General features: G+C 70.2%; 51 protein-coding genes (2 of these 51 cut by a window edge). 25 read left to right on the forward strand and 26 right to left on the reverse strand.

The window, feature by feature from the left end; genetic code table 11:
* The 3 genes from D9599_RS16295 to D9599_RS16305 all read left to right on the forward strand — a co-directional run.
* Positions 1–498: the 3' portion of an SDR family oxidoreductase gene (locus tag D9599_RS16295; protein ID WP_198382335.1), read on the forward strand. It extends 252 nt beyond the left edge of the window; the window shows 498 of its 750 coding nt (coding positions 253–750); its start codon lies beyond the left edge, outside the window; its stop codon occupies positions 496–498.
* 242 nt (positions 499–740) lie between these two features.
* Positions 741–1202 (forward strand): Rrf2 family transcriptional regulator, encoded by a 462-nt coding sequence (locus tag D9599_RS16300; protein ID WP_198382336.1) that lies wholly within the window; start codon positions 741–743, stop codon positions 1200–1202.
* A complete protein-coding gene (locus D9599_RS16305; protein ID WP_198382337.1) occupies positions 1192–2079 on the forward strand; it encodes an NAD(P)/FAD-dependent oxidoreductase in 888 nt (295 codons plus the stop codon). The genes D9599_RS16300 and D9599_RS16305 overlap by 11 nt, the downstream gene beginning before the upstream one ends.
* A 114-nt stretch (positions 2080–2193) precedes the next feature.
* Here the strand turns inward: D9599_RS16305 and D9599_RS16310 are convergent, their stop codons facing one another.
* The 3 genes from D9599_RS16310 to D9599_RS16320 are packed head-to-tail and all read right to left on the reverse strand — an operon-like array spanning position 2194 to position 4677.
* Complete coding sequence (locus tag D9599_RS16310; RefSeq protein ID WP_232480581.1) at positions 2194–2637, reverse strand: DUF6525 family protein; 444 nt, start codon at positions 2635–2637, stop codon at positions 2194–2196.
* The gene (locus D9599_RS16315) at positions 2619–3590 is read right to left on the reverse strand and encodes a GTP-binding protein (protein WP_198382338.1); all 972 of its coding nucleotides are present in this window, start codon (positions 3588–3590) and stop codon (positions 2619–2621) included. Before D9599_RS16315 ends, D9599_RS16310 begins: the two co-directional genes overlap by 19 nt.
* Before the next feature lie 19 nt (positions 3591–3609).
* Positions 3610–4677 carry a GTP-binding protein gene (locus D9599_RS16320; RefSeq protein WP_198382339.1) on the reverse strand — a complete coding sequence of 356 codons (1068 nt, stop codon included), beginning with the start codon at positions 4675–4677 and terminating at the stop codon, positions 3610–3612.
* Positions 4678–5396: 719 nt separating this feature from the next.
* Between D9599_RS16320 and D9599_RS16325 the strand changes: the two genes are divergently transcribed.
* The 6 genes from D9599_RS16325 (at position 5397) to D9599_RS16350 (ending at position 12310) form a co-directional block, all read left to right on the forward strand.
* Positions 5397–6053, forward strand: a complete 657-nt coding sequence (locus D9599_RS16325; RefSeq protein ID WP_198382340.1) for a hypothetical protein — start codon at positions 5397–5399, stop codon at positions 6051–6053.
* Positions 6053–8200: a TonB-dependent receptor gene (locus D9599_RS16330; protein ID WP_198382341.1), complete on the forward strand. Its 2148-nt coding sequence runs from the start codon at positions 6053–6055 to the stop codon at positions 8198–8200. Before D9599_RS16325 ends, D9599_RS16330 begins: the two co-directional genes overlap by 1 nt.
* Positions 8200–9096: an ABC transporter substrate-binding protein gene (locus D9599_RS16335; protein WP_198382342.1), complete on the forward strand. Its 897-nt coding sequence runs from the start codon at positions 8200–8202 to the stop codon at positions 9094–9096. Before D9599_RS16330 ends, D9599_RS16335 begins: the two co-directional genes overlap by 1 nt.
* Entirely contained in the window at positions 9096–10055 is a 960-nt protein-coding gene (locus D9599_RS16340) for an iron ABC transporter permease (RefSeq protein ID WP_198382343.1), read from the forward strand. Before D9599_RS16335 ends, D9599_RS16340 begins: the two co-directional genes overlap by 1 nt.
* The gene (locus D9599_RS16345; RefSeq protein ID WP_198382344.1) at positions 10052–10804 is read left to right on the forward strand and encodes an ABC transporter ATP-binding protein; all 753 of its coding nucleotides are present in this window, start codon (positions 10052–10054) and stop codon (positions 10802–10804) included. The genes D9599_RS16340 and D9599_RS16345 overlap by 4 nt, the downstream gene beginning before the upstream one ends.
* 249 nt (positions 10805–11053) lie before the next feature.
* A complete protein-coding gene (locus D9599_RS16350; protein ID WP_232480582.1) occupies positions 11054–12310 on the forward strand; it encodes a sodium:proton antiporter in 1257 nt (418 codons plus the stop codon).
* A 38-nt stretch (positions 12311–12348) separates the two neighbouring features.
* Here the strand turns inward: D9599_RS16350 and D9599_RS16355 are convergent, their stop codons facing one another.
* Positions 12349–13626, reverse strand: coding sequence for a DUF2254 domain-containing protein (locus D9599_RS16355; RefSeq protein ID WP_198382345.1), 1278 nt, complete (start codon positions 13624–13626; stop codon positions 12349–12351).
* A 64-nt stretch (positions 13627–13690) separates the two neighbouring features.
* Complete coding sequence (locus tag D9599_RS16360; RefSeq protein ID WP_198382346.1) at positions 13691–14134, reverse strand: hypothetical protein; 444 nt, start codon at positions 14132–14134, stop codon at positions 13691–13693.
* Between the two features lie 94 nt (positions 14135–14228).
* Between D9599_RS16360 and D9599_RS16365 the strand changes: the two genes are divergently transcribed.
* Complete coding sequence (locus D9599_RS16365) at positions 14229–14738, forward strand: DUF421 domain-containing protein (protein WP_198382347.1); 510 nt, start codon at positions 14229–14231, stop codon at positions 14736–14738.
* Positions 14739–15361: 623 nt separating this feature from the next.
* On the opposite strand, the gene D9599_RS16370 is transcribed toward D9599_RS16365, so the two are convergent.
* From D9599_RS16370 to recF, 3 genes are all read right to left on the reverse strand, one after another.
* Positions 15362–16975 (reverse strand): sensor histidine kinase, encoded by a 1614-nt coding sequence (locus D9599_RS16370; RefSeq protein WP_198382348.1) that lies wholly within the window; start codon positions 16973–16975, stop codon positions 15362–15364.
* Positions 16976–17768: 793 nt separating this feature from the next.
* A complete protein-coding gene (gene gyrB / locus D9599_RS16375) occupies positions 17769–20225 on the reverse strand; it encodes a DNA topoisomerase (ATP-hydrolyzing) subunit B (protein WP_198382349.1) in 2457 nt (818 codons plus the stop codon).
* Positions 20226–20376: 151 nt separating this feature from the next.
* On the reverse strand, positions 20377–21624 hold the full coding sequence (gene recF, locus D9599_RS16380; protein WP_232480583.1) for a DNA replication/repair protein RecF: 1248 nt from the start codon (positions 21622–21624) through the stop codon (positions 20377–20379).
* Between the two features lie 234 nt (positions 21625–21858).
* On the opposite strand from recF, the gene D9599_RS16385 reads away from it, so the two are divergent.
* Positions 21859–22653, forward strand: a complete 795-nt coding sequence (locus D9599_RS16385; RefSeq protein ID WP_198382350.1) for a hypothetical protein — start codon at positions 21859–21861, stop codon at positions 22651–22653.
* Positions 22654–22663: 10 nt separating this feature from the next.
* Here D9599_RS16385 and dnaN read toward each other — a convergent pair whose 3' ends face one another.
* The 8 genes from dnaN to D9599_RS16425 form a co-directional block, all read right to left on the reverse strand.
* The gene (gene dnaN, locus D9599_RS16390) at positions 22664–23791 is read right to left on the reverse strand and encodes a DNA polymerase III subunit beta (protein ID WP_198382351.1); all 1128 of its coding nucleotides are present in this window, start codon (positions 23789–23791) and stop codon (positions 22664–22666) included.
* A gap of 109 nt (positions 23792–23900) precedes the next feature.
* Positions 23901–25364, reverse strand: a complete 1464-nt coding sequence (dnaA, locus tag D9599_RS16395; RefSeq protein ID WP_198382352.1) for a chromosomal replication initiator protein DnaA — start codon at positions 25362–25364, stop codon at positions 23901–23903.
* 236 nt (positions 25365–25600) lie between these two features.
* Complete coding sequence (gene rpsT / locus D9599_RS16400) at positions 25601–25873, reverse strand: 30S ribosomal protein S20 (RefSeq protein WP_198382353.1); 273 nt, start codon at positions 25871–25873, stop codon at positions 25601–25603.
* A gap of 119 nt (positions 25874–25992) precedes the next feature.
* Complete coding sequence (locus tag D9599_RS16405; RefSeq protein ID WP_198382354.1) at positions 25993–26772, reverse strand: enoyl-CoA hydratase; 780 nt, start codon at positions 26770–26772, stop codon at positions 25993–25995.
* A gap of 156 nt (positions 26773–26928) precedes the next feature.
* On the reverse strand, positions 26929–27789 hold the full coding sequence (locus D9599_RS16410) for a DMT family transporter (protein ID WP_198382355.1): 861 nt from the start codon (positions 27787–27789) through the stop codon (positions 26929–26931).
* A gap of 76 nt (positions 27790–27865) precedes the next feature.
* Positions 27866–28822 (reverse strand): tripartite tricarboxylate transporter substrate binding protein, encoded by a 957-nt coding sequence (locus D9599_RS16415; RefSeq protein WP_198382356.1) that lies wholly within the window; start codon positions 28820–28822, stop codon positions 27866–27868.
* Between the two features lie 66 nt (positions 28823–28888).
* Complete coding sequence (locus tag D9599_RS16420; RefSeq protein ID WP_198382357.1) at positions 28889–29584, reverse strand: SIMPL domain-containing protein; 696 nt, start codon at positions 29582–29584, stop codon at positions 28889–28891.
* Between the two features lie 55 nt (positions 29585–29639).
* Complete coding sequence (locus tag D9599_RS16425) at positions 29640–31430, reverse strand: thiamine pyrophosphate-requiring protein (RefSeq protein ID WP_198382358.1); 1791 nt, start codon at positions 31428–31430, stop codon at positions 29640–29642.
* Positions 31431–31630: 200 nt separating this feature from the next.
* On the opposite strand from D9599_RS16425, the gene D9599_RS16430 reads away from it, so the two are divergent.
* The 3 genes from D9599_RS16430 to D9599_RS16440 all read left to right on the forward strand — a co-directional run bounded on the left by D9599_RS16430 (position 31631) and on the right by D9599_RS16440 (position 35056).
* Positions 31631–32533, forward strand: a complete 903-nt coding sequence (locus D9599_RS16430; protein WP_198382359.1) for a DMT family transporter — start codon at positions 31631–31633, stop codon at positions 32531–32533.
* A 70-nt stretch (positions 32534–32603) separates the two neighbouring features.
* Positions 32604–34331: a cation:proton antiporter gene (locus D9599_RS16435; RefSeq protein ID WP_198382360.1), complete on the forward strand. Its 1728-nt coding sequence runs from the start codon at positions 32604–32606 to the stop codon at positions 34329–34331.
* Positions 34328–35056, forward strand: a complete 729-nt coding sequence (locus tag D9599_RS16440; protein WP_198382361.1) for an alpha/beta fold hydrolase — start codon at positions 34328–34330, stop codon at positions 35054–35056. The genes D9599_RS16435 and D9599_RS16440 overlap by 4 nt, the downstream gene beginning before the upstream one ends.
* A 19-nt stretch (positions 35057–35075) precedes the next feature.
* Here D9599_RS16440 and D9599_RS16445 read toward each other — a convergent pair whose 3' ends face one another.
* Together D9599_RS16445 and D9599_RS16450 are read right to left on the reverse strand one after the other, a co-directional pair.
* Entirely contained in the window at positions 35076–36074 is a 999-nt protein-coding gene (locus D9599_RS16445; RefSeq protein ID WP_198382362.1) for a tripartite tricarboxylate transporter substrate binding protein, read from the reverse strand.
* Complete coding sequence (locus D9599_RS16450; protein ID WP_198382363.1) at positions 36074–37045, reverse strand: tripartite tricarboxylate transporter substrate binding protein; 972 nt, start codon at positions 37043–37045, stop codon at positions 36074–36076. The genes D9599_RS16445 and D9599_RS16450 overlap by 1 nt, the downstream gene beginning before the upstream one ends.
* A gap of 93 nt (positions 37046–37138) precedes the next feature.
* On the opposite strand from D9599_RS16450, the gene D9599_RS16455 reads away from it, so the two are divergent.
* Positions 37139–38698: a sulfatase-like hydrolase/transferase gene (locus tag D9599_RS16455; RefSeq protein ID WP_198382364.1), complete on the forward strand. Its 1560-nt coding sequence runs from the start codon at positions 37139–37141 to the stop codon at positions 38696–38698.
* Between the two features lie 14 nt (positions 38699–38712).
* On the opposite strand, the gene D9599_RS16460 is transcribed toward D9599_RS16455, so the two are convergent.
* A complete protein-coding gene (locus tag D9599_RS16460) occupies positions 38713–38973 on the reverse strand; it encodes a hypothetical protein (RefSeq protein WP_198382365.1) in 261 nt (86 codons plus the stop codon).
* 139 nt (positions 38974–39112) lie between these two features.
* On the opposite strand from D9599_RS16460, the gene moaB reads away from it, so the two are divergent.
* Positions 39113–39652: a molybdenum cofactor biosynthesis protein B gene (gene moaB, locus D9599_RS16465; RefSeq protein WP_198382366.1), complete on the forward strand. Its 540-nt coding sequence runs from the start codon at positions 39113–39115 to the stop codon at positions 39650–39652.
* A gap of 68 nt (positions 39653–39720) precedes the next feature.
* Positions 39721–40254: a cupin domain-containing protein gene (locus D9599_RS16470; RefSeq protein WP_198382367.1), complete on the forward strand. Its 534-nt coding sequence runs from the start codon at positions 39721–39723 to the stop codon at positions 40252–40254.
* A 33-nt stretch (positions 40255–40287) separates the two neighbouring features.
* Here D9599_RS16470 and D9599_RS16475 read toward each other — a convergent pair whose 3' ends face one another.
* Positions 40288–41262, reverse strand: coding sequence for a threonine/serine dehydratase (locus D9599_RS16475; protein ID WP_198382368.1), 975 nt, complete (start codon positions 41260–41262; stop codon positions 40288–40290).
* Positions 41259–42377, reverse strand: a complete 1119-nt coding sequence (locus tag D9599_RS16480) for an FAD-binding oxidoreductase (RefSeq protein WP_198382369.1) — start codon at positions 42375–42377, stop codon at positions 41259–41261. The genes D9599_RS16475 and D9599_RS16480 overlap by 4 nt, the downstream gene beginning before the upstream one ends.
* Before the next feature lie 207 nt (positions 42378–42584).
* Here D9599_RS16480 and D9599_RS16485 point away from each other — a divergent pair, with 207 nt between their 5' ends.
* Genes D9599_RS16485 through D9599_RS16500 form a run of 4 tightly spaced genes read left to right on the forward strand, consistent with a single transcriptional unit; the run spans position 42585 to position 45983 of the window.
* Positions 42585–43655: a methionine ABC transporter ATP-binding protein gene (locus D9599_RS16485; protein ID WP_198382370.1), complete on the forward strand. Its 1071-nt coding sequence runs from the start codon at positions 42585–42587 to the stop codon at positions 43653–43655.
* A complete protein-coding gene (locus tag D9599_RS16490; RefSeq protein WP_043833162.1) occupies positions 43652–44317 on the forward strand; it encodes a methionine ABC transporter permease in 666 nt (221 codons plus the stop codon). Before D9599_RS16485 ends, D9599_RS16490 begins: the two co-directional genes overlap by 4 nt.
* Positions 44318–44334: 17 nt before the next feature.
* The gene (locus D9599_RS16495) at positions 44335–45144 is read left to right on the forward strand and encodes a MetQ/NlpA family ABC transporter substrate-binding protein (protein ID WP_198382371.1); all 810 of its coding nucleotides are present in this window, start codon (positions 44335–44337) and stop codon (positions 45142–45144) included.
* A gap of 20 nt (positions 45145–45164) precedes the next feature.
* Positions 45165–45983 (forward strand): MetQ/NlpA family ABC transporter substrate-binding protein, encoded by an 819-nt coding sequence (locus tag D9599_RS16500; RefSeq protein WP_198382372.1) that lies wholly within the window; start codon positions 45165–45167, stop codon positions 45981–45983.
* A 60-nt stretch (positions 45984–46043) separates the two neighbouring features.
* On the opposite strand, the gene D9599_RS16505 is transcribed toward D9599_RS16500, so the two are convergent.
* Positions 46044–47498 (reverse strand): lytic transglycosylase domain-containing protein, encoded by a 1455-nt coding sequence (locus D9599_RS16505; protein WP_198382373.1) that lies wholly within the window; start codon positions 47496–47498, stop codon positions 46044–46046.
* A 309-nt stretch (positions 47499–47807) separates the two neighbouring features.
* On the opposite strand from D9599_RS16505, the gene D9599_RS16510 reads away from it, so the two are divergent.
* Genes D9599_RS16510 through D9599_RS16520 form a run of 3 tightly spaced genes read left to right on the forward strand, consistent with a single transcriptional unit; the run spans position 47808 to position 50060 of the window.
* The gene (locus D9599_RS16510) at positions 47808–48407 is read left to right on the forward strand and encodes a glycine zipper 2TM domain-containing protein (RefSeq protein WP_232480584.1); all 600 of its coding nucleotides are present in this window, start codon (positions 47808–47810) and stop codon (positions 48405–48407) included.
* Between the two features lie 58 nt (positions 48408–48465).
* Positions 48466–49311, forward strand: coding sequence for an ABC transporter permease (locus D9599_RS16515; RefSeq protein WP_198382374.1), 846 nt, complete (start codon positions 48466–48468; stop codon positions 49309–49311).
* Between the two features lie 5 nt (positions 49312–49316).
* On the forward strand, positions 49317–50060 hold the full coding sequence (locus D9599_RS16520; protein ID WP_198382375.1) for an ABC transporter ATP-binding protein: 744 nt from the start codon (positions 49317–49319) through the stop codon (positions 50058–50060).
* A gap of 9 nt (positions 50061–50069) precedes the next feature.
* Here D9599_RS16520 and D9599_RS16525 read toward each other — a convergent pair whose 3' ends face one another.
* Positions 50070–50714, reverse strand: coding sequence for an acetyltransferase (locus D9599_RS16525; RefSeq protein WP_198382376.1), 645 nt, complete (start codon positions 50712–50714; stop codon positions 50070–50072).
* A gap of 110 nt (positions 50715–50824) precedes the next feature.
* Here D9599_RS16525 and D9599_RS16530 point away from each other — a divergent pair, with 110 nt between their 5' ends.
* Entirely contained in the window at positions 50825–52246 is a 1422-nt protein-coding gene (locus D9599_RS16530) for a glycosyltransferase family 1 protein (protein WP_198382377.1), read from the forward strand.
* 58 nt (positions 52247–52304) lie between these two features.
* On the opposite strand, the gene D9599_RS16535 is transcribed toward D9599_RS16530, so the two are convergent.
* The 3 genes from D9599_RS16535 to D9599_RS16545 form a co-directional block, all read right to left on the reverse strand.
* Positions 52305–53291 carry an NAD-dependent epimerase/dehydratase family protein gene (locus D9599_RS16535; protein WP_198382378.1) on the reverse strand — a complete coding sequence of 329 codons (987 nt, stop codon included), beginning with the start codon at positions 53289–53291 and terminating at the stop codon, positions 52305–52307.
* A 6-nt stretch (positions 53292–53297) separates the two neighbouring features.
* Entirely contained in the window at positions 53298–54278 is a 981-nt protein-coding gene (gmd, locus tag D9599_RS16540; RefSeq protein WP_198382379.1) for a GDP-mannose 4,6-dehydratase, read from the reverse strand.
* Positions 54279–54365: 87 nt separating this feature from the next.
* On the reverse strand, positions 54366–55169 hold the 3' portion of the coding sequence (locus tag D9599_RS16545) for a glycosyltransferase (RefSeq protein WP_198382380.1). Its footprint extends 363 nt past the window's final position; the window shows 804 of its 1167 coding nt (coding positions 364–1167); its start codon lies off the right edge, out of view; its stop codon occupies positions 54366–54368.

Below are 55169 nucleotides of genomic sequence, written 5' to 3' on the forward strand. Positions count from 1 at the left end.
AATGCCGGCATCATGCGCGTGGAGGAAGTGCTCACCGGTCCGGACGCCCTCGCCACCGCCGAGGCCACGATCAGCACCAACCTTCTGGGCCCGATCCGCCTGACGTCCGCTCTGCTGCCTCACCTCGTGGCGCAGCCGAAGGCCGCGGTGGTGAACGTCTCCTCCGGCCTGGCCTTTGTGCCACGTGCGGACACGCCGACCTACTCGGCGACCAAGGCCGCGATCCACTCCTACAGCATGTCCCTGCGCCACCAGCTCCGGAACACCGCTGTGCAAGTGATTGAGCTGGCCCCGCCCCTGGTAGCCACGGACCTCACGCCCGGCCAGCGCGACAACCCGCGCGCACTCCCGCTGGAAGGCTTCATCCAGGAGAGCATGGCCCTGCTTGTGGCCGATCCGAACGCCGCCGAAATCCTGGTCGAGCGCGTGATGGCGCAGCGGACCGCCGAGGCCACCGGCCACTTTGCAGCAGTCTTCGAGATGATCAATCCGAGCTGACGCACAAGCAGCGTGAGCCCGGCTAGGCACGACGCGCGCGGACCAGCACCCAACGGCAGCTTTCCTCCACTTTGGGCTTGAAAGCTGCCATGCCGTTCTCGGCCGGTTCCTGCCGCGGCAACTGAGCGGCCACACCACTCACTCGAAGCCCCTTGCTGCCTAGAAGCAGGCACAACGTCATAGCTGTTGGCGCTGACCCAGGCGCCTTGACGCGCCGCACTTCACGTAGCAGATGCAGTTGCATGATGCGCGATAGTCGTCTTTCAGCTGTGCTTCACGCACTTCTCCACATGGCAGAGCAGGACGGTCCCATGACCTCCGAGGCGCTGGCCTTGTGCATGAACACCAACCCCGCCGTGGTCCGCCGAACTATGGCAGGCCTGCGGGAGATGGGTCTCGTGCGATCCGAGAAGGGGCATGGGGGCGGCTGGCATTTGGCTAGCGATCTCGAGACGGTAACCCTGCGCGACATCTACGACGCACTCGGAGCGCCGCAGGTCTTCGCCATCGGCAACAAGACCGAGAACCCGGTGTGTCTTGTCGAGCAGGCTGTGAACGATGCCCTGGACGATGCGATGCGAGAGGCCGAGGCGCTTCTCGTGAGGCGGCTGGGTGACGTCACGCTGGCCGCACTCTCGGCGGACTTCCGCCGCCGCCTTGCAACGCGAAAGCGCCAGGGAAAGGCATCGCACCATGCTGCATGACGTCATCATCGTCGGCGGCAGCTACAGCGGCATGGCGGCCGCGCTCCAACTCGCCCGGGCACGAAAGGACGTCGCGGTGGTCGATGCGGGCCAGCGGCGCAATCGCTTCGCCGAGGCGTCCCACGGCTTCCTCGGGCAGGATGGGCAGCCACCGGGGGCCATCGCCGCCCAGGCCCGTGCCCAGCTCCTGTCCTATCCCACGGTGACCTGGGTCGAGGGCAAGGCGGTCGCCGCAACGGCCGAGGAAGGGCAGTTCCGTGTGACGCTGGAGACCGGCGAGGAGCGCACCGCGCGGCGTCTGCTCCTGGCTACCGGGGTGGTTGATAACCTACCGGACGTACCCGGCCTTCAGGAGCGCTGGGGGCGCGGTGTCTACCAGTGCCCGTACTGCGACGGCTACGAGCTGAATCAGGGTCACCTTGGTGTGCTGGCGACGAGCGGCTTCTGGTTCCATCAGGCCATGCTGATTCCTGAATGGGGCAGGACGACGCTCTTCACCAACGGTATCGCCCGCCCTGATGCGGAGCAGCGGGCAGCCCTCGCGCGGCGCGGGGTAACCATTGAGGAGGCTGCCGTCACCGGTATTGCTGGCGAGAGGGTCACAGTGCAACTGGAGGACGGCCGCAGCATCGCCCTTGCAGGTCTCTTCCTCGTACCCCGGACGAGCTTTGCGAGCCCGCTCGCTAGCCAGTTGGGCTGTACCCTCGAGGAGGGACCCATGGGTCCCTTCATCTGGACCGACATCCGGAAGGAGACGAGCGTTCCCGGCGTCTTCGCCTGTGGCGACGCGGCGCGCGCCGCCGGATCAGTGTCCCTGGCCGTGGGGGATGGTGCCATTGCTGGGACCGGCATCCACCAGTCCCTCATCTTCAGATGAGGCAGGGAGAGGTGCCGTTCAGGCCTGCTGGTCCTGCTAGGAGACTGCGCAGACGACGAGGGCATCCAGCCCCGGGGGATAGATGCCCCTCATCGTCCAGGGACGACTCCGGAGTCACCGTGTCGCCACGGCTGCTCCGCCGTCGTTTGCCGCGGCAGGACTGGTTGCAGCTGCGATGCCGTGCGCCCGAAGAACGCTGGCCGCCGCCGCGACGTGAGGCAGGGGCACGCCGTAGACCTTACGATGGTCAGCGTCCGCGGCCGCCCGCTCCATCACCTCGCATTCATCGAGGTAGCGCAGGAGCCGTCGTTCCGCGCGCTCGCTGCTCGCGGTCTGGCGGCGGAACATTCTCCAGAGCTTCAGGGCGTTGACCGTCCAGGCATCATAGGCGTGCTCCTGCAACCGGCGCCGGATGGTTGCGGGCAAGGACTCCAGGGCCGCCCATTCGTCGCCGTCCCAGCGACGCCACATGGCCTCTCGGGGGCTGACGTCATTGCTTGCCCCCGGCGCCGCATGCCGCCGGACCGTGGCCAAGTCCATCAGGCGGCCACCTGGCATGCCTCGAAGCCTCGCCGCAGCTGAACCCGGTTCAGGTCGCGTCCGATGAAGACGATCCTGCTTCGCCGGGCATCCTCCGGCCGTGCCAGGCCGATGAAGTCGCCGTCCGCGAGCATGTGGACGGCCTGGAACGCAAAGCGGCGATCATCACCGGCGAAGTGCAGGATGCCCTTGGTCCGGAGCAGGTCCTGTCCCTTGCTCTGGAGCAGCTCGCCGATCCACGCGTCGAAGCGCTCCCGGTCGATGGCCCGCTCGGCCTCGAAGGAGACGGAGGCGACCTCGTCGTCGTGCTGGTGGTCGTCCTCCCCGGACAGGAAGTCCGGCTCCATCTCCAGCACGCGGGAGAGGTCGAAGGCGCCGCGGCCCATTACCTCCTCGGTCGGGAGTTCGGACTTCTGGGTGCGGTGGAGGCGGGCATGGGGGTTGATGCCGCGGATGCGGCGCTCCAGCGCATCCAGCTCCTCGGGCGGCACAAGGTCGGTCTTGTTCAGCAGGATGACGTCCGCGAAGGCGATCTGCTCCATCGCCTCGTGGCTGTCCTCCAGGCGCTGTGGCAGGTGCTTGGCATCGGCCACCGTGACAATGGCGTCCAGCCGGGTGCGGGACTTGACCTCCTCGTCCACGAAGAAGGTTTGCGCAACGGGGGCGGGGTCGGCGAGGCCGGTCGTCTCGATGATGATGCCGTCGAGCGACTTGCGCTTCACCAGGCCGCCGATGATGCGGATGAGGTCGCCGCGGACAGTGCAGCAGATGCAGCCGTTGTTCATCTCGAACACCTCCTCGTCCGCATCGACGACGAGGTCGTTGTCCACGCCGAGCTCGCCGAACTCGTTGATGACGACGGCGTACTTCTTCCCGTGCTCCTCGGTCAGGATGCGGTTGAGCAGGGTGGTTTTCCCTGCGCCGAGATAGCCGGTCAGCACGGTCACGGGGATGGGAGGCTGGGAGGACATGAGGGGTTCCTTACGCAGTTCAGCAAACCGGGAGGGGGACGGAGGCGGCGGAGAGGAAGGCGCGGAGGCTGGACTCCACGCCCTCCCGCGGCATGTCGCGGAGGATGAAGACGAGGCGCGATCGCCGGTCCTCGTCAGGCCAGGCAGAGAGCCTGACGGTCGGGTGCAGGACGTGCCCCACGAGGTGCAGGACGACGGGCAGCCTCTCGCCCTCGACGTTGAGCAGGCCCTTTACCCGGAGGAGGTCCGCCCCTCGCGTCGAGAGCATCATCTCGAGCCAGAGCGCGAGCCCGACCAGCCGGATAGGCCGGTCAAAGAAGAGGCAGAAGGAGGAGATCCGGGCGTCGTGGCGGTTCGGGTCATGCCCATGATGGTGGTGGCCGTGGCCCGCTGCCCGGGCCTCCTCGCCAAGCCAGGCCAGCACGGCCTCTCCCCGGGCCGCGGGGTCGTAGGGGCCCGGCCCGATCACGGCCGCGGGCTCGACTTCGCCCGCGAGGGCTCGCACCACGGGCGCGCTCGGGTTCAGGCGTCGGAGCCTGGCTTCGAGGTCACCCGCTGCCCCGGGCTCAGCGATGTCGGTCTTGGTGAGGATCAGGCGGTCGGCAACGGCGGCCTGCTTCACCGCCTCGATCTGGGCGTCCAGGGTGGCTGCCCCATTCGCCGCATCGACAAGCGTCACCACCCCGTCGAGGACGAAGTCCCGCAGCAGGTGCGGGTCGGTCATCAGCGTGTGGAGGATCGGCGCCGGGTCGGCCAGCCCCGTGGTTTCGATGATCACGCGCCGTACCGGCTGCCCGTCCGCAACGCGGCGAGAAAGGCCGGAAAGCGCCTGCAGGAGGTCTCCACGGACGGTGCAGCAAAGGCAGCCTGCGTTCAGGAGGACCGTGTCCTCGTCGAGCCGTTCGACGAGGAGGTGGTCCAGGCCGACTTCCCCGAACTCGTTGATGAGAACCGCCGTGTCCGCCAGTTCCGGGTGGCGGAGCAGCCGGTTGAGCAGGGTAGTCTTCCCGGCGCCGAGAAAGCCGGTCAGCACCGTAACGGGTACGGGTTGCTTCCTCGCCGTGGCGATGCCGGTCTTGGTAATCATGAGCGTATGTTATAACGTATCCTTTGCGGCGCAATGGGCATTCCGGGGTAGTCAAACCGGCACTGAACGGACTCTTGCCCTCGCAGAGGCGCATTGCCACGCGGCAGGAGCACGCCTCACACCTCTTAGGCGCCGGGTCCTGGGCGCTCTGCTCGATGCGCCACGGCCCTTGGGTGCCTATGACCTGATCCACCAACTGGGCGGAGAGGACGGGCAGATCGGCCCTCCCATCGTGTACCGAACCCTCGACTTCCTCGTCGCTCATGGCTTGGTCCACCGGCTCGCCTCGCGCCCGGCCGTTGTCCCCTGCATGACCTGCGGGGCCGCGCCCGGCCACGCCCCTGCCTTCCTTCTTCGCCGGGCGTGCGGTCGTGCTCATGGTCGCCCGCGCCGAGTTCCGAGCTACGGAGCATAGCGTGGAGGTCAAAGGTATCCGCGGGCACTGCACCGCACGGCAGGAAGCACCGAGCCAGCCTCGCTAGCCGGACGAGAGGTTGCCGTCGCATCTGAAGTCGGATACCGATAGTTACGTTATAACATAACATTGGTTCACGATGCTAAATCCGGCGCCCACGACTTCGCCCTCACAAGCCCCCGTTTTTGATAGGACAGCCGGGTCGCGGCCCGCAGGCGTCTGGCACGACGCGGCCGCCCAGTTCTACGCGCGTGCCTTGGACCGGTCCGACTACCGCGAAGCTGCGGGTACGGGGCTCCAGGCCATGCTGGGCAGCCCCGGGAGCCTGCTCGACATCGGGGCCGGGGCCGGCCATCCCGTCCTCGGCTGGCTTACTGGCTCCGCCGACTGGATCGCGGTCGAGCCCAGCCGGTACCTGCGTGCGCGGCTGGGTCGTCTCTCACGGACAAGCCATCCAGCGTTGCGACCCATCAACGCGCTCTGGCAGGACATTCCATCCCTGGCCCTACCCCGGGTCGAGGTGGCCTTCGCTGCCAATACGAGCGGCCCGCTCGAGGCACCCGGTCCGCTGCTGGACCTCATGCGGCAGGCTGCCCGGAGCCATGTCGCCTGGATCGTGCCCGCACAGCGAGGGCCGCGCCGCTGGTGCCTCTCGGGCGCCCTTCCGGCCGTGCTGCACGGGGAGGACGAGACCCCGGCGGTGGCGCAGATCCTGGCAGCGCTCGGGCCGGAGAACGCGCCGAGCCGGATGGCCAGCTTCGACTGGCATTTCCGTGCCAGCTTCGCCGGGCCGGAAGACGCGCTGTCCCACTGCGCCGCTCAACTTGGCCTGGATGCCTCGGGTCCGCGCCGCGGCGCCCTTGCCGAGCATCTCGCCCATGCCCTGAAGCCGCTAGCGGACGGCGGCACGGAGCTCGTCGCACCCAAGAAGTCTGCCCTGCTCGTCTGGGATCTGGCGTGATGCGGGCACAGGAACCCGCCCTCGCACTGGCCCTGCTTCTCCCCGTCATGGCCTCTGCCCAGGAGGGGGCCTCCGTGGCCGTGGACGAGGTCGTGGTGACGGCGACCAGCCGTCCCGAGGAGCGCAGCCACATCGCCGGGACGGTGCAGGTGGTGGACGAGGCGACGATCCGTCGCTCCACCGCCACCAGCCTGACCGACCTTCTGGCCGAACAGGGCATCGGATTCCTCTCCGAGTGGTCACCGGGGCAGACCAGCCTGAACATCCGCGGCGGCGCGACGGACGGCCAGGGGCGGGACTACCGTTCCCAGGTGCTCGTTCTGGTGAACGGGCGGCGAGCAGGCACGGCCAATCTCTCGAAACTGTCGCCCTCCGAGGTGGCACGCATCGAGATCGTCCGCGGCCCGGCCAGCGTGGTCTATGGCAGCCAGGCCATGGGAGGCGTGATCAACCTCATCCTGCGGGACGCGCGCAACTCGCCCGGGGGCCTTCTGGAGGGCTCCGGCGGATCCTGGGGCCTCGCCGAGGGACGCGCCCGCTACGGCACCACGCTGGGCGGGGTGGATGTCTATGCTGGCCTGTCCGGTAGCCGCCGGGACGACTACCGCGTGGGCGGTGGGGCCAGGCTGGACAACACGGCCTACAAGCACGGAGGCATCGCCGGTGCCTTCGGCGGCGAGGTCGGCGCACTGGGCTATCTTGGCTTCTCCGCGCGCACAGACGGCATCTATGACGCGGGCTTCCGTGGCAGTAGCTGGAGTCCCTTCAACCGGGACAACCGGCGCAACCACTCCGCCGATCTGACCCTGGATGGCGCCTCGTCCGATGGCACCCTGTCCTGGCACCTGCAGGCTTATGCGGTGCGGGACCAGGACAGCTTTCGCTGGAACTCCCCTATCACCCGCAGCAGCGCGGGGCTTCCGGCACCGGGTACGCTCCTGGACAGGAACGACCGCACCCTCGACATCATCGGCACGCGCCTGCAGCCGGTGGTGCGGCCCTGGACCGGCGCCGAGTGGCTCCTCGGGCTGGACCTGGAATACTCCACCCTGCGTTCGGACCGCTTCCGCATCCCGGCACCCGGCGCCTCCTCCGCCCAGGTCCCGCCCTATGACAACAACCAGACGGACCACAACGCGGGCCTCTACACGGAACTGTCCCAGCGCCTGCTGGACGACCGCCTGACCCTTCGCGGCGGCGTGCGCCGGACCTGGGGCGTCACTTCTTTCGATTCCACGCCGAACCTGCCGCTCCAGCGCTCCCGCGACGCTGACTACGACGCGACCACCTGGAGCGCGGGCGCGACCTTCCTTCCCGTGCCCTCCGTCGCGCTGCGGGCCAATGTCTCCACCGGCTTCCGTGCGCCGACGGCCACGGATCTTGCCGCGGACTTCACCGCGGTCGGCGGCGGCCGCACCTTCGGCAACCCGAACCTGAAGCCGGAGACGAGCCAGCAGTACGAAGTGGGTGCGGCGCTGTTCCGGCCGGGCCTGCGCCTGGACGTCGCCCTGTTCCAGAACACTCTCTCCGGCCGCATCACGACGCGCCTGCGCCCCGGGGTCGCGAATACCAGCGACTACATCAACAACCCCGGCGACATCCTGGTCCGCGGCCTGGAGGGGCAGGCGGAGCTTAACTTCGCCAGCTGGCTCGGCTGGACGGAGTGGCGCTGGCGCGGCACGGCGAACGCTGCCTGGAATTTCGACATGCAGGACCGGGGCGCACCCGCCACGGCCAACCGCCACGAGGTGGAGCGCATGTACCGCTGGCAAGCCGGGCTGGCGACGACCTTCGGCCAGGGCGATCAGTGGGACGTCACGGTTCAGGGCATCCTGCGCGGCGAGCTGTTCTACAACACGGAGGAGAACCTGCTGGTGCCCACGGCCGAGCCGTCGCGCGAGTACATCCACCGCAAGGGCGCCTACGGCTTGGTGAACCTCCGCGGCAGCGTGCAGGTCCTGCCCGGGACGGTGCCGGGCCTCCGGGCCTTCGGGGCCATCAACAACATCCTCGACAGGAACTACCACGCGCTCTTCATCGCGACCGAGCAGCAGCCCTATCTGTCGGACCCCCGCTTCTCCAACGGCGGCCGCGGCAACAGCGCGCCGGGGCGGGAGTTCGTGGCCGGGCTGCGGTTCACCTTCTGATGCGGCGCCGTGTCCTTCTCGCCGCTCCGGCACTCCTGCTGGGCCGACCCGCGCGCGCCGCGGGCTGGCCCCGGGTGGTCACCGACGGTCTCGGCCGCCGGGTCGAAATTCTGGCGCCGCCTCGGCGCATCGTGGCGATCTTCGCCTCCAACGCCGAGATGCTGGCCGCACTTGGCCTTGCGGACCGGATTGCGGCCATCGAGGCCTATACGCGGTTCCCACCGGAGATCGCCTCCAAGCCGCTCATCGGCGGCCGGCTGGGCTTCTCGGCCGAGGCGATCGCGCGCCTTCCGGCCGACCTCGTCGTCATGACCCCCGCCCGCCAGGCCGCCCAGAGCCTGACGGAACCACTGGAGAGAGCGGGCATTCCCTCTCTCGTGCTGACCCAGACGGATCTGAGCCAGGTCGCCACCAACATTCGCCTTCTCGGACGCGCGGCGGGCGCGGAGGTTCGTGCCGAGGCGCTGGTGGCGAATATGGAAGACCGGATCGCCGCAGTTGCCGCCCGCATCGCCGGACGCCCACGGCCGCGCGTCTTCCTGGAGACCTCCTCCACCGGGCGGGGCGTGTTCGGCACGGTTCGCGCCGGGACCTACACCGACGATATCCTCCGCCTGGGCGGAGCGCAGAACGTCTTCTCCGGGCTGGACGCTGCGGGCCCCTCCCTCGTCTCCGGAGAGGCGATCCTGCGAGCGGATCCGGACCGGATCCTCGTCGCTGGCAGCCAAGCCCAGGCTGCCGCCCTGCCGTCCCGCACCGCCTTTGGCTCCCTCGGTGCTGTACGTACAGGCCGCGTCTCGACTGTCTCCCGCGCATTCCTCCTCATCCCGGGCCCACGCGTCGTGGACGGGGTCGAGCAGGTTGCCCGGCTCCTCCATCCCGACGCCTTCACCTGATGCCACTCCTCCTGCTCACTGTCGGTCTCCTGGGTGGAGTGCTCCTGGGCCAGGAAGCGCTCTCCCCGGCCTCCCTGGGCGCATTGCTCGCCGATCCGGGGCAGCCCTTCGCGCGCATCCTGCTGGAGTGGCGGCTGCCGCGGGTCCTGGCCGCGGGATGCGTCGGCGCACTGCTCGCGCTCGGCGGCGCGGTGTTCCAGGGCGTGTTCCGGAACCCGCTGGCCGAACCCTACCTCCTGGGCTCTGCAGGGGGCGCGGCCGTTGGGGCGACGATCGGCCTGCTGGTCCCGCTCTCCATGCCGGTGACGGTCACCCTTCCCGTCCTCGCCTTCTCCGGCGCCTGGGGTGCGACCTGGCTGGTCCTCCTGCTCGCCCGCACAACCTCGGTCGCCGCCCTGCTACTGGCTGGCGTGGCAGTGGCGGCGGTACTCGGGGCGGCGCGATCCTTCCTGATGCTGGCGCTCTCGGACGAGACGGTCAGCCTCCAGGCTGTGCTCGCATGGACTCTGGGCGGGGTGCAGACCCCATCCTGGCGCGAGCTCGCCGTCCTTGGCGGACTGACCATAGTCAGCTTCCTCCTTTGCCGCCGTCTGGCCCGCGGCCTCGACCTGCTCGGCCTCGGAGAGGCCGTCGCGACCTCCTTTGGACTGGAGGTCCGCAGCTTCGTCAGATGGGCCGTCCTCGCGGGAGCGTTCGTCGTTGCGGTCTCCGTCACCTGGGGCGGGTTGGTCGGGTTCGTCGGGCTGGTCGCGCCGCACCTCGCCCGGTGGCGGAGCGGTCCACTGCACGCTGCTCTGCTGCCGCGTGCCGCCCTGATCGGGGCTGGGATCACGATGTTCGCCGATGGCTTCGCGCGGGCCGTCCTGCCGCCCGCCGAGATCCCCCTGGGCTTGGTGACCGCCCTGGTCGGCGGGCCGTTCTTTCTTCTCGTCCTGGCGCGGGAGGCCTGGCGCACATGAGCGTGCTCGAGGCCCATTCCGTGACGTGGGGCGTGCGGGCAAGGAAGCTCGTCCACGATGTCAGCATCTCGCTTCGGCCAGGCGAGGTGTTCGGGCTGCTCGGGCCCAACGGCGCGGGAAAATCGAGTCTCGTGCGCCTGCTTGCAGGCCATGTCGCACCGAGTTCCGGGTGTCTGACCCTCGACGGGACGCCTCTGCCTTCACTGCCGGTCCGTGAACGCGCGGCAAGGATCGGTTACCTCCCGCAGCAGTTCACGCCGCACTGGGATTATCAGGTGCAAGAGATCCTCAGGCTTGGCCTGGAGCGATCCCTCAATCCGCATTCGACGTCGGCGCTCGACCATCTGGCCGTGGCTTTCGACCTGGGGCATCTCGTCGGCCGCCGCTGGTCGACACTGTCCGGGGGGGAGCGCGGACGTGCCTTGGCTGCTGCCGTCCTGGCACCGGAGCCCCAGGTGATCATCGCCGATGAGCCAGCAGCGGCACTGGACATCGGTCAGGCAGCGGCCCTCATGCGGCGGCTGCGTGATCACGCGTCGCGCGGCGCGGCGGTCGCGGTCGTGGTGCATGACCTGAATCTTGCAGGCCGGTGGTGCGACCGGATCGGCATCATGCAGCAGGGCCGCCTTCTCGAAAGCGGCGCTGCGCAGTCTATCCTCAGGGGAGCGACCTTGGACACGGCGTTCGGGCTGGCCATCGAAAGGGTCGATGCCGCCGACGGATCGCTCGTCCTGGCACCCAGGATTTAGGCCAGTCCGCTCCTCGCGAGCATACATACGATGCGCATGGCCCCGAGGCTCCTCGGCAGCACTCACCTGCCCCGGACTGGTCGGCTTTGCGCCTTTTCTGCACGGTGGTCGCGTCATCAACGACGCCCGGAAGCGGAATTATTCTTTTCCGAGCTAACCACGAAGTACCGCGCCAACTCCCCCCTGGCAGGCGTTAACGAGGGCGCTTTGCAGATCCATGATCAAGTGAGCACCCAAGCAGTGGCCTCCATGTTCGACATCGCCGCACTCCTGCTCACGCTTTCGGCTCTCTTTGGCTGGCTCAACCGGCGCATCGTACGGCTGCCGCACTCGATCGGACTGCTGGTGATGGGTCTGGCCGCCTCCCTGCTGCTTGTCCTGCTCGACCTCGCAGTGCCGGACCAGCACATCTACGAGGATCTCACCCGAGCCCTGCGGCAGGTCGACTTCACCGGGATTGTGATGGACGGCATGCTGGCCTTTCTGCTGTTCGCGGGTGCCCTCGGGCTCGACATCGGCGCTCTGCGGAACCGCGCGTGGCCGGTGGTCACCCTCGCACTCGCCGGAACCGCCATCTCGACCGCTGTCGTCGGGTTGGCCTTCTGGGCCGTCATGCAGGCGATGGGGCAACCGCTGTCGCTGGCCTGGGCGCTGGTCTTCGGCGCCCTGATCAGCCCGACCGACCCAGTCGCCGTGCTGGCGACGCTCAAGAACGTCAAGGTGCCCCCAGAACTCGAGATCGAGGTGCAGGGCGAAGCCTTGTTCAACGACGGCGTCGGGCTGGTGCTGTTTACCCTGCTGCTCGGATATGCCGCGGGATCGGGCAGCGAAGCCGGTATCGGCTCGGTCGCTCACCACCTGGTGTGGGAGGCCGGCGGTGGCCTGGCCCTGGGCGCCTGCACCGGCTTCCTGGCCTACCGCGCCATGCGCGCGATCGACGACTTCCCGGTGGAGGTGCTGATCACGTTAGCGCTCGTGACGGGCACCTATGCTTTGGCGGAAAGGTTCGGCATGAGCGGTCCTCTCTCGGTTGTCGCGGCTGGCATGATCATCGGCGACAGAGGCGTGCGCTACGCCATGAGCGATCGCACGCAGTCCTACGTCTCCGCCTTGTGGACGCTCATCGACGAGGTCCTGAACTCGGTGCTCTTCCTGCTAATTGGTCTTGAGGTGCTCGTGCTTCGCTTCGAACACACTGCGTTGGCCGTCGCGGCCGCCGCGGTGCCGATCGTTCTCGGTGCTCGCCTCGTCGCCGTCTCCGCCCCGCTGCTCCTGTTTCCCTGGTCTTGGCAACTATCCGCGCGCAACATTCCGTTCCTAACCTGGGCTGGGGTCCACGGGGGCATCTCCGTTGCCCTCGCGCTCTCGCTGCCCGACGTCCCGGAGAAGGCAACGATTCTCACCGCGACCTACGCCGTGGTGCTCTTCTCCATCATCGTGCAAGGCTCGACCCTTGGTTTGGTCGCGCGGCATACCCTGCTCAAGGATAAGGCTACGAGTTCCTAGGTGGGGAGGATGGTCGCCTCTCTTGGAGCCCTGGATTTTCAGGAACTCCGCGCCAGGACATCGAAGCGCGCCTCGAGGTCTTCCACCGCAGCCCGCTCTCCCAGGCTCTGCCGCCCTGCGGCGAGACCGAGGTCGGCGTGACGGCGCAGCCCGGCACGGCGCCCCGGCGCCTGCTCCACGGCAAGCACGGCGCCGAGGATCTCCATGAGGCGGAGAAGGACGGCGGCCGAACCAGCACCGTTCTGCCGGATCATGTGGAACATGGCGTCGAGCAGCCCATCGTAGTCCACCGCACGGCGGAACAGAACGGCGCGCCCTTCACGGAGCATGGCTGAGCCCGGCAGGTGACGATTAGTCATGCCGCAGAGCACGTCGCCAAAGCGATCGAGCACCGCCATGGCCGTGAACGGGTCGTTGATGCCAGGCGAGAGGGCGCGGACCGCAACCTCGGCGAGTTGCCGAACGGCAAACTCGAGATCCTGCGCTGCGGCCTGCCGGTCGCCGAGGCTCATGGCGCCGCGCACCCGCCCGATCGCCTTCTCGGCCAGTGCCGGTGGCGACACCGTGGCCACCGCAGCACCAGTGAAGACGTAATCGCCCGGGCGGACGAGCAGGTTCAGGGTCGCATTATGCTCTGTCGCCCAGTCCGCGAGTCGTTCCTCGTCCAACGCGCGGAGGTACCCGCCTCTTTCTGCGGTGATGCCTCGCCCCTCCGGGCCAGGACCAATCGGCCCGGGATCAGGCTTGTCGAGGGTCAACCGGGCAACCGCCTCGCGCAGTTCAGCGTGAACTGTGTCGATCACGGTCTCGACGTTAATGCCCGAGGCGATGTGGTGGACGAACCAGGTGAGCGTCCCGACGCAGAGGAGGGCAAGGACAAGGGCACCGGTGACGCCGAGGTGGGGCACAAAGGTCCCTTCTTCTACGGAGCGCACGGTCCGCAGCACCACCAGGGCGTAGACGAAGGTGCCCAGGAACACTCCCAAGGCAATCTGGTTTCCCGCGTCCCGGACAAAGTTCCGGAGCAGCCGCGGTCCCATCTGGCCGGAGGCGAGGGAGAGTGCGGCTACCGTGATGGAGAAGGTGGTGCCTGCGACGCCGATGGTGGAGGTGGCGATGGCACCTAAGAGGGACCGGGCGCCAGCCTCGCCGCCCCCGTAGAGCCAGCTTTCCGGCAGGATGGATTGCGCCCAATTCAATCGCTCAATCCAGACGGCTCCCTCGCCGAGAATAAGGCCGAGGAAGACAAGGATCGCCGGACGCAGCCAGAAGGCGTCGCCGAGTGCCTCTAGCCGCTCGCGCAAGGTGGTGCTCACGGTGCCTCCGGTCAGGGATCACGCCTCGGCCTCAGCCTGGCGGGCAAAGCTGCCGTCCATCGCCTTAGCGAACACGCGCGGACGCCTCCAGCGGCGCCGCCGCGCACCGCGCAGCGTCCGGCCGGAACCACTGGGCGAGCACCGAGGCCGCCATTGCGCCGAGAGTGTCCATGACGATGTCGAGCGCCGTGTCGTCCTTTCCCTTGATGACGTCGCCGGACGCGTAGTGGTCGAACACCCACTCCGCCACCTCCCACAGCGCTCCGACAGCAACGCCCACAGAGGCCACCAGGAGAATGAATAAAACTGCCCGTCCTTCACGGATGACTTCGCCAAGGAACATGACCGTAAGCCAAAAGGTCAGGGCGAGGATGGTGGCCGCGTGCAGAACGCGGTCGAACCACCAGAAGGCGGCGTAGAGGTCGAAGGCGTAACCTGCCACGTTCGCCGCCAGAAGGACGAAGGCCAGTCCCCAGGCGACCATACGCCCATCGCCGGGTCGGCTCATGATCCATCCTTCTCCCCGGCCAAGCGGAACGCCGTTCCCCTTCGCAACGGCACGGCGCTGCGAAAGTTGAAATCTGGGTGGATGGAGTGACAACATGCTCTTCGACAGCTGGGTGGGGCTGCTGCGGGTTGTGGTGGTCGGAGTCCTCGCCTACGTCATCCTGGTGCTGCTGCTTCGGGTAACGGGCAAGCGCACGCTTTCCAAGATGAACGCCTTCGACTTGGTGGTGACGGTCGCTCTCGGTTCCACCCTGGCGACCGTGCTGCTGAGCAAGGACGTTGCCCTCGCTGAAGGTGTCGTGGCCTTCGCACTCCTCGTCCTGCTGCAATACTCCATCACTTGGCTCTCCGTCCGTTCGGACCGGGTGCGCGCCCTCGTTAAGGCGGAGCCTTGCCTCCTGCTCCGCAATGGTCGTTTCCTCCCCGAGGCCATGCGGCGGGAACGCGTGACCGAGGACGAGGTCCAGGCTGCGGCCCGCGCACAGGGCATCGCTTCGCTCGAGGACGTGGCCGCGGCGGTCTTGGAAACCGATGGAAGCTTCTCCGTCATACGGCGGGACTCCACCTCGCCGCGCGAAGACGAGCATCCGCCGGTCTTACCCTGATCCGCTCATGGGCCACTCTGGCCCGCAACGCGCCGTGTGTTTCAGGTCCTCAGCGACCGGATTGGCGAGCACCGTGCAATTCTGGCCCACCGGCGGCGGATAACAGATGCTCGCCTTGTCTGAGCCAGCAAGTGGTTGAGGGACCGCATCATCGGGATGATGGGGAATGCGCATTGAGGGAGAGAAGGAAGTAGCATCCCTCTCCGCGGCAGAGCTGGCAAACCTTTGGACAGGCCGGGGAATTGGCTTCGCCCTACCTACGGAGATCAATGGCTATCCACGGCCTCTCCATATGCTGGAGTTGCAGGACGGCTTGGGGCTGTCCATCCCTCGAAGGGAGATCATGACCGGGCTGCGGCATCAGTGCGGACGGAGGTCGTCCCGTCGAGGGAGGAGGTGATCCAGACTGAGAAGATCGTGGATGGCGTCTTCGCAAGCGGCATCCCTACCGTTCAGGAGGTGGACGCCGCTGTCAGCCGGGCGGCAATGGCGCGAGGACGTCTTCGATCGGTGCATCTGCGGGTGCACCTCACAACCAGGAACCTTCCGACCCAGGCCCAACTTGCTTCCTATGCTCGACTATGTGGGTGCGAGATCCGCCGTTGAACCAGATCAGCGCTCCACTACCTCTCACCCACCCGGTCTACTGAGGCCGTTCTCAGCATCTGCTCCGCACCCTGCGCGTTCCCTGCCGGATCAGTCTGACACCCCTGCGGCGCGAAGCGGATGCTAGCCTGCAGCCCACCCGGCTCGAAGCGCAACCGCACCGCAGCGCCTGCGCCCAACTCGCGGGCCAGTGCCTGTTCGAGCAGCCGCGTGCCAAAGCCACGTCGGGTCGGCACATTTGCTATCGGCGGGCCACCAGTCTCGATCCAATGCAGTTCCATCACCCTGCCTGCATCTTCGTGGCAGGTGACTGCAACGCGCCCTCCTGAGACCGAGAGCGCCCCGTGCTTGACGGCGTTGGTTGCCAGCTCGTGCAGCGCCAACGACAGGGTTTGCGCTTGCCCCGGAAAGAGGTGCACGCTCCGCCTAGCAACTCGGAAGTAGGAAAGATCGATCCGCGACCCAGCGCCGCTGCTGTCATCACTCAGCCAGGGCGAAAGTGCGGCGTGCACCACTGCGCTGAGCTCCGCTGCTTCCCACGAAATGGAGGTCAGCAGGTCGTGCGTTCGCGCCAGGGCACGCAGGCGGCCCTGGAAGTCGGCCGCAAACTGCGACGGATCGGTGGAGCCTGCTCCGCGTAGACTTTGAGCGGCCACAGCCTGGACTGTGGCGAGCAAATTCTTCGCTCGATGGTCCAACTCGGCCACAACCAGGCGCCGATGACGCTCGCTGCGATTGCGTTCCTCCAATGCGGCGGTAAAGGCGGCTGCGAGGTCGTCGGCCTCGCGCAGGCCAGTGGATGCCGGCGTCACGCCTCCCGCGACCAGCGCCGTCAGCCCCTGGAAGGCGGCCACAGTGCGCCGTGCCAGCAGGACCGCAAGAGCGACGCCGACTGCGGCAACAAGCCCCCCGAAGCCCAGGATGCGTGTGAGCGCGGCATGTAGCGGAGCCTCGAATTCTGTTTCGGGCATCGTCAACACGTAGCTGTAGCCGCTGCGCGGCCCATGGGCGAAAGCAGTCACCGCCGGAACCCCCTCCCGGGTGGTTGTGCCGCGCAGCACACCCTCCGACGCAGCCGCCACCAAGGCCTGTATCTCGCGTCGCATTGGCTGGCCGATGATGTCACCTCCACCTCGCGTTCTGGCTACGATGGCACCCGCACGGTCGGTAACCGTGCCGACCCATCCGGGCGCGTCGGGGACGCGCTGCGCCTCCAGCGCCGCCGCCACCCACGCCTGCGGCAGCGAGAGGCCAAGGCCCGACAGGACCACGCGCTGCCCGGAGGCGTCAGGGGCACCCAATACTGGCACGCCGACTGCCACGGCAGGCTTCCCGGTCGCGGTGCCTCGGAACAAGTTGGAGACTTCAACGCGACCTGAGGCGAGTACCTGCAGCGCCTGATCAGGGGCCTGCACCCCGACCCGGCGCTCTCCCGGTGCCCAGGCGGTCAGCAGCGCGATCCGGCCTTCGATGGTGACCAGGGTGAGAACGGCGCCGCCGAACAGGGCGGAGGCGGCGCGCATCTCGCCTTCAAAGCTGTCGAGGTCACCCCTGGCGAGGGCCGATGACGCCGAGATCCCGTTCAGAAGTGCCTCGGCGCGATTGAACTCAGCGTCGACCGCAAGCGCCATTGTCCGGGTTCGGCTCAGTAGGGCGTCCTCGGCCCGCGCTCGCGCTTCGCCCTGCCCACGCCAGACCCCTGCGACAGCCAGCACGAGGAGCGGCATGGAGATGACGGCGACCAGGACCAACAGGCGCTTGGCGAGGGATGCCGAGGCGCGAACCGGAGTGACACGTGCTGGTGCCGCCGAGGCAACGCCTACTGTCCCAAGGCTCAAACCGAACAACCGGTCTGCTTAACGGCCGGTGGTTGCCGAGAGATCGAGCCGGGCGCCTCAGCGTAAAGCCAAGTGGGCGCTGGGAAGCGGGTAGTGCTCAAACTGTGCTTCAGCACACAGACAGAATTCCAGGCCAAGTACAGGCAAGACATGGCTTCTACCCACTCGGTGATCGACACCCTGAGGTCCCAATTGGTGTCCCAACAGCGGCAGAAAATCGCAGCAATATGACAGCAGCGCAACTAGCACGGTCGAGATCCCAGTCGAACCTTCGCGTCCGGTGGCCGCGTTCGACAAGAGCTCACCTATGAAAGGAGGAGAACAGCCATGGCAAGGACAGCGCGGTTCGGCCTCGCTCCTTCAGATTGGGCGACCTGCTCGTCCGAGGCGCCGCCGCCCGAGCAAACGAGCCCCAACGCCGAACCCTTGAACTAGATACAGACCTTGCACGTGCTGAACGAAGCCCCGGAGGGAAGGCAGAATGCAGGGCACAGCTGGGTGAAAACGGAGACTGAGCGAGACGCCATGCACACGCCTCGCCCTGATCTCCGATCCAGTAAATGAGGGCTTACAGCAAATAACACGCCTAGACGTCGAGGTTCGCCACCTTCAGCGCATTGCCCACGATGAAGTCGCGCCGGGGCTCGACCACGTCTCCCATCAGCGTCGAGAAGACGCGGCCAGCATCGTCGGCATCCTCCACCGCCACCTGAAGCAGTGTCCGCGCCTCCGGGTCCAGCGTGGTCTTCCAGAGCTGGTCGGGGTTCATCTCGCCCAATCCCTTAAAGCGCTGGACCGCCAGACCCTTGCGGCCCTGAGCCAGGATACGATCGAGTGCGGCCATCGGTCCGCGCGCCTCGTGGCGCTGCGCCTCGAACTGCAGCACCGCCGGCTCATTGAAATCGGCGGCAAGGCTGTCGCGCCGCTCCTCAAGCCAGCGCCCCTCGGCCGAGCGCAGGGCGACGGGGTCGAGGTGGTGGCTCTCCGTCACGCCGCGCACCTGACGGAAGACGCGCAGCCCCTCCTCGTCCAACGTCGCCTTCCAGCTGCGCTCGCTGACCAGGGCCAACTCGTTCAGCCGGGCAGCCAGACGCGGCGCGGCGTCCGGGCGCGGGTCCGTGCCGAGGGCACCGGCAACGGCGGCCTGCTCCACGATTTCCGCGGGCAGGTTATTCGCCAGTCGCCGGATGCGGCGCGTCGCGGCGCGCATCTCGTCCACCGCCCCGCGCAGCGCCTCGCCGGCGACCTCGCGGCCATCGGTGTAGGAGAGGCGGGCACCGTGCAGCGCCTTCTCCAGAAGGTACTCCTCCAGCGCACGGTCGTCCTTGAGGTAGCGCTCCTCGTTGCCGCGCTTGGCGCGGTAGAGCGGCGGCTGCGCGATGTAGAGGTAGCCGCGCTCGATCAGCTCCGGCATCTGGCGAAAGAAGAAGGTCAGCAGCAGCGTGCGGATATGCGAGCCGTCCACGTCCGCGTCCGTCATGATGACGACGCGGTGGTAGCGGAGCTTGTCCGGATCGAAGAAGGGCATGTTCGGCCGATCCGGGTCGCGCGCGCCGATTCCGGCCCCGAGCGCCGTGATCAGCGTACCCACCTCGGCGGAGGACAGCATCTTGTCCATCCGCGCGCGCTCCACGTTCAGGATCTTGCCCTTCAGCGGCAGGATCGCCTGGTTCGCGCGGTTGCGCCCCTGCTTGGCAGAGCCGCCGGCCGAGTCACCCTCAACGAGGAACAATTCGGACTTCGCGGGGTCCTTCTCCTGACAGTCCGCCAGCTTGCCCGGCAGGGTGGAGATATCGAGCGCGTTCTTGCGCCCCACCTTCTCGCGCGCGATCTGCGCCGCGCGACGCGCGACGGCCGAGAGCACGACCTGATCGAGGACGAGCTTCGCCTCCTTCGGATGCGTCTCGAACCAGTGGCTCAGGGCGTCGGCGACCGCCATCTGCACCACCGGCTGCACCTCGGAGGAGACGAGCTTGTCCTTCGTCTGGGAGGAGAACTTCGGGTCCGGCACCTTCACCGAGAGGATGCAGGACAGCCCCTCCCGCATGTCCTCGCCCGAGAGCTCCACCTTCTCCTTCTTCGCCTGCTCGGCGGCGTATTTCGTCACCACGCGCGTCAGCGCCTGGCGGAAGCCCGCCTGGTGCGTACCGCCGTCGCGCTGCGGGATGTTGTTGGTGAAGCACAGCGTCCGCTCGCGGGGCGAGCGGTTCCACCACATCGCCATCTCCACGCGGATGCCGTCGGTCTCCTTGCTGGCGAAGGAGACGGGCGGCTTGAACAGCGGGTCCTCCGCCGCATCCATCCACTCCACGAAGGCGACGAGGCCGCCCTCGAAGAAGAACTCCACGTCCTGGGCGGGGGTGTGCCGCTCGTCGCGCAGGTGGATACGCAGGCCAGAGTTGAGGAAGGCGAGCTCCCGCAGGCGCTTCTCCAGGATGGCGAACTCGAACTCGGTCTTCGTGAAGGTCTCGGCGGAGGGCTTGAAGGTCACCTGCGTGCCGGTCGGGTGGTCGCTCGGCCCCACCACCTTCAGCGGCTGCACGGTCTCGCCATGCTCGAAGCGGATGAAGTGCTCCTGGCCATTGCGCCAGATGCGAACCTCCATCCACTCGGAAAGGGCATTCACCACCGCGGCACCGACGCCGTGCAGGCCGCCCGAGACCTTGTAGGAATTCTGGTTGAACTTGCCGCCCGCGTGCAGGCGCGTCAGCACCACCTCGGCGGCGGAGACGCCCTCCTCGGCGTGGATGTCGGTCGGGATGCCGCGTCCGTCATCGGTCACGGTCACGCTGCCGTCGCCGTTCAGCACGGCGTGGCAGGTGGTGGCGAAGCCGGCCTGGGCCTCGTCCACGGCATTGTCGATGATCTCGAAGGCCATGTGGTGCAGGCCGGAGCCGTCGTCGGTGTCGCCGATATACATGCCCGGGCGCTTGCGGACGGCCTCAAGCCCCCGCAGCACGGTAATGGAGGCGCTGTCATAGGCACCATCGGCGCCGGCAGCGGCGACCTCGGCCTTATGGGCAGCGCGGGTGGACTCGGTCATGCGGGCAGGGAACCTCTTGGGCCGGATCGATGGGCGAGCGGCCGGGCGGAATCGTGTTCCGCGTATATAAGGATTACGCGCGCGAGAAGCCATGGCCCCGACGGGACAACCATTTATCTTTCAGCGGACAAGGCCGGGGGACGCCTTGCCTTCAGGCCGCCTCCGGCACGATCCCTTCGGTTCCGATCGAGAACCTTTCCGCCACGCCCCCCAGGGAGGCGAAGACGCCGGGCTCCGTCCCCGTCAGGAAGCTCTGCGCGGGCAAGGCCGTGAGCGCCGCGAAGAGCGCCTCCCGCCGGACGGCGTCCAGATGGGCCGCGATCTCGTCCAGCAGCAGCAGCGGCGCGAAGCCCCGGGTGGCCGCGATGAGCGCCGAATGCGCCAGGACGGTCGAGATGAGCAGTGCCTTCTGCTCCCCGGTGGAGCAGAGCTCGGCCGGCACGCCCTTAGGCAGGTGGGAAAGCCGGAGGTCGCATCGGTGCGGCCCGCCCAGCGCCATGCCGGCCGCCGCATCACGTCCCCGCCGCGCCGCCAGCGCCGCGCGCAGCCCGTCCTCCACCTGAAGGGCGGACTGGGTCTCGAGCGCGGAAGCGGTGTCGCATTCGAGGGCACAGAGGGCTGCTGGAAAGGCGCCCGCCAGCCCCTCCGCAAGGGCCGCGTTGAGGCGGGCCACCAGGGAGCGCCGGGCGGCGGTCAGGGCCACGCCGTGGCGCGCCATGGCGTCCTCCAGCCCGTCCAGCCAACGGGCCTCCACGCGGCCGCCGTCGCGCCCCTCGGCCAGCAGGCGGTTGCGCTGGGTCATGGCGTTCTCGTAGGCCGAGACCTCCCGCGCGTGGTTCGGGTCCAGCGCCCAGACCAGCCGGTCGAGAAAGCGGCGGCGCCCCGAGGCGGCCTCCTGGAACAACCGGTCCATCTGCGGGGTCAGCCAGACCGCCGCCACCAGCCGCCCCAGCTCCGCCTGGGAGCGCACGGGGGCGCCGTCCAGCCGGAAGGTACGCTTGTCGGGCGGCCCGTCATGCACGGTGCCCGTGCCGAGGTCGAACACCCCCTCCGGCCCCTCGAAACGGCCCGAGACGGCCCAGGGAAGCGAGTCCTCCCCCACATGCCGCCCGAGGTCGGCGATCCTTGCCCCACGCAGCCCCCGACCCGGCCCGAGAAGGCTGATCGCCTCCAGCAGGTTCGTCTTGCCCGAGCCGTTCTCCCCCGCGATGACCACGATCCCCGCCGAGAACCGCAGCGCGGCGTGCGCGTGATTGCGGAAGTCCTGCAGCTGAAGGCGGGTGAGGCGAAGGGTGGGGTTCACGCGGGAAGGGATCGTCCAGGAAGGCTGCCCGGTTGCCATCATCGGGCGGAGCGTCGCGAAAAGCCGTGCCAAGCCGTCCGCAAAGGGTGGGCCCATGGCTTCCGCCGCGCATGACGGCATGCAGGCCCATGGGAAAGGCCGCGACAGCGCTTACACCACAAACCGGCCCTGGTGGACTCCTCCGCCCGGTCCGCGCCGCCGCGCCAGTCCGGAGGACGGTCTGGCGCCGCTTCGGTCGTCCTCCCACATACCTGCCCGTCCAATCCGGCCCCTTGCCCTACACACCCCGCGCGGCAATGGATCGAAACACCACCACGAGCGTTGAGCGTGATGCCTTTCAGCACGAAGGATACGGAGCTTCTCGGGCACCTGACGCGCCGGCTGGGTTCGGACCATCAGGCCGAGGCGGACACGGCCCGCGAGCGGATCAACCAGTTGCTCGCCCGGCACGGCCTGAACTTCAACGACTACGCCGAGTGGGTGGAGGCCGGCGTCCTGGCGGACGGGCATGCCGAGCCGCAGCGCGAGAATGTTGAGCTTCGGAACGAGATCGCCCGCTTGCGCGAGGAGGCGGCGGGCCTGGAGGCCGAGCTGGTCAGCCTGCGGAGCGCGGCGCGGCTGCAGCTGGTCCCCGCCGCGGTGCCCTGGCCCGGCACAAGGACCGGCCGGCCCCGGAAGCGGCACACATCCGCTCTCGTCCGCACGGCGGTCTTCAGCCTTATCGCCGCCCTGCCCCTCGGCTGGTTCCTCTCCGGCCCGCACCGCCCCTCGCCTGCACGCCCTGCCGCGAGCATCCCAGCGAGAGACATCCTCCCCGCACCATCGGGGACCGACAGTGCAGATCGGCTGGCTTCGAACCTTCCTGTCCGCACGGGCTCGGAGATCGATCCGGCAATGGGGAGCGCCTGGAAGCCGCCGGTCGGAAGCCGGCTTGCCTCGGTGCTGGAGGACAGCGCGATCCTGAGCACCCCCTTCCCCTCAAGGGCAACCGAGCAGCCGATTGGCCGGGGCAACCGGGTTGCCGTCCTTCGGCAGCTCGTCGCGAATGGCCGCCAGTGGGCCGAGGTCACCAGCCCGACGGTGAGCGGCTACATCCCGCTCGACCTGTTGGAGCTGCAGGACTAGCCGACGGCCCTCACACCCGCATGGGCATGAGGACGTAGAGCGCCGCGGGCTTGGCCGCGTCCTGCACGATGGTCGGCGCCGAACCGTCGGCGAAGCGGAACTCCACCTGCCCGTCCACCTGGTCCGTGATGTCCTTCAGGTAGCGGGCCTGGAAGCCGATCTCGAGCGGGGCGGCGTCGTAGCTGACGGTGTCGTTGTCCAGCTCCTCCTGCGCCTGACCCTGCTCGGGGGAGGCGGCCGTGAGGAGAAGGTGGTTCTTCTCCAGCGAAAGCTTCACGGGACGCGAGCGCTCGCTGCTGATCGCCGCCACCCGGTCCACCGCGGCGGCGAAGGCGGTCTTGTCCACCGAGAGCACCCGGTCGTTGCCCTTCGGGATCACCCGCTCGTAGTCGGGGAAGGTGCCGTCGATGAGCTTGCTCGTCAGCGTCACCGTGCCGAGCTTCACCTGGAGCTTCGTGTCGGAGAGCCGGAACTCGATCTCCTCCATTGTCTCATCGGCCAGCTTGCGGAGCTCGTTGACGGTCTTGCGCGGCACGATCACGCCGGGCATCCCGGCCGCGCCCTCCGGCAGCGGCTCCTCGACGCGGGCGAGGCGGTGGCCGTCGGTCGCGACCGCCCGCAGCACCTTCGCCCCCGCCACTTCGGGAGCGTGGAGATAGATGCCGTTGAGGTAGTAGCGCGTCTCCTCGGTCGAGATCGCGAACTTCGTGCGGTCCACCAGGTCGCGCAGCATGCCGGCGGTCAGAGAGAAGCGGTGCGGCAGCTTGCCCTCGGTCATGGAGGGGAAGTCCTCGACCGGCAGCACCATCAGGCCCGTGTTGTAGCGGCCGGCGCGCAGCGCCAGCGGCGCGTCGCCGCCGCGATGGTCCAGCTCGACCTTGGCGCCGTCGGGCAGCTTGCGGACGATCTCGAGCAGGGTCGCGGCGGGGGCGGTACAGCGGCCCTCGCGGGCCACCTCGACACCGCCGATCTCCTCGACGATCGCGATCTCCATGTCGGTCGCGGTCAGCCGCAGCCCGTCCTTGGTCGCATCCATGAGGACATTCGCCAGGATCGGGATGGTGTTGCGACGCTCCACCACACCCTGCACATGGGCAAGGGCCTTCAGGAGCACAGCCCGGTCCACCGTGAACTTCATCGCCGCCACCCCCCGCAACGCCATCGGGGGCGGAGAGCCCCCGAGTGAGCCCTCTATCATCGTGAAAACTCGGCGTGAAGCCTAGCGCCCGAAGCGGGAGGCCCGCCCCTCAGGTCTCCAGCATGCGCCGGAGCAGCTCCACATCCTCGGCGAAGCCGGCATCGCCCTGCATCAGCTCGGCCACGCGGGAGACGGCGTGCATGACGGTGGTGTGGTCCCGGTTGCCGAAGCGCCGCCCGATCTCGGGCAGGGAGCGGGAGGTGAGCTGCTTTGAGAGATACATCGCCACCTGCCGCGGCCGCGCCACGTTCCGCGCCCGCCGGGCCGAGGACATGTCGGTCAGGCGGATGTTGTAGTGCTCGGCCACCCGCTTCTGGATTTCCTCGATCGTCACGCGGCGGTCGTGGGCGCGGAGGATGTCGTGCAGCACCTCCTGGCAGGACTCGAGCGTCACCGGCCGGCCGAAGAGGTTCGCGTGCGCGATCAGCCGGTTCAGCGCCCCCTCCAGCTCGCGCACGTTGGAGGTGATCTTGTGCGCAAGGAATTCCAGCACCCGCGCCGGCACGTCCACCTGGGCAGCGTTCGCCTTGCTCTCGAGGATGGAGATGCGCAGCTCGTAAGTGGTCGCGTGGATGTCGGCCACCATGCCGCAGCCCAGCCGCGTCCGCAGCCGGTCCTCCAGCCCCGCCAGGTCCGAGGGCGGCTTGTCGGAGGAGACGACGATCTGCTTGCCCTGGTCCACCAGCGCGTTGAAGGTGTGGAAGAACTCCTCCTGCGTGTTGTCCTTGCCGATCAGGAATTGCAGGTCGTCGATCATCAGCACGTCGACGGAGCGAAGGCTCTCCTTGAACTCCATCGTGGACTGCGAGCGCAGCGCCGCGATGAAGCGGTACATGAACTTCTCCGCGCTCATATAGGCGACGGAGCGCCCGCCGCTGCCGGCCTGCGGCTCGCGGATGGCCCAGGCGATCGCGTGCATCAGGTGCGTCTTGCCCAGCCCGACGCCACCGTAGAGGAACAGCGGGTTGAAGCCAGGCGAGTTCGGCTTCTCCGCCACGCGACGCGCGCAGGCATGGGCGAATTCATTGGGCTTGCCAACGATGAAGCTGTCGAAGGTGAAGCGCGGGTCGAGCGGCGCGGCCCAGTCCCCGCGCGCATCGACCTTCTGCGACTCGGCGCGGACGGCTTCGCTCGGCGGGCGCGTCGCCGGCAGCGGCTCCGCGAGGTCAGCGCCGTCAGGCACCGCCACGGTTTCGCGCGCCGCCTGCGGGGACGCGACGCGAATGTCCACGCGCCTCACGCCCACGGACTCGGCCTGCCAGAGAGCCCTCAGCCGGTCGCCGTACTGCCCGCGCAGCCAGTCCCGCAGGAAGCGCGTGGGCACATGGACGATCGCCTCCTCGCCCTCCACGCCCGCGAGCGTCAGTTGGCGAAGCCAGGTGCGGTACTCGGCCTCGCCCACTTCCTCGCGCAAACGGCCGCGGATCCTCGCCCAGGCCGCATCCAGCCGCACGTCGTCCACGGAACCGGTAGCGGATGCGGCGGGCGAGGCATTGGCGTGCTGATCCGGCATGCGATCCACCCGAAGCCCCCTCATTCATCCCCGCGGCAACGCGTGGACGGACCCTGCATCACGAAAGGTAACTTGCCATCCCGTCCGCCGCAAACGCCAAACACGTTCACGCCAAAGACACGAGAGCAACACGCAAGAAAAAGCGCCACGGCGCACAAGCACCGTGACGCATTTGCCTCACGACTTTACTCGGGGACGACTTGCACAAGAACGCCCGGAAGGGCGCCTTTACTTCCTCAGGCCGCGGCGCCGAGCGCCTTGATGCGCGCCGACAGGCGCGACAGCTTGCGCGCCACGGTGTTGTCGTGCGTCACACCCTTGTCGGCCGCGCGCTGCAGCTCGGGCTGGGCCAGGCGGAACGCCTCCTGGGCCTTCGCCTTGTCGCCGCCCGTGATCGCGTCCTCGACGGCCCGCAGGAAGGTGCGGACGCGCGAGCGCCGGGCGCGGTTGCGCTCGAGGCGCTTCTCGTTCTGCCGGATGCGCTTACGCGCGGAAGCGGTGTTCGCCATGGGAGCTGAGAATACCAGTCGGAATGTTCATGGGGCGCGGTCCGCCGGGGACGGCCGCAGGAAGGGGGGCGTTCTATCCACAGCCCCCCGGGGAGTCAAGGAAAGAGGTCCACCCCCTCTCAGGCATTGCGGAAGGCTGGCTTCCGCTTTTCGGCAAAGGCGGCCATCCCCTCCTTCTGGTCCTCGGTCGCGAACAGGCTGTGGAACAGCCGCCGCTCCAGCCGCACCCCTTCGCGGAGCGAGAGCTCGTAGGCGGCGTTCACCGCCTCCTTGGCCATGGCGACGGAGGGCTGCGAGAAGGCGGCGATCGACTCGCCCATCTTCACGGCCTCATCCACGAGGCTCTCCACCGGCACCACGCGGGTGACGAGATTGGAGCGCTCCGCCTCGGCCGCATCCATCATCCGGCCAGTGAGGATCAGGTCCATCGCCTTCGACTTGCCCACCGCGCGCGTCAGCCGCTGCGAGCCGCCGGCGCCCGGGATGATGCCGAGTCGGATCTCGGGCTGACCGAACTTCGCGTTCTCGGCGGCGATGATGATGTCGCACATCATCGCAAGCTCGCAGCCGCCGCCGAGCGCAAAGCCCGCCACCGCCGCGATCACTGGCTTCTTGATGGTAAGCACCGTCTCCCACTTGTTGCCGATGAAGTCCTCGAAGTGCACGGCCGGGTAGGTTCGGTCCTTCATCTCCTTGATATCAGCGCCAGCCGCGAAGGCCTTCTCGCTGCCGGTGAGCACGATGGCGCCCACCGAGGCGTCGGCGTCGAAGGACTTGAGGGCCCCGCCCAGCTCCGTCATCAGCTGGTCGCAGAGGGCGTTGAGTGCGGCTGGCCGGTTGAGCGTGACCAGCCCCACCTTGCCGCGCGTCTCCACTGAGATCATCCCGTAATCGGCCATGGCGCTCCTCCTTGCTGGGCGCAGGCTGTGGCGCGGCGGGGGCGCGGTCAACGGGGCGCGGGAGGGGAGCGTCAATCAGCCGCGGTGCTCGACATGCAGCCGCAGGGGACGGGACTCGCAGCCGGGCTCAGGAGGGCCGACGCGTCTTCCGGCCGCTTACCGCCGACGCTCCGGCCAGGCGACCACCACGCCGCCCGTCGCGATCACCGCCGCCCCCAGCAGGGTCCAGCGGTCCGGCGGGTCCCCGAAGAACAGGGCGGAGGAGAGGGTGGCCCAGATGAGCTGGGTATAGGTCATCGGCGCGAGGATGCTGGCCGGGGCACGGGAATAGGCCTGGATCAGCAGGTAGTGCCCGCCGCCCCCGAAAACCCCGGTAAGCGCCATCAGCAGCCAGCCGAAGCCGTCGGGCGCCTGCCAGACGAGGGGCTGCGCCAGCGCCGCGACCGCCCCGGCGGCAAGCCCGGTATGCAGGATGATGGTGCCCGGCGGATCCACCACCGAGAGCTTGCGGGTCAGGATCTGGTAGGCCGCGAAGGCGAAGGCGGTGCCGAGCGGCAGGAACAGCGCCCAGTGCGGCGTCTCCCCGGTCAGGAAGGGCGGCCGCAGCGCGACCATGACGCCCACCAGCCCGATCGCGATGCCCGCCCAACGCCGCCGCCCCACCGTCTCCCCCAGCACCAGGGCGGCGAGGGCGGCGGTGAAGATGGGGGAGGCGAAGGTGACCGCGGAGGCGTCCGCCAGGGGGATGTGGAACAGCGCCACCACGAAGAACCCGTTGGCCACGAGCAGGCAGAGGCTCCGCACCGCCTCCATCCCCGGCGCGCGGCTGCGCCAGGGCAGGCGGCCCGTGGCCAGACGTAGCGCCAGCCCCACCATCACCGTGTGGAAGACGAAGCGCATGAAGACGATCTGCGGGACGGGGTAATGGGCCGTCAGCACCTTCGTCAGCGTGTCCAGCACGACGAAGAGGGCGATGGCCGCGAATTGGAAGAGCAACCCGGCGAGAATCGGTGACATCGGGCGGCATCATCGCATGTGGGAGCGGCCCCGTCCCGGCGCCTCGGGAAGGCCCCCCCACGCGGGGTGGGACGCCTCAGTCGGCCGTAACGTTCGCCGCGCGGGCCACCGGCCCCCAGACAGCGTCTTGCGCCCGGATCGTCTCCGCCAGCTCCGCCCGGGTGGAGCCGACGGGCTCCGCGGCCAGCTCCCTCAGCCGGGCCGCGACGGCGGGATCGCGGGCGATCTCGATCATCACGCCTTCCAGCCGCGCCGCCATGGCTTCCGGCAGGCCGCGCGGGCCGACGAGGGCGAGCCAGGTTTCCGCCACGAAGCCCGGCACGGACTCCGCCACCACCGGGATGTCCGGCGCGAGGGCGGAACGCGCGGGGGAGGCGATCGCGATGGCCCGCGCCCGCCCGTCCCGTGCCGGTGGCAGCCCGGTGACGACCGTGTCCGTGTAGAGGGAGATCGTCCCGGTCAGCAGGTCGGGCAGGGCCGGACCGGTGCCGCGGTAGTGCACGATGGTGCATTCCCGCCCGAGCTCCCGCATCAGCAGCGAGACCGCCAGATGCTGCGTCGTCCCCGCCCCCGGCGTGCCGCAGGGCAGCGGCCCCTTCTCCAGCGCAGCGCGAAGGGAGGCGATATCGGTGATCCCCGCCCGCGGTGCCGCCAGGAAGATCACGGGGATGGCGGCGAAGCGGCTGATCGGCGTGAAGTCCGCCAGCGGGTCGAAGGGCATGCTGCGGTAGATGTGGCGGTTGATTACCAGCGGCCCGGCGGGCACGGCGCCGAGCACGTTCCCGTCCGGCGCCGCCTTGGCCACGGCATCCGCCGCGAGGTTGCCGCCCGCCCCTGTGCGGTTCTCCACCACCACCGTCCGTCCCAACCGGGCCGACAGCCCCTCCCCCATGACGCGGGTCAGCAGGTCGATTCCACCCCCCGGCGGGAAACCGACGATGAGGCGGACGGGGGGCTGGGTCTGCGCCTGGACGGGCATCGCCGCCAGCATGGCGAAGGCCATCGCGCCGAGCAGGGCGAGCGGACGCGGCATCGGGTTTCCTCCGGATTCTCGGGCCGGACGGTCCCGCTCCCTGCCCGCCCCGTCAACCCGCCGGCATCACCGCGGCACAAGCACCACGACGGCCTGGGCCGAAGCGGTAACCACGATATCCTCGGCCTGGGCCACAGGGGCCGGGGCGCCGCGCGCCATGGCTGCCATCATCGGCCGCGGCGGGGGCACGTCGCCGGTATCGAGGTTGATCTCGGCGATCCGCTCCACCCGCATCCCGATCCCGGCGGCCAGCGCGTCGGCCCGGCGCCGCAGGGCGTCCAGCGCCAGGGCGGTGGCCTCCTGCCTCGCCGTGCGCTGGGCGTCGCGGGTCAGCCCGTGGCCCATCCCGGCCAGGGCCAGCCCGCGGGACTGGAGCGTGCCCAGAAGATCGAGCAGGGCTGACTGATCCGGCGCCCGCAGGTTCAGGCTCTGGCTGGCCACCCAGCGCGGCGGATCCTCCTGCCGGTAGGTGCCGTAGGTCCCGGTCGAGGCGGTCACGCCCGCGGCGCCCCGCGCCGTCTCCAGCGCCGCTGCCATGGTGCGGTTCACGGCCGCCTGCGTGGCCGCGGGGCTGGCCTCCCGCGCCTCGTACCGAAGGGTCGCGCTCACCTCGTTCGGCACGCGCGTCACCTCGGCCGCTTCGGCGAGCCGGAGCAGCGTGCCCGGCCCTGGATAGACCGGCACGGCATCGGCCATGGCCGGTCCCCAGCCACAGAGAACCGGGCCGCAGAGGAACGCGGCGAGGAGGAGAGTTCGCTTCATGCGGCGCAACCTCGCAGTGCCGCGTGGCGAAGATGCGGCCGCCCGCATCCTCGACTCAATCCTTCCGGCCCGGCAGCACCGCGCTCATCACCTGCCGCGCCGTGTCGAGGATCACCTGCCCCCGCTCCGGATCGTGCAGCAGCGCGGAAACGAGGTGGGAGGCCTGCTGCACCTGGGTATGCGGCGGCAGGGGTGCCACGTTCGGGTCCGTGCGGAACTCGAGCACCACCGGCCGGTCGGAGGCCAGCGCCTGGTCCAGCGCTTCCCCGACTTTGGCCGGGTCGTCCACGAAGATGCCCCGCAGCCCCGCCAGCTCCGCAAAGCGGTGATAGGGAAAGTCGGGCAGCCGCTGCGTGTCGAGGAACTTCGGCATCCCCTCCATCACCCGCTGCTCCCAGGTAACCTCGTTCAGATCCTGGTTGTTCAGCACGATGCAGATCCAGGTGGGGTTCGACCAGGAGCGCCAGTGCTGCGCCACCGTGATCAGCTCCGCCATGTTGTTCATCTGCATGGCGCCGTCGCCGAGCATCGCGATCACCGGCCGGTCCGGATGCGCCATCTTCGCCGCGAAGGCGTAGGGCACCGCCGCCCCCATGCTGGCCAGGCTGCCCGAGAGCGAGCCCCGCATTCCCCGCCGCATCCGCAGGTTCCGCGCGTACCAGTTCACGCAGGAGCCGGAGTCACTCGTCAGGATCACCCCGTCCGGCAGGCGGGGGGAGAGCTCCTGGAAGGGCAGCTGCGGGTTGATCGGATCGGCCTCGGCCCGTGCCCGCTTCTCCAGCAACTCGTGCCATTCCTGGTTGTCCGCCGCGATCCGCTCGCGCCAGGAGCCGTCCTCCTTGGCCTCCAGCAGGGGCAGCAGGGCGCGCAGCGTTTCGGCCGCATCGCCCGTGAGCGGCACCTCCATCGGGTAGCGCAGGCTGAGCATGGCGGGCTGCAGGTCGATCTGCACACCCCGCGCCTGGCCCTCCTTCGGCAGGAACTCCGACCAGGGAAAGCTGGAGCCGACCATCAGCAGCGTGTCGCACTCCTGCATCAGGTTCCAGCTCGGCCGCGTGCCCAGCAGCCCGATCGTGCCGGTCACCCAGGGCAGGTCGTCCGGCAGCACGTCCTTGCCGAGCAGCGCCTTGGCCGCCCCGGCGCCGAGCCGGTCCGCCACCGCCTCCAGCTCCGGCACCGCCCCCAGCGCACCGGCGCCGACGAGGATTGCGACGCGCTTTCCCTCGTTCAGCACGGCCGCGGCGCGCCGCAGGTCCTCATCGCGCGGAATGACGCGGGGCGGCGTCCAGCCCACGCCGGAATGGATCGTGCCGTGGGCGTGCGGTGGATCCTCGTAGCTCTCCTCCGAGAGATCGTTCGGAATGATGAGGGCTGTGACCCGCCGCTCGCCCATGGCGGTGCGCATGGCGCGGTCCACCAGGTGGCGCATCTGCGCGGGCACCGTCGCCTGCTGCACGAAGGCGCCCGCCACGTCCTTGAAGGCGGTCATCAGGTCCACCTCCTGCTGGTAGTGGCCGCCGATCGCGGGGCGAACCGTGTGGCCCGCGATCGCCAGCATCGGCACGTGGTCGCCCGCCGCGTCGTACATGCCCGTGAGGAGATGCGTGGCCCCGGGCCCGCTGGTCGCGAGGCACACCCCCACCTCGCCGGTGAACTTCGAGTGGGCGCTCGCCATGAAGGCCGCCATCTCCTCGTGGCGCACCTGCACGAAGCCGATCTTGTCGGTGCCGAAGCGTTGCAGGCCGCCGAGCAAGCCGTTCACCCCGTCGCCTGGATAGCCGAAGACGCGGCGCACGCCCCAGGCGTGCAGGCGCTCCCAGAAGAAGTCGCTGACTTTTCTGGCCATGCAGTCCTCGCAATCGATCAAGCTCGGGGGCGCCCGTGAGGGGCGTCGCGTTCCGCCCATCGGCATGAAGGCTTGGGGGGGAACGTCCCCCTTCTGGGCCAGTTGCGCGAATTGACGGGCCCGCGGCCGAGGACGACCCCATCCAGCTTGCGCCGCCTTGGCCGCGATAGCCCCTCCTTGCCCGGACGCGCTGACACCCCATGCCCCTCTGGCTCGCCGCCACGCTTTCCGCCGCGCTCTTCCAATGCTGGCGCACCGCCCTCCAGCAGAAACTTCGCGGCACTCTCTCCCTCAATGCCGCCGCCGCCGTCCGCTACCTCTACGGCGTGCCGCCCGGCCTTGTCCTCCTCACCGGCTGGTGGTGGATCACGGACGGCACCATTCCCCATTTCGGCCCGCGTGCCCTCCTGCTCTGCGCCGCCGGCGGCGTGCTGCAGATCTTTGGCACCGTCTTTCTCATTGCGTCCTTCGCCCCGCGCGGCTTTGCCGTCGGCACCGCTTATTCCAAGACCGAGGCCCTGCAGGGCGCGGTCTTCGCGATCATCCTTCTCGGCGAGCACCTCTCGCCCCTCAGCTGGGCCGGCATCGCCCTGGGGGTTTGCGCGGTGCTCTGGCTCTCCATGGCAGGCCAGGTCTCGAGCCTCGGCCAGGCGCTGCGGGCCACGGCCCAGCCCGCGGCTCTCTGCGGGCTCGCGGCCGGCAGTTGCTTCGGGCTGACGGGCATCACGATCCGCGCGGCCAATCAGGACCTCGCCGCGGCGGACACGGTGCTGGGCGCGCTCTGCACCGTGGTTGTCACCAATGTCATGCAGGCGCTCCTGCAGGGCGCCTGGCTGCTGGCGCGGGAACCGGGCGCGATGACCGGGGTATTGCGCAACTGGCGCAACGCGGCGCCGGTCGGGCTGCTCTCCGCGCTCGGCTCGGCCTGTTGGTTCTCCGGCTTCGCCCTCGCTCCCGTAGCCCTGGTGCGCTCGGTCGGGCAGGTGGAGATCGTCTTCACCCTCGCCTTCGGCCGCTGGTACCTCAAGGAACCGCTGCGGGCCCGCGACGCCGTGGGCGCGCTGCTCATCGTCCTCAGCGTGGTGCTTGTCATTCTCGGCTGAGAATCCCTTCGGGACGGCGCCCTCGTTCCGCCTCTGGCCCTGACCGCCGCGGCCTGCGAGAAGGGACTGAATGGAGCACGCGCCCAATTTCCTCGCGAGCCTTGTCATCGGGCTCGCCGCCGCCTTCGCCTTCGGCCTGGCCGCGCGGGCGCTCCGCCTTCCGCCGCTCGTCGGCTACCTCGTCGCGGGCGTTGCGATCGGTCCCCATACCCCCGGCATGACCATCGACGGGGAGTTCACCCGGACCATGGCGGAGGCGGGCGTGGGCCTCCTCCTCTTCGGCGTCGGGCTGCACTTCCAGCCGCGCGACCTGCTGGCGGTCTGGCGCGTCGCCGTGCCCGGCGCCATGGGGCAGGTCGCGATCGGCACGCTGCTCGGCGCCGCGCTGGGCATGACGCTGCCCGGGCTCGGCTTCGGCCCTGCCCTCGTCTTCGGCCTTGCCCTCGCCATCGCCTCCACCGCCGTCGCCACGCGCGCCCTGGAGGAGCGGGGGCACCTCTCCGGCGAGGCCGCGCGGATCGCGCTCGGCTGGCTCGTCCTGCAGGACCTCCTGGTGGTGTTGGGCCTCGTGCTCGTGCCCGCGGCGGCCGGTGGGCAGGAGAGCGGTCTGGTGGAGGCGGTGCTGCTCGCCCTCGTAAAGCTCGCCGCCTTCGCGGGGATCATGCTGGTGGTCGGCCGCCGCGTGCTGCCCTGGGCGCTGCGCCAGGTGGCCCGCTCCGGCTCGCGCGAGCTGTTCACCCTGGCCGTCGTGGTGGTGGCGCTCGGCGTTGCCTTCGAGGCTGCCTCCCTCTTCGGCGTCTCCTTCGCGCTCGGCGCCTTCTTCGCGGGTGCGATCCTCGGAGAGAGCGACCTCGGCCACCAGGCCGCGGCCGAAACCCTGCCGCTCCAGCGGATCTTCGCCGCCATCTTCTTCGTCTCGGTCGGCATGCTGCTCGACCCGTTCAGGGTGCTGGACGCGCCCGTCACCTCGGTCCTGGCCCTTGCCGTGGTCCTGGTGGGCACCGGGGGCGCGACCTTCGCCCTGCTGGTCGCGCTGCGCGTCGCGCCGCCCACCGCCGCCGTGGTCGCGGCCGCCCTCGCCCAGGTCGGCGAGTTCTCCTTCGTGCTGATGGAGCTGGCGATCGGCCAGGGCATCCTGCCGGACGCGCTGCGCGGCCCGATCCTGATGGGCAGCTTCGGCGCCATCCTCCTCATGCCCCTGACCTTCCGCGCCCTCACCGCGCTCGCCGCCCGCCTCCCCGGCCGGACGCCGCCAGCGGAGGACGGCCGGTCCCGCCTGCTCGCCCAACTGCCGCGGATGGAGGGCCACGCCATCCTCGTCGGCTACGGCCGCGTGGGCGTGCTCGTCGCCGCGGCGCTCCGCCGCCACCATCTTCCCCTCGTCGTGGTGGAGGACGACCGCCACCGCTCCGAGGTGCTGGGCCGCCAGGCCGTTCCTGTCCTCTGGGGCAACGCGACCCAGGCCGAGATGCTGGAGGCCGCCCACGTCGCCCGCGCCCGCCTGCTGATCGTGACCCTGCCGCTGGCCTGGGAGGCGCGCCGCGTGGTCGAGCTGGCCCGGGCCGCCAACCCGGGCATCGAGGTGGCCGTCCGCGCCCATCACGATTCCGAGGTGGAGTGGCTCAACGCCCAGGACTCCACCGGCCTCGCCGTGATGGGCGAGCGCGAGGTGGCGTTGGGGATTGCGGACTTCGCCATGCAGCGGATGGGGGTGGCCACGAGCACCGCGCAGGCCACCGTGGACGTTCTCCGCAAGCGTCGCGTTGCGGACGCCGCTGTGGCAGGGCTGGGGGTATGACCCTGCGCTTCGACCCGCCCGCCGGCACGCCGCACCTGACGCGCCTCATTCTTCTCCACGGCGCCGCCTGCGGTCCCTGGATCTGGGCAGACGGCTTCGCCCAGCGCCTTGCCCGGGCGGGGCACCCCTGCATCGCGGTGACGCTCCACGCCGCGACCCTGTCGGAGCGGGTGGCAGCCGTGCGGGAAGCGCTTGAGGAGGGGCCAGCGGTGCTGGTCGGCCACTCGCTCGGCGCCCTCATCGCCCAGCGGCTGATGGACGACAGCCGGGTTCGCGGGGCCGCCCTTCTGGCACCGGTGCCTCCCGAGGGCCTCTGGTGGTCCAACGCCCATCTCGCCGCCTCCGATCCGATCCTCTGGGCCGAGGTCGCCCGCCTGACCGGCTCCGGCGAGCCCTCCCCCGCCCTCGCGAGGGGCCTCTTCGGTCCGGCCATGGACCCGGCCACCGCCATGGCCCACGCAGTGCGCCTGCGGGACGAATCCCCGGCCGCCCTGATGGAGGCGCAGATGCCCCAGCCCGTCACGCCCGGCTGGATCCATGGCCGCCCCGTGCTCGTCCTCGGCGCGGAATACGACCGGCTGATCCCACGGGACGCCATGGAGCGCTGCGCCGGCTGGCACGGCGTCGCGGCCCGCCTCCTGCCGGGAACCGGGCACCTGCTGATGCTCGACGAGGGCTGGGAGGCCGCGGCGGACCGGGTCTCCTCCTGGGCGCCGGCGGGCTGACGGGGCGGCCTCCCCGCCGCTATCCGGCCTGCATTCCGGTCGCTCGCACCACCTCGCCCCAGCGTGGCCGCGCCCGGGTGATCCATTCCCCCGCCTCCGCCGGCCCGCCGGCCCGGGTCGAGAGGTTCCAGTTGGCGAAGCGGGCGCGCACCGCCTCCTCTCGCAGCATCCCGATCGCCTGCGAGGCGATCCCTGCCGCGAGGCCGGGCGGCAGGCCGCGAGGCGCCATCAGCAGGTTGGCGAACTCCATGTCGAGGCCGGGGAAGCCCACCTCGCCGAGCGTCGGCACGCCCGGCAGGGTGTCCAGCCGCTCGGCGCTGGAGACGGCGAGCGCGCGCACCTGTTCGCTTCGAACGAATTCGGGCGCCCCCGAGATCGCCAGGAACCCGACCGGCACGTTGCCGGCCACGAGGTCGGTCAGGGCAGGCCCGGAGCCGCGATAGGGCACGTGGACGAGCGCCGCCGCCGGCAACCCCGCGGCCAGGCGGAAGGCCTCCATCACGAGCTGCCCCGGCGTGCCCACCCCGCCCGAGGCATAGGGAAGCCCGCCCTGCCGTGCCTTCGCCAGGAACTCCGCCATGCTGGCGATCCCCGAGGAGGGATGAGCGAGGAGGACCTGGGCGAAGGTCCCGAGCACCGCCACCGGCTCCAGTACCTCCGGGTCGTAGCCGAGATCGGCATAGAGATGAGGGTTCACCGTCAGCGTGGTGTCGATCGTCAGCAGCAGCGTGCGCCCGTCCGGCCGGGCGCGCGCCACCTGCGCCCCCGCTAGGTTGCCGCCGGCGCCGGCGCGGTTGTCCACGATCACAGTGCCCCCGGAGCCCGGCGCCGCACCGGGCCGCAGCATCCGATCGGCCAGCAGCCTGGCGATGCCGTCCGAGGCGGCGCCCGGTGGGAAGGGGACGACGATCCGGTAGGGGTCCGGCGCCTGCGCCTCGACCCTGCGCGCCGTGCCGAGAAGAACACCCGAGGCAAGGCCGAGCGCCCGCCGCCGGCCTGGGTGAGGCATCCGGTTCATCAGCCGACCTTCATCCCGGTCTCCCGCGCGATCCTGCCCCATCGCTCCCCCGCGGCGGCGATCCAGGCCGCGGCCTCCTCGGGCCCGCCCGCCTCGGCATCCACCCCCCAGGCCGCGAGCCGCGCCCGCGTTCCCGGTTGGGCCATGACGGCGGCGACCAGCCCGGCCCAGTCCCGCCGCATCTCCGCCGGCAGCCCGCGTGGGGCGACCAGCACGAAGGCGAAGCGCACGTCGAAGCCCGGATGGCCCAGTTCGGCCACCGTCGGGGCCTCGGGCAGCATCTCCATCCGGTGGGTGCCCGAGACGGCCAGCCCACGCAGCCGCCCGTCCCGCACGAAGTCGGCGCCGCCACCCACGGCAAGGAACCCGACCGAGACCTGCCCGGCGATGAGGCTGGTCAGCGCCTCCGCATTGCCGCGGAAGGGCACGTGCTCGAAGGCGGAGGCCGGCAGGCCGAGGGCCGCCCGCAGCGCCTCCATCGCCAAGTGCCCGGGCGAGCCGCTGCCCGCCGAGGCGTAGAGAAGCGGCCGGGCCCGCGCCGCCGCCGCAAGCCCCGCGAGATCGGTGATGCCGGAGGTGGGGTTCACCAGCAGCGCCAGCGGAAAGGTGCCCGCGATGGCCACCGGCTCGAGGTCACGCGCGGGATCGAAGCCCGGATTGGCGTAGAGATGCGGGTTGAGGCTGAAGGTGGTGTCGATCGCCAGCAGCAGGGTCCGCCCGTCCGCCGGGGCGCGCGCGACCCCGGCCGCGGCGATGTTGCCGTTGGCTCCCGGCCGGTTGTCCACCACGACCGTGCCGCGCAGCCGCGCCGCCTCGCCGCGCAAGGCCCCTTCGGCCAGCAGCCGCGCCACCCCGTCGAGGGCCGCGCCCGGCGGGAAGGCGGCGACGATCCGCATCGCCTCGACCTGCGCCCTTGCGGGGGCCACGGCGGCCAAGGCCAGCATTCCCGCCGCCCGCCGTGTGATCACCATTCTTGCCACGGCTCGCCCCCTGGTACCCGGCCTACCGCCGGTCCTCTCTTGCGCCTAGCCTGGGGGCAGGAAACAGCCGGAAGCAAGGGCGCGATGACCGCCAGGAACGTTCTCTTCGTGATGTCGGACCAGTTCCGCTGGGACCATATGTCCTGCGCCGGCCACCCGCACCTGCCCACGCCGAACCTCGACGCGCTCGCGGCGCGCGGGGTGCGCTTCGCCCAGGCCTACGTCCAGTCCGGCATCTGCGGGCCCTCGCGCATGTCCTACTACACCGGCCGCTACGTCTCCTCGCACGGCGCCACCCATAACCGCGTGCCGCTCTCGGTCGGCGAGGTGACGCTCGGCTGGCACCTGCGGGAGGCCGGGCGCAGCCTTGCGCTGGCCGGCAAGACGCATGTGCTGCCCGATGCCCGCGGCCAGAAGCGCCTGGAGGTGGATGGCGCGAGCGAGCTCAAGGTGCTGCTCGACGAGGGCTGGTTCACCCTTGTGGACCGCCATGACGGCCATCACGGCGAGCCCGATTCAGCCTATGCCGACTGGCTGCGCGCCAAGGGCTATGACAGCCCCGACCCCTGGACGGACTACGTCATCGCCGTCGATGGCCCGGACGGCCCGCTCTCCGGCTGGAAGATGCGCAACGCCCGCTATCCCTCCCGTGTCAGGGAGGAGCACAGCGAGACCGCCTATACCACCGACCTCGGCATTCGCTTCATGGAGGAGCAGGGGGACAAGCCCTGGGTGCTCCACCTCTCCTATGTCAAGCCGCACTGGCCCTACATCGCGCCCGCCCCGTACCATCAGATGTTCCGGCCGGAGGACTGCCTCCCCGTCGTGCGCGGCGAGGCGGAGCGCGGCCCCGGCGCGCACCCTGTCCTCCGCGAGTTCCAGAACGAGGAAGTCGCCCGGAACTTCGCCCGCGACGAGACCATCGCGACGGTGCGCCCGGCCTATCAGGGCCTTATCGCCCAGCTCGACCACCATCTCGGCCGGGTATGGGAGGCGATGGAGCGGCTCGGCCGCTGGAAGGACACGCTCGTCGTCTTCTGCGCCGACCACGGCGACTACCTCGGCGACCACTGGCTCGGCGAGAAGGAACTGTTCCACGACCCCGTGCAGCGCGTGCCCTTCATCCTCTACGATCCCTCGGCCGAGGCGGACGCGACGCGCGGCACGGTCGAGAACCGCTTCGCCGAGGCAATCGACGTGGTGCCCACGATCCTGGACGCGCTCGGCCTCGAGCCCGCCGAGCACGTGGTGGAGGGCCGTTCCCTCCTGCCGCTCACGCGCGGACGGGAGGTGGCCTGGCGCGACGCCGCCTTCTCGGAGCTGGACTGGACCTTCCGCGGCGCCCGCCGCCGCCTCGGCCTGCCGACCGGCCATCACCACGCCTGGATGGTCCGCACCGAGCGTTGGAAATACGTCCACTGGACCGGCGGCCTGCGGCCGATGCTTTTCGACCTCGCCGCCGACCCGCAGGAACTGCACGATCTCGGCGACGACCCCGCCATGGCCGAGACCTGCCGGGAGATGCGGGAGCGGCTGCTGGCTTGGTTCCAGGGGCTGAAGCGCCGCACCACTATCACCTGGGCGGAGGCGGAGCTGCGCACGGACAGCCACAAGCGGGCAGGGGTTTTCCTCGGGGAGTGGTGAGCCCCCGGCCGCGCTCAGTGGGCCGGGGTCCGCTTGCCCCGCCCCGCCTCGGCGCGGACCGAGACCTGGGCCAGCACGGCGCCGGCAACGAGCAGAACGAGGCCCAGCGCCAGCATGACTCCCATGGTCTGGAGACCCGCGAACATCGGCCGGATATAGCTGCCGAAGGGGTTCCAGCCGATCACGCCCGTGAGGAGGATGTAGACCGCGAAGGCCAGGGACACCGCGCCCGCCGCGAAGGCCACAAGACCGGCGATGTTCAGCAGGCGGGGCACGCGGCGTTCCTCCGGGACCTTGACCCGCCGACGATGCCATGCCGGCCGTCGTCCGCGAAGGGGGATGGCCCGGCGGCCCGCATCCCATATGACCCGCCAGATACCAGCGCATCCATCAGCCCATCCGGGAGCCGCCGCCATGCCGATCGACGAGAGCCGCACCTTCCTGCCCGTGAACATCGCCGTGCTGACCGTCAGCGACACGCGCGACCTCGCCTCCGACCGCTCCGGCGACACGCTGGCCGCCCGGATCGAGGCCGCCGGCCACCGGCTGGCCGACCGCGCCATCGCGCGCGACGAGGCGGACACCATCGAGGCCCATCTCCGCCGCTGGATCGCCGACCCGCAGGTGGACTGCGTCATCACCACTGGCGGCACCGGCATCACCGGCCGCGACGTGACGCCGGAGGCCTTCGCCCGCGTGCTGGAGAAGGAGATCACGGGCTTCGGCGAGCTGTTCCGCATGCTCAGCTACGCGAAGATCGGCACCTCCACGATCCAGTCCCGCGCCATCGGCGGCGTCTCGGGTGGCACCTACCTGTTCGCCCTGCCTGGAAGCACCGGGGCGGTGAAGGACGCCTGGGACGACATCCTCGTCCACCAGCTCGACGCCCGCTTCCGCCCCTGCAATCTGGTGGAGCTCATGCCCCGCCTGCTGGAGCACCTGCGCGCGGCCTGATCGGCCGGTCCTGGCAACTTCCCGCTTCCTGCCCACGTTCGGAACCCTGAAACGAGCGGAGGCACGACATGGCAGACAGCGGCTTGCGGATGGCCCAGCCCGGCGAGGCGGTTCCTTTCGAGATCCCCGGCGCAACCGGCGAGTTCAAGATCCAGATCCTGAACGAGGACCGCTCGAAGGGCGTCGTCACCTCCATCGTGCACCTGCCGGCAGGCGGGGTGATCCCGGCGCACTACCACGATGCCGGCTCCGAGATGCACTTCGTGCTGGAGGGCGACCTGATCGAGGCCGGCCAGCCGCTCGCCGTCGGCGCCTTCCTCACCCACGCCAAGGGCGTGGTTCACGGCCCGCACGAGAGCAAGGGCGGCGCGAAGGTCCTGACCGTGCAGACCTGGCAGAGCGAGGGCGGCAGCTTCGACTTCCGGCCCGCGGAAGGCGGCGGCGCTCAGCAGGGTGGCTCTCAGGGAAGCTCCGCCGGAGGCACTTCCGGTGCGTCATCATCCCAGGGGCCCGGCCCCGGCGGTGCGTCCCAGCCCGCCAACGCCGATGCTGAGACCCAGGAAGAGGCCGCCGAGGACCACAAGAACAAGGGCTACTCCTGAGGCACTCCGGCCGCCCCTTAGGGGCGGCCGACCTCAGACCAGGGCGCGCGCGAAAACGGCAGGATCGACATTCCCGCCGCTGATGACCACGCCAAGGGTCCGCCCCCTCGCCGGCACGCGCCCGGCGAGGACGGCGGCCAGTGCCACCGCGCCGCCCGGCTCCACCACCAGCTTCAGGTGGTCGAAAGCGAAGCGCATGGCGGCCAGCACCTCCTCCACCGTGACGGCGACGCCACCCGCGAGGCGGGGACGGTTCAGCGCGAAGGTGATCTCGCCCGGCCGGATCGAGAGCAGCGCGTCGCAGAAGGTGGAGCCCTTGCCGTCCGCGGCCAGCCGCTCCCCCGCCGCGAGCGACCGCGCCGTGTCGTCCCAGCCTTCCGGCTCGGCGGCGATGACCTCGGTGCCGGGGCTCGCCCCCTCCACCGCGAGGGCGCAGCCCGCCACCAACCCGCCACCGCCGGTGCAAACGACCATCGCGTCCATCCGCAGCCCGGCCTCGGCGGCGTCCTCCACGAGTTCCAGCCCCGCCGTCCCCTGGCCCGCGATCACGTCCGGATGGTCGAAGGGCGGGATGAGGGCGGCGCCGCGCTCCTCGGCCAATCGCTTCGCCAGGGCCTCGCGGTCGGTGTTCAGCCGGTCGAAGAAGGTGATCTCCGCCCCCCAGCGCCGGGTGCTCTCGACCTTGATGGCGGGGGCGTCCCCGGGCATCGCGATCAGCGCCCGCACCCCTTCCGAGGCGGCCGCGCTGGCCAGGGCCTGCCCGTGATTGCCCGAGGAATGCGTCACCACTCCGCCAGCGCGCCTGTCCTCGGCCAGGCGGAGCACCGCGTTGGTCGCACCCCGGAACTTGAAGGAGCCGGTGCGCTGCAGCGGCTCCGGCTTCACCAGCACCGTCCCGCCCGTCAGCGCGTCCAGCACGGGGTGGCGCAGCATCGGCGTGCGGACGACGCGCCCCGCCAGCCGCGCGGCGGCGGCACGGACATCGTCGTGGCTGGGCAGCGGGCTCATGCGAACTCCTTGGCGAAGCGACGCGGATCGACGAGCGGCACGATGTCCCTCAGCCCTTCCGGATCCTCCTCGTTCACCAGCATCGCCAGCAGCCGGCCAGCGGCCGGGGCGGTCTGGATACCGTATCCCCCCTGCCCGCAGTTCCAGAAGAAGCCCGGCGTGCCGGAGGGGCCGATGGCCAGCCCGCGGTCCGGCGTGAAGGTCCGGAGGCCCGCCCAGCGGTGCTCCACCCGGCGGACGGGAATGTCGAGCGCCTGCTCGAACCGGTCCGCCGCGATGGCCACGTCCAGCTCGTCCGGCTGGGCGTCGCAGGGGTCGCTGTCCGTCTCGTCGGCCGGCGACACCATGAGCTTCGCCCGAGCCTCCGGCCGGGCGTACCAGGTATGGGCGACATCCCCGAGCAGCGGCCAGGCCGAAACATCGTGCGGCGCGGGATCGACGATCAGCGCCGTCCGCCGCTTCGGCTGCAGCCCCAGCGGCGCGACGCCCGCTATCCGGGCGACCTCGTCCCCCCAGGCGCCCGCCGCGTTCACCAGCACGGGCGCGGCGAAGACGGTGCCGTCGCTCGTCTCGGCGTGCCACCGCCCCGCCTCCTGCCAGATGCGCCCGGCTCGCTGCCGCAGGGCGAGCACGCCGCCGGCGGCCCGCACCGCCCGCAGGAAGCCCGCGTGCAGCGCGGCCACGTCCATGTCGAAGGCATTGCGCTGGATCGCGGCGGCGGCGGCGTAGCCGGGCCGCAGGGCCGGCGCCATGGCCCGCACCGCCTCGGGCGTGATCGGCTCGATCTCCTCGCCGCCCGCCATCATCGCCTCCAGCGCCGGAACCTGCTCGGGCGGCGCCAGATGCACGACGGGGCGCGGAGTCATCAGCGGCACGTCGGCGAAGCCCGGGGGCGGGTTGCGGAAGAAACCTCCCGAAGCCGCCGTCAGCACCTGCGCGTCCGGGGTCCCGTAATTGAGGATCCAGATGGCGGCCGAGCGGCCGGTCGTGTGGTAGCCCGCACTCTCCTCCGCCTCGAGAAGGGCGGTGCGGCGGGTCGTCGCCAGGTGCGCCGCGGCCGTGGCGCCGCCGATGCCGGCGCCGATCACCAGCGCGTCGAAAGCTTGGATATCCATGCGCGCATCGTGCGGCCCGGCACGCATGGCGGCAACCCGGCCGTCGGCATTGACCCCGTTTCACGAACGATTTAGGTGCGATCGCGAAAACCACGCCTCATCCAGGCAAAATCCGGACGCGAGAACCGTTCCGTCACGCCGGTTCCCGCCTCGGCCCGATCCGTGGCAGACCCCGCGCGCCTGCCCCCTCTTTCCGGGTTTCCTCCCATGTCCGACCCCTCCCCGCCGGCCATCCTGCTCCGCAATCTCGCCCGCGAGTTCCGCGGCCGCGGCACGCCGCTCCGCGCGCTGGACGGCGTCTCGCTGGAGGTCGCGCCGGGTGAGATCTTCGGGATCGTCGGCCGCTCGGGCGCGGGCAAATCCACCCTTCTCCGCTGCGTGAACCTGCTCGAGCGGCCGGACAGCGGCACGGTCTCCGTCCTCGGCCAGGAGATGACGCGGCTGGACGACGCCGCCCTGCGGAGCGCCCGCCGCGGCATCGGCATGGTCTTCCAGCACTTCAACCTTCTCTCCGCCCGGACCGTCGCCGGCAACATCGCCTTCCCGCTGGAGATCGCCGGCGTCCCGCGCGCCGAGCGGGAGGCGCGCGTGGCCGAGCTGCTGCCCCTGGTCGGGCTGGAGGCGCGCCGCGATGCCTATCCGGCCCAGCTCTCGGGCGGGCAGAAGCAGCGCGTCGGCATCGCCCGCGCCCTCGCCTCCCGCCCCCGCATCCTTCTCTGCGACGAGGCCACCAGCGCCCTCGATCCCGAGACGACCGGGGAGATCCTCGCGCTCCTCCGCTCCCTACGGGACCGGCTGGACCTGACGGTGTTGCTGATCACGCATGAGATGGCCGTGGTGAAGGCCATATGCGACCGCGTGGCGGTGATGGAGGCTGGACGCGTAATCGAGCAGGGCCGCGTCTTCGACGTCTTCACCCGGCCCCGGCACCCCACCACGCGGCGCTTCGTGGCGGAAGTGATCGGCCATGTCGTGCCGCCCGGCACCCTCGCCCAGCTTCCGCCGCCGAACCCGGGGGAGGAGCGCCGGCTTCTCCAGGTGCTCTTCGCCGGCCCCTCTTCCACGCGCGCCGTGGTCAGCGAGGCCTCGCGTCGCTTCGGACTGGACCTGAACATCGTCTCTGGCCGGATCGACGCGATCGGGGCCGAGCCCTACGGCCTCATGGCCCTTGCCGCCTACGGCCCGCCCCCCATCGTCGCGGAGGCCACGGCCTGGATGCGCGGCCTTGGCCTCGACGTTTCCGACATCGCCCCCGAGGGGCCCGAGCACGCGCCATGATCCCCTGGCTTCCCCCCGCCCTGACCGATCTCCTGATCGAGGCGACCTGGCAGACGCTGCTGATGACCTTCGGCGGCGCCGTCGTCGCCATCGTCATCGGCCTGCCGCTCGCCCTGCTGCTGCACACTACCGGGCCGGAAGGCCTCTCGCCCAATGGCTGGCTGAACCGGCCGCTCGGCCTGCTGGTGAATGCGGTGCGCTCGACACCCTTCATCATCCTGATGGTCGCGATCGTACCCTTCACGCGCCTCGTCGCCGGCACCTCGATCGGCACCACGGCGGCCCTCGTGCCGCTCTCCCTCGCGGCCACCGCCTTCATCATCCGGCTGTTCGAGAACGCGCTGCGCGAGGTGGACCGCGGCGTGATCGAGGCCGCGCGCGCCATGGGCGCCACCCGCACCCAGATCATGGCCCGCGTGCTGGTGCCGGAAGCCCTGCCGGGCCTGATCGCCGCCATCACCGTCACCCTCGTCGGGCTCGTCGGCTACTCGGCCATGGCGGGTGCCATCGGCGGCGGGGGGCTCGGCGATCTCGGCATCCGCTTCGGCTACCAGCGCTTCATGCCCGAGGTGATGGCAACGGTGGTCGCCATCCTCATCCTCTTCGTCCAGGGGCTGCAATCCCTGGGCGACTGGCTCGTCCGGCGCTTCAGCCGGCGCTGACACACGGAAGACGAACGATGAACACCACCCGTCGCAGCCTGGGCGCCCTGGCGGCGCTCGCCGCCCTCTCCCCGATCGCCGCCATGGCGCAGGATGTGGGCACGGCCCAGCGCCCGCTCCGCATCGGCGTCACCGCCGGGCCCCACGCACAAACCATGGAGAAGGTGCGCGAGATCGCGGCCCGCGACGGGCTGGCGATCCGGATCGTAGAGTTCACCGACTACATCCAGCCCAACGCGGCCCTCGCCGCCGGGGACCTGGACGCCAATTCCTACCAGCACCAGCCCTTCCTGGACGCCGCGGTGCGTGACCGCCGCCTGCCGCTGGTTTCCGTGGCGAAGACCATGATCTTCCCGATGGGCCTCTACTCCCGCCGCCACAAGAAGGCGGAGGAGGTGCCGAATGGTGCCCGCATCGCCGTCCCGAACGACCCGAGCAATGGCGGCCGCGCCCTCGTGCTGCTCGCCAAGGCGGGCCTCTTCACCCTGAAGGCGGGCGCCGATTCCAGCGCCACGGTGGCCGACATCACCGCCAATCCCCGCCGCATCCGCGTGGTCGAGCTGGAAGCCGCCCAGCTTCCGCGCGCGCTGGAGGAGGTGGACCTGGCGGCCATCAACACGAACTACGCCATCAATGCCGGCCTGAACCCCGTGCGCGATTCCATCGCGATCGAGGACAAGGACAGCCCTTACGCCAACGTCATCGCCGTGCAGCAGAAGGACCGGGACGCCCCCTGGGTGCGCCGCCTGCTCGCCGCCTATCAGAACGACGAGGTGAAGAACTTCGTCGAGACGACCTTCCAGGGTTCCGTCGTCCCCGCCTTCTGATCGCAGGAGATCAAGCCGCCATGCTTCGCCGTTCCCTTCTGGTCGCCGCGCCAGGGCTCGTCCTCGCGCGGGGCGCGCTCGCTCAGGGTGCGAATTTCGGCACCGCCTCCCGTCCGCTGCGCGTCGGCGTCACCTCCGGCGTTCATGCTCAGGTGCTTGAGCGCGTGCGCGACGTCCTGGCACGCGACAACTTCGTGGTCCGCATCACCGAGTTCTCGGACTTCATCCAGCCGAACGTCGCCCTGCAGGGCGGCGAGATCGACGCCAACACCTACCAGCATCAGCCCTTCCTCGACGCCCAGAAGGCCCAGCGCGGCTACGACTTCGTGCCCGTCGGCAAGACCGTGCTGACGGCCATGGCCGTGTTCAGCCGCAAGGTGAAGGCGCTGTCGGATCTGCCGAACGGCGCCCGCGTCGCCATTCCTAACGACCCGACCAATGGCGGCCGCGCCCTCGTGCTCCTCGCTGAGGCCGGGCTGTTCAAGCTGCGCGCCGGGGCCGACTTCCGGGCGACGGTCGCCGATATCACCGAGAACCCGAAGCGCATCCGGATCGTGGAGCTGGAGGCCGCCACCATCGCCCGCGCCATCGACGACGTGGACGCGGCGGCCATCACCGGCAACTACGCGGTCCCCGCCGGGCTGATGCCGGGGCGCGATAGCCTGGTGGCCGAATCGGCCGAGGGCGCGCGGACGAATCCCTATACCTGCCTCGTCGTGGTGCGCCGCTCGGATGCCTCGGCGCCCTGGGCGACGAAGCTCGCGGCCGGCTACGCGGACCCGTCGGTCAAGGAGTTCGTGGAGCGGGAGTTCGGCGGCGCCGTCGTCTCGGGCGCCTGAAACGGAAAGGGCCGGGGAGAGATCCCCGGCCCTTCACGCATCGCGGCGATCTCGCCGGACTCAGGCGTCCGGTGAGATGACCATGCAGCTGCCGCGGGCGCGCAGCCGGTCGCAGGCGCTCTGCGCGGCATCGCGCGAGAGGCCGGAGACGCGGGCGCGGTAGAGCGTGTTGCGGCCCTGGGCCACGGGCATGACCGTCGGGCGGCCGTTGCCGGCCCCGTTCCGCGCCTGGCCGGCGGCGTCGCGCGCGAGGTTCTCGCTGGCGAAGGCACCCACCTGGATCGCCCAGCTGCCATTCGCGGCGGGCGCCGGCGCGGCCTGGGCCGCGGGCCCACCGGCACGCATCACGCCCGGCGGCAGGGCGCCGCGCGCCATCGGCGGCGGCAGCGTTCCAGCATGGGCGGGGGCAACAAGGAAGCCGAAGGGCCGCGCGGCCGGACGCTCGGGCGCCGGGTAGCTCGGCCGTGCCTCGGCCGAGGCGACGGCGTAGGAGCGCGGGGCCGGCGCGGTCTCCGGCGGGTCCGGGATCGGGTCCATCCGGGCGACCACCACCGGCGCGGGCTCGCGCGCGTAGGTGGAGCCGTCAGGGATCGGGTCCATCCGAGAGACGACGACCGGCGCGGGCTCCCGCGAATAGGTAGAGCCGTCGGGGATCGGATCCATCCGGATCACGTTCGGGCCGAGCGAGGCGAGCTGCGTCGGGGCCGGCGTCGCGGCCGGCGGCGCGCTGTAGCCATAGGTCGAGCCGTCGGGGATCGGCTCCATGCGGATGACCTGGCCGGCCGGCAGTTGGGCGACCTGAATGCCAGGGTCCGTGTTCCGCCGCTGCTCGCGCAGCGCCAGCATCGTGGCGGGATCGCCCGTGCGGCGCGACGGCGGGTTGAGGGAGATGTCGGCCGCGGCATAGACCTCGTCCGGCGCGCGGCGGTTCGGGTGGACGCCCGCGATGCGCGGCCCGATCCGGGCCACGTAGTTCCGCGTCTCCTCCGGCATCCGCCCGCCGGCCCAGAGATAGTTCTCGAGGCGGCGGGGACCACCATTATAGGCCGCCAGGAAGCCGGGCGAGCCGTAGAGCTGATACATCTCGCGGATATAGGCGGTGCCGGCCATGAGGTTGGCCCAGGGGTGGTAGGGGTCGTCGCCGAGGCCGTACTTGGCGTTCATCTCGGCATAGGTGCCGGGCATGAGCTGCAGCAGGCCCATCGCGCCGACGCGGGAGGTGGCCGTGATGCGGCCGCCGCTCTCCTGGCGCATCACCTCGCGAATCCAGCGCTCCGGCACGTCAAAGCGGGCGGAGGCCTCCTTGATGTAGGGTCCCCAAGGGTCGGAGGAGGAGCCGGGCGGATCGTAGCTCGCCAGGCGATTCGAGGAGGTGCTGCGCATGTTGGTCGTGGGGCCCGCGACGTCCGGCTGGCTCCCGCAGGCGGCCAGCGCCGCCACGACGGACATCGCCGCCAGCGTCCTCGCCCCGCGCACCAGTCTGCGCGAGCGCGCAGCTCGAGCGATCAGGTTCATCCCCTCAACCCCCTGTTCCCTGCCGGCCGGCGAACCGGTCAGTGCGGAAGTCTCCGGCGGCGCGTCCCCACGCACCGCCATCGGCCCCCGCCGGCCGCGATTGATCGTCGCAAGCCAGGGCTAACGGATGCTTGCGGCGGCCGCAAGGAGACTTTGCGGCTCCCAAGCGACTGAATCGCGGTCAAAACCCTGGCAACGCACCCAGGCCCGGTCCGCGCGAGGGTCCAGGGTCTGTTGCCAAGAGGCCACTTGGGAGCAATCTGGCAGGTGTCCCCAACCGGGAAGGCTCCGTCTTCCAAAGGATTCCGAATGGCCCCTCGTCCCTCTGACATGCCCGTTGCACGCATTTTCGGCCTGCGGGCGGGCCTCGTCGTCGCGCTCCTGGCGGGTGGGCTCTCCGCCTGCGCGCCCCAGGACACGGGCGGGGTCTACAACGCGGCCGCCATCGGACGCACCGCCATGGTCTCCTACGGCACCATCGTCGGCACCCGCCCGGTGACGGTGCGCGGCAGCGGCTCTGGCATCGGCACGGCTGCGGGCGCCGTGGCGGGCGGCGTGGCCGGCTCCTTCATCGGCGGCGATCCCCGCTCGAACGTCCTTGGCGGCCTCGGCGGCGCCCTTATCGGCGGGCTCGCGGGCAACGCGATCGGCAGCGGGGTCAGCACGGGCCAGGCGGTCGAGTTCACCGTGCGCGAGGACACCGGCGGCGACTTCCAGGTCGTCCAGACGAACGAGGAAGGGCTGCAGGCCGGCGACCGCGTCGTCATCTCCCGCGGGGACCGCACGCGGATCAGCCGCGCGGCCGGCGGCCCACCCCCGGGTGCGGTCTACCAGCCCACCCCCTATGGGCAGCCCGGCTACGGTGCGCCCATCGGCTACGCCCCGCCCTACAGCGGCGGCCGGAAGTAGCGGCAGCAGGGGCGCGCCGCTGGCCCACCGGGCACGGGCCGGTGTATAGGCGCGCCCCATGCTTGCAGGTCCTCTTACCCGTCCGGAAACCTTCCTCTTCGACGCGGCCGCGCCGCGCCGGGGAGAGATGGCGCTTGCGGACCTGCGGGAGGGCTTCGCCTCCTGGCGCCTCGCCTGGGCGCTGGCCCGCCTCGACCTCCGGAACCGCTACCGCGGCTCCGTGATCGGGCCCTTCTGGATGACCCTCTCCACCCTGCTCATGCTGGTGGGGCTCGGGCTTCTCTACTCCCGCCTGCTCGGGCTCAGCCTCGGCGAGTACCTGCCGCACCTGACCGTCAGCCTCGTCGTCTGGAACGTCATCGCGGGCATGGTGAACGATGCCTGCACGACCATGACGACCGCCGAGGGCGTGATCCGCCAGCTGCGCGTGCCCTTCACGGTGCATGCCCTGCGGAGCGTCTTCCGCAACGGGCTGACCGCGGCGCACAGCCTGCCACTGATCCCGATCGTCTTCCTCGCTTTCGGGCACCTGCCGGGGCCGGAGGGCTTCCTGGCGCTGCCGGGCCTCCTTCTGCTGCTGGCGAATGCCTTCTTCGCCTCCATGCTGCTCGGCATGATCTGCGCACGCTTCCGCGACATCGGGCCGATCGTCGCCAACGTCATGCAGCTTGCCTTCTTCCTCACGCCCATCCTCTGGAAGCCGGAGCTGCTGAAGGACATGGCCGTGTGGCTGCCGCTGAACCCCTTCTACGCGGTGCTGGAGACGCTGCGGGCCCCTCTGGTGGAGGGCCACGGCGGCGGCCTGGCCGTCTGGGCGGCGGCTCTTCTCTACTCCGCAGTCCTCGGGGGCCTTGCCCTCGCCTTCTTCGTCCGCTTCCGCGGCCGCCTGGCCTTCTGGGTCTGATCGCCGTGGTCCGGATCGAAGCCAGCGGCCTGCGGGTCGAGTTCCCGCTCTATCACCTCGGCGCGCGCAGCCTGAAAAAGCGGCTGCTGGCGCGGGCCGCCGCCCGCGTCCGCACCGACGAGTCGAACCGCGTCGTCGTCAGCGCCCTGCGCGACCTCGACTTCCAGATCGCCTCGGGGGAGCGGGTGGCGCTGATCGGCCGCAACGGGGCGGGCAAGACGACCCTCCTCCGTGCGCTCGCCGGCATCTACGAGCCCGTGGGCGGGCGTCTCGTGATCGACGGCTCGGTCGGATCCCTCATCGATCCCGCCGCCGGGATGGATCACGACAGCACGGGCCGCGAGAACGTGCGCCTGCGCGCGCTCTACCGGAACCTCGACGCAGCGGCGCAGTCCGCGCTGGAAGCGGAGGTGGCGGAGTTCGCAGGCCTCGGCGAATTCATGGACGTGCCGATCAAGGGCTATTCCGCCGGCATGTCCATCCGGCTCGCCTTCGCCATCGCCACCGCCATGCAGCCCCAGATCCTGCTGATGGACGAGTGGTTCATGGCGGGCGATGCGGTGTTCATGGAGAAGGCCGAGGCGAGGCTGGCGAGCCTCGTTTCCGGCGCGGACATCCTCGTCATCGCCACCCACGACATGAACGTCGTCCGCCGCTGGTGCACCCGCGCCATCCATCTCGATGCCGGGCGCATCGTGGCGGATGGGCCCGTGGAACCCGTGATCGACGCGATGCTGGCCCAGCACTGAGGGGCGGCATCAGCCCCTCCCCGGCCCGAGCAAGGCAGCCGGGACGCCGCCCACCGTGGCGCCTGGCGGTACGTCCCGCACGACAGCCGAGCCGGCGCCCACCACGGCATCGGCCCCGATGACGATGCCGGGCCGCACCGCCGAGCCCACCCCCACCAGCGCCCGGTCCCCCACCACCACGCCCCCCGCGAGCGCGCTGCCGGGCGCCGCATGCGCGGCCTGGCCGAGCCGGTTGTCATGCTCCACGATCGCCGCGGTGTTGACGATCGCCAGCCGCCCGATCCCGGCATCGGGGCCGATGCAGGCGCGGGCCATCACCACGGCCCCTTCCGCCACCCGTGCACTCGGCGAGAGTTGCGCGGCGGGGTGGACCACCGGCGGCAGCCGAAAGCCGAGAGCGGCAAGGCGGTCACCTAATTCCTGCCGCAGCGGGTTGCTGCCCAGGGCCACCACCGCCTCCGAAGCCCCTTCCGCCCGCAGCCGCTCCAGCAGCTCGTTGCCGCCCAGCACGGGAACGCCGAGGACAAGCGGCGCCGGCGGACGCGGATCGAGGATGCCGAGCGGCGGCGGGAAGCCCGCGGCCCGTAGGGCCTCGATGACCACCTTCGCGTGGCCGCCGCCGCCGATGATCAGCACGCGCGGAGATTCTGGCACGGCGTTTCTCCTGGCGGGATCGCGGCCGATGGGACAACCCTGAGAATGCCCTCTGCTTGCCGGCCACGCCGCACTGCCCTACCCGTGTTTCGGATGGAAGCCCCGCCGCGATGATCCTTTGGCTCGATGTGGAGGACCTCTTCCACTACGCACTCCGGAACCCGCGACCGAGCGGCATCCAGCGGCTCTCCTTCGAGCTCTATGCGGGGCTGCGGGACCACCTCGGCGAGAGGGTGCGGTTCTGCCGCCACGACCCGGTGGGGGATGCTCTCCGGACCGTGCCTTGGGAAGGTGTGCGGCAGCTCTTCGCCGGCATGCTGGAGGCCTCGTCGGATACGGGGAGGAAGGAGCCGGCTTCGCCGCGCCCGCGCGGGGCGGCGCAACCGGCAGGCTTCACGCGCCAGCTTGCCGGACGCCTGCCGCTCGCCGTGCGCGATCCGCTGATGCAGGCCGTGGCTGCCCAGCGGGCCGCCCTGGCCGCGCAAAGGGCAGCGCTGCGGCACGGAGCCCGATCGCTGCGCGCGGCACCGTCGCTCTTCAGCGGCGCCACTTCCGGCCGCGGCGAGGATGGCGTGCCGCAGGGGCAGGATATCCGTGAACTCGCCCGGCCGGGCGACGTGCTCGGCGTGCTCGGCTCCCCCTGGTTCCACAACGATTACGGCGGCTTCCTCTCCCGGACGACGGCGGGCTGCTCCATGCGCACGGCCCTGCTCGTCTACGACCTCATCCCGCTGCTTCGGCCAGAGTGGTGCGATGCGGGGCTGGTCCGGGTCTTCAGCCGCTGGTTCACCGGCTTCGCCCCGAAGGTCGACCACCTCTTCGCCATCTCGGAGGCGACCGCCCGGGATGTGGAGCGATGGTCCGCGCGCGAGGAAGTGCCGCTGAACCTGCCGGTGCGCACCCTGCCCATCGGCAGCGGCTTCAGCGGCCCGCCCGTCGCCGCCGCGACCGCTCTGCCGATGGGCCTGCAACCGGGCGGCTACGCCCTGGTGGTCTCCACCATTGAGGCGCGGAAGAACCATCTCCTCGCCTTCCGCGCTTGGCGCCGGATGGTGGAGGAGATGCCGCCCGAGGCCGTACCCCAACTCGTCTTCGCCGGGCGGATCGGCTGGCTGGTCGAGGACCTGATGCAGCAGATCGAGAATTGCGGCCATCTCGACGGCAAGATCGTCGTGGTGCCCGATCCCACGGACGCGGAGCTGGTGGCGCTCTATCAGGGCTGCCGCTTCACCCTCTTCCCCTCGCTCTACGAGGGATGGGGCCTGCCGGTGACCGAGAGCCTCTCCTTCGGGAAGCTCTGCATCGCGTCCGACCGCACCTCCCTGCCGGAGGCGGGCGGACCCTTCTGCCTCTATGTCGATCCCGAGAACATCACCGGCGCCACGGAGACGATCCGCCGCGCCTGCACCGACGACGCGCTGATCGCGCAGCGCGAGGCCGCCATCCGCGACGACTTCCGCCCCGTTCCCTGGCGCCGCTCGGCCGAGGTGCTGGCGGGGCATCTCGGCCTGGAGCCGGAGGCGGCCCCCTGACGGCTGCTCCGTCGGCAGCGGTGCCGATCGAGCTGAGAACGCGTCGTGGAGTCGATCCCTACTCGCCGGCCGCGACGCGGCTGCGCCAATCCGCCAGCACGGTCTCCAGGGTCTCCTCCCAGGGGATGGTGGGGGACCAGCCAAGGGTCTGGCGGGCCAGGGCCGGATCGCCCTGCACGCTCTCGACATCGGTCGGCCGGAGCCGTGCCGCATCCTGCTCCACGCTCGCCTCCACCCCGGAAAGGCGGAGCAGGGTCTCGAGGATATCGCCGATCCGGCGCGGCTTGCCCGAGCAGATGTTGAGGGCGATGCCCGAGGGCAAAGCTTCAGTATTCGCGAGCGCGGCCACGTAGGCGGAGCAGACGTCCCGCACATCCAGGAAGTCGCGCCAGCGGTCGAGCGCGCCGGTCCGCAGGACGGGCGGCTGCTGCCCGGCCTCGATCCGCGCGATCTGGTGGGCGAAGGCCGCGACCGCGAAGCCGTCCGCCTGGCCCGCCCCGGTATGGGTGAAGGCGCGCAGGCGCACGACGCGAAGGCCCCGCAGCGCCATCTCCCCCATGGCCAGGTCCGCCGCCGCCTTGCTCGCGGCGTAAGGGTTGGCGGGGGCCAGCGGCGTGTCCTCGGCGACCGGCTGGCCCGACTGGAAAGCGAGGCCATAGACCTCGCCCGAGGAGGCCATCAGGAAGGATGCGCGGGGTGCCGCCTGGAGCACCGCCTCCCCCATTGCCACGGTGCCGAGGACGTTGGTGCGCCAGACCGCCAGCGGGTTGCGGAAGGAGGCGCCCACATCGGCATAGGCCGCGAGGTGGAGCACGGCGTCCGGCCGCACGGTCGCCACGGTGTCGGCCAGCGCCGGCGCCTCATCGACATCGAGGATGACCGTCTCGTCCGCACCCGCCACGGGGCCCTCGCTCGCGCGGCGCCTCGCGCCGACGAGCACGGCCTCCGGGAAGGCCTGCCGCAGCGAGACGAGCAGGTGCCGGCCGACGAAGCCACCGGCACCGGTCAGCAGGATGCGGGCGGGACGCCCCGGGCGCCCAGACATGGGCGCTCAGCGCTGCCGAGCGCGGTGACGGGCGAGGTCGGCCTCGACCATCTCCTTGATCATGTCCTCGAGGCTCGTCTCCGGCGTCCAGCCGAGCTTGGCGCGCGCCTTGGACGAATCGCCCAGCAGCACGTCCACCTCGGCGGGGCGCATGAAGGCCGGATCCACCTTCACGAAGGCCTCGTAGTCCAGGCCGACATGGGCGAAGGCGATGCGGCACATGTCCCGCACGGTCACGGTGCGGCCGGTGGCCACGACGTAGTCGTCGGGAGCATCCTGCTGCAGCATCAGCCACATGGCCTTCACGTAGTCCCGCGCATGCCCCCAGTCGCGCTTGGCGTCGAGGTTGCCCATGGGCAGCTCCTTCGCCAGGCCGAGCTTGATGCGGGCCGCCGCGTCCGTGACCTTGCGGGTGACAAACTCGATGCCGCGCAGCGGGCTCTCGTGGTTGAAGAGGATGCCCGAGGAGGCGTGAAGGCCGAAGCTCTCGCGGTAGTTGACGGTCATCCAGTGGCCGTAGAGCTTCGCCACTGCATAGGGCGAGCGCGGGTAGAAGGGCGTCTTCTCGCTCTGGATCGGCTCCTGAATGAGGCCGTACATCTCGGAGGAGGAGGCCTGGTAAAAGCGCGCGCCGGGGGTGACGAGGCGAACCGCCTCCAGGATGTTGCCGGCGCCGAGGGCGGTAACCTGCCCGGTGAGCAGCGGCTGGTTCCAGGAGGTCTTCACAAAGGACTGAGCGCCGAGGTTGTACACCTCGTCCGGCTTCACCTCCTGCAGGATCCGCAGGAGGGAGGAGAGGTCGATCAGGTTGCCGTCCATCATCCGCACCTGCCCGGCAATGCCGAGCCAGCGGAGGCGCTCGTCGATCACGTCACCCGACGAGGAGCGGCGGAGCAGTCCGAAGACCTCGTAGCCCTTCTCGAGCAGGAGTTGCGACAGGTAGGCCCCGTCCTGTCCGGTCACACCGGTGATGAGCGCGCGCGGCATGTTATCCAGTTTCGCTGGTGATCAAGCCGGGTGCCTTTAGCGGCCCTGCCCCGTGCTTGCTAGACCACCCTTTCTCCAAGCTTAATTTCAATAACCCGTCAGTTCCAGCGCCTGCCGGTAATCGGGTGGGGAAAGGCGTATCGGCGGGGGGCGGCGAAGGGCCGGGTCGGCCGCGATGCGGCGCAGGGCGGCTGCGGCCTCGTCGATGTCCGGCTCCGCCCAGCAGGTTGCCGGCATGTCGTAGGTTTCCTGCGGATCGCGCGCGGGGACGAGGTGCCAGCCGATCGCGTGGCAGCCGGGGCCCCTCATGAAATCGGTGTTCCCGGACCATCCGGTCGCGACCACCGGGCGGCCGAGTTCCATCATCTCGGCGATCGCGAAGCCGAAGCCCTCCGCACGGTGCAGGGAGAGCAGCGCGTCGCTGCTGGCCATGAGTGCCCAGAGGTCGTTCCGCGGCAAGGCCGCATCGATGACCCGCACGTTTGGGCGCGCCGCTGCCGCCTCGGCCACCTGCACCCAGCCGCTGCCAGCATTGGAGGTGCCGTGGGTCTTTATCACTAAAATGTGATTGTATGCGTCACCAAAGGCGCGCGCGTGAGCCTCGATCGCGGCCAGCGGGTTCTTACGGGCGAGGGACGATGTGGCATCGAAGACCACGAGTGTGACGAAGGCGCCCTCCGGCAGGCCGAAGTCCTGACGGCGCAGAGCGGAAGGTGTAGGCCGGGGGAGCGGGTAGGGCACGACCCGAACCGGCGGTCCATCCCGACGGCGGCAGGCCGCCGCGACGAATTCTGTGCCGACCCAGATGGCATGGCAGGCGGCGAACCCCCGGTCCCAGTCCCGGGGAACCTGCGGCAGTTCCCAGTTCCATACACCGATGATCCGCTTCCC

The sequence above is a fragment of the Roseomonas sp. KE2513 genome (genome assembly GCF_016107305.1).
GTDB lineage: Bacteria > Pseudomonadota > Alphaproteobacteria > Acetobacterales > Acetobacteraceae > Roseomonas.

Excerpts from the sequence above, each read along its gene's own strand:
- D9599_RS16510 (WP_232480584.1), top strand. The coding sequence starts at position 47,808 with ATGGCCCCTCGTCCCTCTGACATGCCCGTTGCACGCATTTTCGGCCTG.
- D9599_RS16345 (WP_198382344.1), top strand. The coding sequence starts at position 10,052 with ATGAGCGTGCTCGAGGCCCATTCCGTGACGTGGGGCGTGCGGGCAAGG.
- gmd (WP_198382379.1), bottom strand. The coding sequence starts at position 54,278 with ATGCCGCGCGCGCTCATCACCGGTGTGACCGGACAGGACGGGGCCTAC.
- D9599_RS16515 (WP_198382374.1), top strand. The coding sequence starts at position 48,466 with ATGCTTGCAGGTCCTCTTACCCGTCCGGAAACCTTCCTCTTCGACGCG.
- dnaN (WP_198382351.1), bottom strand. The coding sequence starts at position 23,791 with ATGAAGTTCACGGTGGACCGGGCTGTGCTCCTGAAGGCCCTTGCCCAT.
- D9599_RS16340 (WP_198382343.1), top strand. The coding sequence starts at position 9,096 with ATGCCACTCCTCCTGCTCACTGTCGGTCTCCTGGGTGGAGTGCTCCTG.
- D9599_RS16415 (WP_198382356.1), bottom strand. The coding sequence starts at position 28,822 with ATGCCGCGTCCGCTCGCCCTGCTCGGCGCGATGGCCTTCGCCATGCTG.
- gyrB (WP_198382349.1), bottom strand. The coding sequence starts at position 20,225 with ATGACCGAGTCCACCCGCGCTGCCCATAAGGCCGAGGTCGCCGCTGCC.
- D9599_RS16500 (WP_198382372.1), top strand. The coding sequence starts at position 45,165 with ATGCTTCGCCGTTCCCTTCTGGTCGCCGCGCCAGGGCTCGTCCTCGCG.
- D9599_RS16305 (WP_198382337.1), top strand. The coding sequence starts at position 1,192 with ATGCTGCATGACGTCATCATCGTCGGCGGCAGCTACAGCGGCATGGCG.
- D9599_RS16440 (WP_198382361.1), top strand. The coding sequence starts at position 34,328 with ATGACCCTGCGCTTCGACCCGCCCGCCGGCACGCCGCACCTGACGCGC.
- D9599_RS16425 (WP_198382358.1), bottom strand. The coding sequence starts at position 31,430 with ATGGCCAGAAAAGTCAGCGACTTCTTCTGGGAGCGCCTGCACGCCTGG.
- D9599_RS16300 (WP_198382336.1), top strand. The coding sequence starts at position 741 with ATGATGCGCGATAGTCGTCTTTCAGCTGTGCTTCACGCACTTCTCCAC.
- D9599_RS16420 (WP_198382357.1), bottom strand. The coding sequence starts at position 29,584 with ATGAAGCGAACTCTCCTCCTCGCCGCGTTCCTCTGCGGCCCGGTTCTC.
- D9599_RS16535 (WP_198382378.1), bottom strand. The coding sequence starts at position 53,291 with ATGTCTGGGCGCCCGGGGCGTCCCGCCCGCATCCTGCTGACCGGTGCC.
- D9599_RS16310 (WP_232480581.1), bottom strand. The coding sequence starts at position 2,637 with ATGCCAGGTGGCCGCCTGATGGACTTGGCCACGGTCCGGCGGCATGCG.
- D9599_RS16505 (WP_198382373.1), bottom strand. The coding sequence starts at position 47,498 with ATGAACCTGATCGCTCGAGCTGCGCGCTCGCGCAGACTGGTGCGCGGG.
- D9599_RS16485 (WP_198382370.1), top strand. The coding sequence starts at position 42,585 with ATGTCCGACCCCTCCCCGCCGGCCATCCTGCTCCGCAATCTCGCCCGC.
- D9599_RS16495 (WP_198382371.1), top strand. The coding sequence starts at position 44,335 with ATGAACACCACCCGTCGCAGCCTGGGCGCCCTGGCGGCGCTCGCCGCC.
- dnaA (WP_198382352.1), bottom strand. The coding sequence starts at position 25,364 with ATGCCGGATCAGCACGCCAATGCCTCGCCCGCCGCATCCGCTACCGGT.
- D9599_RS16315 (WP_198382338.1), bottom strand. The coding sequence starts at position 3,590 with ATGTCCTCCCAGCCTCCCATCCCCGTGACCGTGCTGACCGGCTATCTC.
- D9599_RS16410 (WP_198382355.1), bottom strand. The coding sequence starts at position 27,789 with ATGTCACCGATTCTCGCCGGGTTGCTCTTCCAATTCGCGGCCATCGCC.
- recF (WP_232480583.1), bottom strand. The coding sequence starts at position 21,624 with ATGGGCCCACCCTTTGCGGACGGCTTGGCACGGCTTTTCGCGACGCTC.
- D9599_RS16475 (WP_198382368.1), bottom strand. The coding sequence starts at position 41,262 with ATGAGCCCGCTGCCCAGCCACGACGATGTCCGTGCCGCCGCCGCGCGG.
- D9599_RS16445 (WP_198382362.1), bottom strand. The coding sequence starts at position 36,074 with ATGAACCGGATGCCTCACCCAGGCCGGCGGCGGGCGCTCGGCCTTGCC.
- D9599_RS16350 (WP_232480582.1), top strand. The coding sequence starts at position 11,054 with ATGTTCGACATCGCCGCACTCCTGCTCACGCTTTCGGCTCTCTTTGGC.
- D9599_RS16455 (WP_198382364.1), top strand. The coding sequence starts at position 37,139 with ATGACCGCCAGGAACGTTCTCTTCGTGATGTCGGACCAGTTCCGCTGG.
- moaB (WP_198382366.1), top strand. The coding sequence starts at position 39,113 with ATGCCGATCGACGAGAGCCGCACCTTCCTGCCCGTGAACATCGCCGTG.
- D9599_RS16470 (WP_198382367.1), top strand. The coding sequence starts at position 39,721 with ATGGCAGACAGCGGCTTGCGGATGGCCCAGCCCGGCGAGGCGGTTCCT.
- D9599_RS16405 (WP_198382354.1), bottom strand. The coding sequence starts at position 26,772 with ATGGCCGATTACGGGATGATCTCAGTGGAGACGCGCGGCAAGGTGGGG.
- D9599_RS16365 (WP_198382347.1), top strand. The coding sequence starts at position 14,229 with ATGCTCTTCGACAGCTGGGTGGGGCTGCTGCGGGTTGTGGTGGTCGGA.
- D9599_RS16450 (WP_198382363.1), bottom strand. The coding sequence starts at position 37,045 with ATGGTGATCACACGGCGGGCGGCGGGAATGCTGGCCTTGGCCGCCGTG.
- D9599_RS16480 (WP_198382369.1), bottom strand. The coding sequence starts at position 42,377 with ATGGATATCCAAGCTTTCGACGCGCTGGTGATCGGCGCCGGCATCGGC.
- D9599_RS16530 (WP_198382377.1), top strand. The coding sequence starts at position 50,825 with ATGATCCTTTGGCTCGATGTGGAGGACCTCTTCCACTACGCACTCCGG.
- D9599_RS16325 (WP_198382340.1), top strand. The coding sequence starts at position 5,397 with ATGCTGGGCAGCCCCGGGAGCCTGCTCGACATCGGGGCCGGGGCCGGC.
- D9599_RS16430 (WP_198382359.1), top strand. The coding sequence starts at position 31,631 with ATGCCCCTCTGGCTCGCCGCCACGCTTTCCGCCGCGCTCTTCCAATGC.
- D9599_RS16370 (WP_198382348.1), bottom strand. The coding sequence starts at position 16,975 with ATGGCGCTTGCGGTCGACGCTGAGTTCAATCGCGCCGAGGCACTTCTG.
- D9599_RS16335 (WP_198382342.1), top strand. The coding sequence starts at position 8,200 with ATGCGGCGCCGTGTCCTTCTCGCCGCTCCGGCACTCCTGCTGGGCCGA.
- D9599_RS16490 (WP_043833162.1), top strand. The coding sequence starts at position 43,652 with ATGATCCCCTGGCTTCCCCCCGCCCTGACCGATCTCCTGATCGAGGCG.
- D9599_RS16360 (WP_198382346.1), bottom strand. The coding sequence starts at position 14,134 with ATGAGCCGACCCGGCGATGGGCGTATGGTCGCCTGGGGACTGGCCTTC.
- D9599_RS16330 (WP_198382341.1), top strand. The coding sequence starts at position 6,053 with ATGCGGGCACAGGAACCCGCCCTCGCACTGGCCCTGCTTCTCCCCGTC.
- rpsT (WP_198382353.1), bottom strand. The coding sequence starts at position 25,873 with ATGGCGAACACCGCTTCCGCGCGTAAGCGCATCCGGCAGAACGAGAAG.
- D9599_RS16435 (WP_198382360.1), top strand. The coding sequence starts at position 32,604 with ATGGAGCACGCGCCCAATTTCCTCGCGAGCCTTGTCATCGGGCTCGCC.
- D9599_RS16385 (WP_198382350.1), top strand. The coding sequence starts at position 21,859 with ATGCCTTTCAGCACGAAGGATACGGAGCTTCTCGGGCACCTGACGCGC.
- D9599_RS16320 (WP_198382339.1), bottom strand. The coding sequence starts at position 4,677 with ATGATTACCAAGACCGGCATCGCCACGGCGAGGAAGCAACCCGTACCC.